The 57,671-nt window shown below is 44.0% G+C and carries 55 protein-coding genes (2 of these 55 cut by a window edge); 31 read left to right on the top strand and 24 right to left on the bottom strand.

The window, feature by feature from the left end; genetic code table 11:
* From FTV18_RS06040 to rlmF, 3 genes are all read left to right on the top strand, one after another.
* Positions 1-432 carry the final stretch of a cell division protein ZipA C-terminal FtsZ-binding domain-containing protein gene (locus FTV18_RS06040; RefSeq protein ID WP_180017065.1) on the top strand. Its footprint begins 564 nt before the window's first position, so 432 of the gene's 996 nt are visible here — the last part of the coding sequence; its start codon lies beyond the left edge, outside the window; it ends in the stop codon at positions 430-432.
* 96 nt (positions 433-528) lie between these two features.
* Positions 529-2,568, top strand: coding sequence for an NAD-dependent DNA ligase LigA (gene ligA, locus FTV18_RS06045; RefSeq protein WP_180017063.1), 2,040 nt, complete (start codon positions 529-531; stop codon positions 2,566-2,568).
* A gap of 222 nt (positions 2,569-2,790) precedes the next feature.
* Positions 2,791-3,765: a 23S rRNA (adenine(1618)-N(6))-methyltransferase RlmF gene (gene rlmF, locus FTV18_RS06050; RefSeq protein WP_159123532.1), complete on the top strand. Its 975-nt coding sequence runs from the start codon at positions 2,791-2,793 to the stop codon at positions 3,763-3,765.
* A 120-nt stretch (positions 3,766-3,885) separates the two neighbouring features.
* On the opposite strand, the gene FTV18_RS06055 is transcribed toward rlmF, so the two are convergent.
* Positions 3,886-4,953: an aldehyde reductase gene (locus tag FTV18_RS06055; protein ID WP_034170652.1), complete on the bottom strand. Its 1,068-nt coding sequence runs from the start codon at positions 4,951-4,953 to the stop codon at positions 3,886-3,888.
* Positions 4,954-5,291: 338 nt separating this feature from the next.
* Here FTV18_RS06055 and bfr point away from each other — a divergent pair, with 338 nt between their 5' ends.
* Complete coding sequence (gene bfr / locus FTV18_RS06060; protein WP_004783337.1) at positions 5,292-5,756, top strand: bacterioferritin; 465 nt, start codon at positions 5,292-5,294, stop codon at positions 5,754-5,756.
* A gap of 54 nt (positions 5,757-5,810) precedes the next feature.
* On the opposite strand, the gene FTV18_RS06065 is transcribed toward bfr, so the two are convergent.
* The 5 genes from FTV18_RS06065 to FTV18_RS06085 form a co-directional block, all read right to left on the bottom strand.
* Complete coding sequence (locus FTV18_RS06065; protein ID WP_004783336.1) at positions 5,811-6,230, bottom strand: biopolymer transporter ExbD; 420 nt, start codon at positions 6,228-6,230, stop codon at positions 5,811-5,813.
* 20 nt (positions 6,231-6,250) lie between these two features.
* A complete protein-coding gene (locus tag FTV18_RS06070; RefSeq protein WP_180017061.1) occupies positions 6,251-6,676 on the bottom strand; it encodes a biopolymer transporter ExbD in 426 nt (141 codons plus the stop codon).
* A gap of 15 nt (positions 6,677-6,691) precedes the next feature.
* On the bottom strand, positions 6,692-7,591 hold the full coding sequence (locus FTV18_RS06075) for a MotA/TolQ/ExbB proton channel family protein (RefSeq protein WP_180017059.1): 900 nt from the start codon (positions 7,589-7,591) through the stop codon (positions 6,692-6,694).
* Positions 7,592-7,627: 36 nt separating this feature from the next.
* Positions 7,628-8,329: an energy transducer TonB gene (locus FTV18_RS06080; RefSeq protein WP_086044090.1), complete on the bottom strand. Its 702-nt coding sequence runs from the start codon at positions 8,327-8,329 to the stop codon at positions 7,628-7,630.
* A 149-nt stretch (positions 8,330-8,478) separates the two neighbouring features.
* On the bottom strand, positions 8,479-11,145 hold the full coding sequence (locus FTV18_RS06085) for a TonB-dependent receptor (protein WP_180017057.1): 2,667 nt from the start codon (positions 11,143-11,145) through the stop codon (positions 8,479-8,481).
* A gap of 741 nt (positions 11,146-11,886) precedes the next feature.
* Between FTV18_RS06085 and FTV18_RS06090 the strand changes: the two genes are divergently transcribed.
* The 6 genes from FTV18_RS06090 to FTV18_RS06115 are packed head-to-tail and all read left to right on the top strand — an operon-like array spanning position 11,887 to position 21,342.
* The gene (locus FTV18_RS06090) at positions 11,887-13,644 is read left to right on the top strand and encodes an ABC transporter substrate-binding protein (protein ID WP_180017055.1); all 1,758 of its coding nucleotides are present in this window, start codon (positions 11,887-11,889) and stop codon (positions 13,642-13,644) included.
* A gap of 22 nt (positions 13,645-13,666) precedes the next feature.
* Complete coding sequence (locus FTV18_RS06095; RefSeq protein ID WP_159123536.1) at positions 13,667-15,469, top strand: ABC transporter substrate-binding protein; 1,803 nt, start codon at positions 13,667-13,669, stop codon at positions 15,467-15,469.
* Positions 15,470-15,488: 19 nt separating this feature from the next.
* Positions 15,489-17,492 (top strand): M3 family metallopeptidase, encoded by a 2,004-nt coding sequence (locus FTV18_RS06100; RefSeq protein WP_180017053.1) that lies wholly within the window; start codon positions 15,489-15,491, stop codon positions 17,490-17,492.
* Positions 17,493-17,509: 17 nt separating this feature from the next.
* On the top strand, positions 17,510-18,448 hold the full coding sequence (locus tag FTV18_RS06105) for an ABC transporter permease (RefSeq protein WP_004783323.1): 939 nt from the start codon (positions 17,510-17,512) through the stop codon (positions 18,446-18,448).
* A gap of 7 nt (positions 18,449-18,455) precedes the next feature.
* A complete protein-coding gene (locus FTV18_RS06110) occupies positions 18,456-19,604 on the top strand; it encodes an ABC transporter permease (protein WP_180017052.1) in 1,149 nt (382 codons plus the stop codon).
* 10 nt (positions 19,605-19,614) lie between these two features.
* The gene (locus FTV18_RS06115; RefSeq protein WP_034701592.1) at positions 19,615-21,342 is read left to right on the top strand and encodes an ABC transporter ATP-binding protein; all 1,728 of its coding nucleotides are present in this window, start codon (positions 19,615-19,617) and stop codon (positions 21,340-21,342) included.
* Between the two features lie 200 nt (positions 21,343-21,542).
* On the opposite strand, the gene rluB is transcribed toward FTV18_RS06115, so the two are convergent.
* From rluB to FTV18_RS06130, 3 genes are read right to left on the bottom strand one after another with little or no spacing between them, the layout of a single operon-like run.
* Positions 21,543-22,586, bottom strand: a complete 1,044-nt coding sequence (gene rluB, locus FTV18_RS06120) for a 23S rRNA pseudouridine(2605) synthase RluB (protein ID WP_004783318.1) — start codon at positions 22,584-22,586, stop codon at positions 21,543-21,545.
* 42 nt (positions 22,587-22,628) lie between these two features.
* Positions 22,629-23,219 (bottom strand): SMC-Scp complex subunit ScpB, encoded by a 591-nt coding sequence (scpB, locus tag FTV18_RS06125; protein WP_004783317.1) that lies wholly within the window; start codon positions 23,217-23,219, stop codon positions 22,629-22,631.
* A complete protein-coding gene (locus FTV18_RS06130; protein ID WP_180017049.1) occupies positions 23,216-24,010 on the bottom strand; it encodes a ScpA family protein in 795 nt (264 codons plus the stop codon). The genes scpB and FTV18_RS06130 overlap by 4 nt, the downstream gene beginning before the upstream one ends.
* Positions 24,011-24,459: 449 nt before the next feature.
* On the opposite strand from FTV18_RS06130, the gene FTV18_RS06135 reads away from it, so the two are divergent.
* Positions 24,460-25,023, top strand: coding sequence for a hypothetical protein (locus FTV18_RS06135; protein ID WP_179992874.1), 564 nt, complete (start codon positions 24,460-24,462; stop codon positions 25,021-25,023).
* 26 nt (positions 25,024-25,049) lie between these two features.
* On the opposite strand, the gene FTV18_RS06140 is transcribed toward FTV18_RS06135, so the two are convergent.
* From FTV18_RS06140 to FTV18_RS06150, 3 genes are all read right to left on the bottom strand, one after another.
* Positions 25,050-25,322 carry a hypothetical protein gene (locus FTV18_RS06140; protein ID WP_125278773.1) on the bottom strand — a complete coding sequence of 91 codons (273 nt, stop codon included), beginning with the start codon at positions 25,320-25,322 and terminating at the stop codon, positions 25,050-25,052.
* A 38-nt stretch (positions 25,323-25,360) separates the two neighbouring features.
* Positions 25,361-25,978, bottom strand: a complete 618-nt coding sequence (locus FTV18_RS06145; protein ID WP_004783309.1) for an L-threonylcarbamoyladenylate synthase — start codon at positions 25,976-25,978, stop codon at positions 25,361-25,363.
* Positions 25,979-26,062: 84 nt separating this feature from the next.
* On the bottom strand, positions 26,063-26,725 hold the full coding sequence (locus FTV18_RS06150) for an elongation factor P hydroxylase (RefSeq protein ID WP_159123541.1): 663 nt from the start codon (positions 26,723-26,725) through the stop codon (positions 26,063-26,065).
* Positions 26,726-26,824: 99 nt separating this feature from the next.
* On the opposite strand from FTV18_RS06150, the gene FTV18_RS06155 reads away from it, so the two are divergent.
* The 6 genes from FTV18_RS06155 (at position 26,825) to lysM (ending at position 30,620) form a co-directional block, all read left to right on the top strand.
* Positions 26,825-27,382 (top strand): DUF177 domain-containing protein, encoded by a 558-nt coding sequence (locus FTV18_RS06155; RefSeq protein WP_004783305.1) that lies wholly within the window; start codon positions 26,825-26,827, stop codon positions 27,380-27,382.
* Positions 27,383-27,459: 77 nt separating this feature from the next.
* Positions 27,460-27,642, top strand: coding sequence for a 50S ribosomal protein L32 (gene rpmF / locus FTV18_RS06160; RefSeq protein ID WP_004783304.1), 183 nt, complete (start codon positions 27,460-27,462; stop codon positions 27,640-27,642).
* A gap of 245 nt (positions 27,643-27,887) precedes the next feature.
* Positions 27,888-28,874 (top strand): ACP S-malonyltransferase, encoded by a 987-nt coding sequence (fabD, locus tag FTV18_RS06165; protein WP_180017047.1) that lies wholly within the window; start codon positions 27,888-27,890, stop codon positions 28,872-28,874.
* Positions 28,871-29,605, top strand: a complete 735-nt coding sequence (gene fabG, locus FTV18_RS06170) for a 3-oxoacyl-ACP reductase FabG (RefSeq protein ID WP_159123542.1) — start codon at positions 28,871-28,873, stop codon at positions 29,603-29,605. Before fabD ends, fabG begins: the two co-directional genes overlap by 4 nt.
* Before the next feature lie 86 nt (positions 29,606-29,691).
* Positions 29,692-29,928 carry an acyl carrier protein gene (gene acpP / locus FTV18_RS06175; protein WP_004783299.1) on the top strand — a complete coding sequence of 79 codons (237 nt, stop codon included), beginning with the start codon at positions 29,692-29,694 and terminating at the stop codon, positions 29,926-29,928.
* Between the two features lie 182 nt (positions 29,929-30,110).
* A complete protein-coding gene (gene lysM, locus FTV18_RS06180) occupies positions 30,111-30,620 on the top strand; it encodes a peptidoglycan-binding protein LysM (protein WP_180017045.1) in 510 nt (169 codons plus the stop codon).
* Between the two features lie 126 nt (positions 30,621-30,746).
* Here the strand turns inward: lysM and FTV18_RS06185 are convergent, their stop codons facing one another.
* The gene (locus tag FTV18_RS06185; protein ID WP_004783295.1) at positions 30,747-31,214 is read right to left on the bottom strand and encodes an Lrp/AsnC ligand binding domain-containing protein; all 468 of its coding nucleotides are present in this window, start codon (positions 31,212-31,214) and stop codon (positions 30,747-30,749) included.
* 140 nt (positions 31,215-31,354) lie between these two features.
* On the opposite strand from FTV18_RS06185, the gene FTV18_RS06190 reads away from it, so the two are divergent.
* The 4 genes from FTV18_RS06190 to FTV18_RS06205 all read left to right on the top strand — a co-directional run bounded on the left by FTV18_RS06190 (position 31,355) and on the right by FTV18_RS06205 (position 35,755).
* On the top strand, positions 31,355-32,614 hold the full coding sequence (locus tag FTV18_RS06190) for a D-amino acid dehydrogenase (RefSeq protein ID WP_034701616.1): 1,260 nt from the start codon (positions 31,355-31,357) through the stop codon (positions 32,612-32,614).
* Between the two features lie 35 nt (positions 32,615-32,649).
* Entirely contained in the window at positions 32,650-33,762 is a 1,113-nt protein-coding gene (gene alr, locus FTV18_RS06195) for an alanine racemase (protein ID WP_180002410.1), read from the top strand.
* Positions 33,763-33,800: 38 nt separating this feature from the next.
* The gene (locus FTV18_RS06200; RefSeq protein WP_034701622.1) at positions 33,801-34,163 is read left to right on the top strand and encodes a RidA family protein; all 363 of its coding nucleotides are present in this window, start codon (positions 33,801-33,803) and stop codon (positions 34,161-34,163) included.
* Positions 34,164-34,315: 152 nt separating this feature from the next.
* Complete coding sequence (locus FTV18_RS06205) at positions 34,316-35,755, top strand: amino acid permease (RefSeq protein ID WP_180017043.1); 1,440 nt, start codon at positions 34,316-34,318, stop codon at positions 35,753-35,755.
* 54 nt (positions 35,756-35,809) lie between these two features.
* Here the strand turns inward: FTV18_RS06205 and FTV18_RS06210 are convergent, their stop codons facing one another.
* Both FTV18_RS06210 and FTV18_RS06215 read right to left on the bottom strand, forming a co-directional pair.
* Entirely contained in the window at positions 35,810-36,262 is a 453-nt protein-coding gene (locus FTV18_RS06210; protein ID WP_179992879.1) for a CopD family protein, read from the bottom strand.
* 23 nt (positions 36,263-36,285) lie between these two features.
* On the bottom strand, positions 36,286-37,515 hold the full coding sequence (locus FTV18_RS06215) for a beta-ketoacyl synthase N-terminal-like domain-containing protein (protein WP_005234293.1): 1,230 nt from the start codon (positions 37,513-37,515) through the stop codon (positions 36,286-36,288).
* 275 nt (positions 37,516-37,790) lie between these two features.
* Between FTV18_RS06215 and FTV18_RS06220 the strand changes: the two genes are divergently transcribed.
* From FTV18_RS06220 to rimI, 7 genes are all read left to right on the top strand, one after another.
* Positions 37,791-39,293, top strand: coding sequence for an EcsC family protein (locus tag FTV18_RS06220; protein WP_125278763.1), 1,503 nt, complete (start codon positions 37,791-37,793; stop codon positions 39,291-39,293).
* Between the two features lie 155 nt (positions 39,294-39,448).
* Positions 39,449-39,823: a 30S ribosomal protein S12 gene (rpsL, locus tag FTV18_RS06225; RefSeq protein WP_004783283.1), complete on the top strand. Its 375-nt coding sequence runs from the start codon at positions 39,449-39,451 to the stop codon at positions 39,821-39,823.
* 180 nt (positions 39,824-40,003) lie between these two features.
* A complete protein-coding gene (gene rpsG, locus FTV18_RS06230) occupies positions 40,004-40,474 on the top strand; it encodes a 30S ribosomal protein S7 (protein WP_004783282.1) in 471 nt (156 codons plus the stop codon).
* A gap of 131 nt (positions 40,475-40,605) precedes the next feature.
* Complete coding sequence (gene fusA / locus FTV18_RS06235) at positions 40,606-42,741, top strand: elongation factor G (protein WP_159123545.1); 2,136 nt, start codon at positions 40,606-40,608, stop codon at positions 42,739-42,741.
* A 94-nt stretch (positions 42,742-42,835) separates the two neighbouring features.
* Positions 42,836-44,026, top strand: a complete 1,191-nt coding sequence (gene tuf / locus FTV18_RS06240) for an elongation factor Tu (RefSeq protein ID WP_166139643.1) — start codon at positions 42,836-42,838, stop codon at positions 44,024-44,026.
* Between the two features lie 234 nt (positions 44,027-44,260).
* Positions 44,261-45,142, top strand: coding sequence for a metal-dependent hydrolase (locus tag FTV18_RS06245; protein WP_179992880.1), 882 nt, complete (start codon positions 44,261-44,263; stop codon positions 45,140-45,142).
* A 113-nt stretch (positions 45,143-45,255) separates the two neighbouring features.
* Positions 45,256-45,714 carry a ribosomal protein S18-alanine N-acetyltransferase gene (rimI, locus tag FTV18_RS06250; RefSeq protein ID WP_180002414.1) on the top strand — a complete coding sequence of 153 codons (459 nt, stop codon included), beginning with the start codon at positions 45,256-45,258 and terminating at the stop codon, positions 45,712-45,714.
* Positions 45,715-45,741: 27 nt separating this feature from the next.
* On the opposite strand, the gene FTV18_RS06255 is transcribed toward rimI, so the two are convergent.
* The 3 genes from FTV18_RS06255 to trxB all read right to left on the bottom strand — a co-directional run bounded on the left by FTV18_RS06255 (position 45,742) and on the right by trxB (position 48,353).
* A complete protein-coding gene (locus tag FTV18_RS06255) occupies positions 45,742-46,557 on the bottom strand; it encodes an arginyltransferase (RefSeq protein ID WP_005234302.1) in 816 nt (271 codons plus the stop codon).
* A 21-nt stretch (positions 46,558-46,578) separates the two neighbouring features.
* On the bottom strand, positions 46,579-47,310 hold the full coding sequence (gene aat, locus FTV18_RS06260; RefSeq protein ID WP_180017041.1) for a leucyl/phenylalanyl-tRNA--protein transferase: 732 nt from the start codon (positions 47,308-47,310) through the stop codon (positions 46,579-46,581).
* A gap of 83 nt (positions 47,311-47,393) precedes the next feature.
* Positions 47,394-48,353 (bottom strand): thioredoxin-disulfide reductase, encoded by a 960-nt coding sequence (trxB, locus tag FTV18_RS06265; protein WP_004783272.1) that lies wholly within the window; start codon positions 48,351-48,353, stop codon positions 47,394-47,396.
* A gap of 238 nt (positions 48,354-48,591) precedes the next feature.
* Here trxB and FTV18_RS06270 point away from each other — a divergent pair, with 238 nt between their 5' ends.
* On the top strand, positions 48,592-51,642 hold the full coding sequence (locus tag FTV18_RS06270; RefSeq protein WP_166137971.1) for a DNA translocase FtsK: 3,051 nt from the start codon (positions 48,592-48,594) through the stop codon (positions 51,640-51,642).
* Positions 51,643-51,703: 61 nt separating this feature from the next.
* Here FTV18_RS06270 and FTV18_RS06275 read toward each other — a convergent pair whose 3' ends face one another.
* The 6 genes from FTV18_RS06275 to FTV18_RS06300 form a co-directional block, all read right to left on the bottom strand.
* Positions 51,704-51,991 carry a PA4642 family protein gene (locus tag FTV18_RS06275; protein WP_004783267.1) on the bottom strand — a complete coding sequence of 96 codons (288 nt, stop codon included), beginning with the start codon at positions 51,989-51,991 and terminating at the stop codon, positions 51,704-51,706.
* 249 nt (positions 51,992-52,240) lie between these two features.
* Positions 52,241-52,513, bottom strand: coding sequence for a cell division topological specificity factor MinE (minE, locus tag FTV18_RS06280; protein ID WP_004783265.1), 273 nt, complete (start codon positions 52,511-52,513; stop codon positions 52,241-52,243).
* Between the two features lie 2 nt (positions 52,514-52,515).
* Positions 52,516-53,328 (bottom strand): septum site-determining protein MinD, encoded by an 813-nt coding sequence (minD, locus tag FTV18_RS06285; RefSeq protein ID WP_166137968.1) that lies wholly within the window; start codon positions 53,326-53,328, stop codon positions 52,516-52,518.
* Between the two features lie 64 nt (positions 53,329-53,392).
* Entirely contained in the window at positions 53,393-54,103 is a 711-nt protein-coding gene (gene minC, locus FTV18_RS06290) for a septum site-determining protein MinC (protein WP_180002419.1), read from the bottom strand.
* A 157-nt stretch (positions 54,104-54,260) separates the two neighbouring features.
* The gene (locus tag FTV18_RS06295; RefSeq protein WP_180017039.1) at positions 54,261-55,325 is read right to left on the bottom strand and encodes a preprotein translocase subunit SecA; all 1,065 of its coding nucleotides are present in this window, start codon (positions 55,323-55,325) and stop codon (positions 54,261-54,263) included.
* 17 nt (positions 55,326-55,342) lie between these two features.
* Positions 55,343-56,269: an acyltransferase gene (locus tag FTV18_RS06300; protein ID WP_166137960.1), complete on the bottom strand. Its 927-nt coding sequence runs from the start codon at positions 56,267-56,269 to the stop codon at positions 55,343-55,345.
* 253 nt (positions 56,270-56,522) lie between these two features.
* Here FTV18_RS06300 and FTV18_RS06305 point away from each other — a divergent pair, with 253 nt between their 5' ends.
* Positions 56,523-57,176 carry an OmpA family protein gene (locus FTV18_RS06305; RefSeq protein ID WP_159124472.1) on the top strand — a complete coding sequence of 218 codons (654 nt, stop codon included), beginning with the start codon at positions 56,523-56,525 and terminating at the stop codon, positions 57,174-57,176.
* Positions 57,177-57,312: 136 nt separating this feature from the next.
* Positions 57,313-57,671, top strand: partial view of a DNA helicase Rep gene (gene rep / locus FTV18_RS06310; RefSeq protein WP_159124471.1) — the 5' portion only. Its footprint extends 1,681 nt past the window's final position; the window shows 359 of its 2,040 coding nt (coding positions 1-359); its start codon is at positions 57,313-57,315; its stop codon lies beyond the right edge, outside the window.

A 57,671-nucleotide genomic window follows, 5' to 3' on the forward strand; every position in this document is an offset into this window, starting at 1 on the left:
CTAGCCAATGCTGAAACGATTATTTCTTTGCATGTTTATCCACAAGGCCGTGCACTGTCAGGTGAAAAAACCTTAAAAGTTTTACTGAAATATGGCCTGCGTTATGGTGAACTGGCATGTTTCCATCGTTATAGTGAAGATGGCTCGAAACTGCTATTTTCGGTGTTGCGTATGGCGGATACCGGTATGGAAGGTTTTGACCTAGAAATTTTGTCGACTGAAGAAGTCAAAGGTCTGGCGTTCTTCTTGGCTTTACCGCATAGCGATGTACAGAATGCCTTCGATACCATGGACAGCATTTCACGTCTGATTGCGCGTGAAGTGGATGGTCTGGTCTATGATCAGAACCAGCAGGAAATGACCCCGCAATTACGTGAATTCTGGCGTCATCAGGCGATTGACTATCGTGCTGGACAGACTGCAGAAGTTTAATATTCCAATATTGAATCTGCAAAATCCGATTTTTATAATAGCGAAAAGCTGAATATTGTATAGGGCGGATTTTCCGCCCTTTTTTATGGTGAAATTATGACCCAAGATGCCACTGTCATTGCGCAAATGCGTCAATTGATTCAACTGCTTGCTAAGCATAATCATGCTTATTATGTGATGGATCAACCTACGATTGAAGACAGTGAATATGATCAGCTCTTTCATCAGCTCAAAGCCTTAGAAGAACAATATCCACATTTACAACAGCCAGACACGCCGACAGTTAAAGTAGGCGGTCAGGCACTTTCCAAATTTCTGACTGTAACGCATGCAGTGCCAATGCTGTCTTTGGGCAACGTGTTCAATCAGGATGACCTGTTTGCTTTCGCACGCCGTATTGAAGAACGCTTACCCAATCAAAAGATCGAATACGATGTTGAGCTGAAATTTGACGGTCTGGCAATTTCCCTCTGGTATGAACATGGCGTACTGGTTCGTGGTGTCACCCGTGGTGATGGGGAAACTGGAGAAGATATTACCCAGAATGTCAAAACCATCCGTAACCTGCCGAAATTTCTGTCTCCAGTGAATGGCGTGATTCCAGAATTACTGGAAGTGCGTGGCGAAGTGCTAATGCCGAAATCCGGCTTTGAACGCCTGAATGCGGCCAATGCAGCGAAAGGTGAAAAAACCTTTGCCAATCCACGTAACGCCGCGGCCGGCAGTTTACGCCAGCTTGATCCGAATATTGCAGCTTCTCGACCTTTGGCTTTTTATGCTTATGGAATTGCCCAGTGTGTTCCTCATCATGGTCAAACCACAATGTCAGGCAGTCTGGAATGGCTACAGCAGTTTGGCTTTGCTGTTGGTGAGCGGCATTTTATCTGCAGTAGCATCCAGGAAGTGCAAAAGGTTTACGAGCAGATCATTGAAGAACGTTCAAAGCTTAGTGTCGAAATCGATGGTATGGTCATTAAGGTCAATGACCTTAAACAGCAACAAAAACTGGGTTTCTTGAGCCGTGAACCACGTTGGGCAACGGCTTATAAATTCCCGGCAGTGGCTGCATTGACCACTGTTGAAAATATTGACTGGCAAGTGGGTCGTACCGGGACTCTAACGCCTGTAGCACGGTTGAATCCGGTTGCAGTGGGTGGTGTAACCGTTTCCAATGTAACGCTGCATAATATTGGTGAAATTCACCGTCTGGATGTAAGAATTGGGGATACCGTCAGTGTCTATCGTAGTGGTGACGTGATTCCTAAGGTAGAAAAAGTCTGGCCAGAATTCCGTCCTGCCAATGCGGTAGAAGTGCATTTACCTGAGAATTGTCCGGTGTGCGGTTCTCCAGTCGTTATGCCAGAAGGTGAAGCCTTGGCACGCTGTTCAGGTGAACTGTATTGTGCGGCGCAGCGTATCGAGACCATCCGTCACTTTGTTTCGCGTAAGGCTATGGATATCGAAGGTCTGGGCGATCGCTGGGTGGAGTCACTGTTACATCTCAATCTTTTGAAAGATGTGTCGGATATTTATCACTTGCATGAGCATCGTGAGCAATTACTGCAAATCGAAAAAATGGGTGAAAAGTCCGTTCAAAATCTCATTGATTCGATTGAGAACAGCAAGAAAACTACATTGGCAGCGTTTATTTATGCGCTCGGGATTCGTGGCGTAGGTGAAACGACAGCACGTATGCTGGCCAATACTTTCCAGACTCTCGACGCTTTACGTAGTGCTGATGTAGACGCTTTAAAAAAAACACCGGATGTTGGTGATATTACCGCAGAATGGATTGTTGATTTCTTCCAGGCACCGCATAACCTGGAAGTATTGGATCGCTTGTTGGCTGCCGGTATTCATTGGGATGCGCCAATTGCACCAACGCGCCAACCACTGAATGGTGAAAGCTGGGTAGTGACTGGAACTTTAAGTTCTATGGGACGTGATGAAGCGACGCAATTACTGCAAGCATTAGGTGCACGGGTCAGTGGCAGTGTCTCTAGCAAGACCAAATGCGTGGTGGCGGGTGAAAAAGCCGGTTCTAAGCTCGATAAAGCAGAAAAACTCGGTGTGCCCGTGATCAATGAAGCGCAATTTATTGCTTTGATGAAGGAGCATGGGCAAATCGAAGAATAATTAGCTCTAAACAATGACTCAAATAAAAAAGACACCCAGGATGATGAATCTTAAGGTGTCTTTTTTATTGCTAGTTCAAAACTATAGGTGAATGAGAGGGGAGGATAGACAAATACAAGGACGGGTTCGGTAATGTAAGTTGAATTCACGTACAATAGATTCATTTGCAGGTATAGATCCTGCCTGATTGATTCTATTCTCCCGTTGATGATTGGCATACACATGGCGCAAGCAAAGAAATCTTTTCCGCAACAAAAATCGCAATTACATGCACGAAATCTGCATCGCAGTCGTTATGATTTTCCTCAGCTAATCAAGACTTGTCCGGAACTTGCGCCTTTTGTCAGCCCGAATCAATATAACGATCTTTCAGTCAACTTTTCTGATCCACTGGCTGTGAAAATGCTCAATAAAGCATTGCTCAAGCATTTTTACGGCATTCAATATTGGGATATTCCTCAAGATTATCTTTGCCCACCGATTCCGGGTAGAGCCGACTATATTCACTATTTGGCTGACCTGTTAAGTCTCAATAATAACGGTCAGATTCCAACAGGACACGCCGTTCACGTATTAGATATTGGGGTAGGGGCGAACTGTATTTATCCGATCATTGGGCATCGTAGTTATGGTTGGAAATTTGTCGGCTCAGACATTCATTCGGCATCGGTTAAAAGCGCTCAATTTATCGTGGAGGCAAATCCGAATCTCAGGAAGGGGATTCAGATTCGATTGCAGAAGACACCGAGCAATATCTTCAAAGGTGTGATTAAACCTTCAGATCGTTTTGATTTGACCCTGTGTAACCCACCATTTCATGCTTCGCAAGATGAGGCAAATGCCACAGCAACGCAAAAATTACGCAAACTTGGCAAACCGGTTGATCGCTCTAAGGTGGTGTTAAACTTTGGCGGACAAAAGAACGAGCTGTGGTGTGACGGTGGAGAAGAACGCTTTGTTTGCCAGATGGTACAAGAGAGCACACAGTTTGCTGAGCAATGTCTTTGGTTTAGTACACTGGTTTCTAAGAAAACCACATTACCTATGCTGTTAAATACCTTGCGTAAGTGCGGTGCAGTGGATGTAAAAACTATTAAAATGACGCAGGGGCAAAAAGAGAGTCGTTTTGTGGCTTGGACTTTTCTAGATACAAAGCAACAGCAAGCGTGGAAAAATGCGCGTTGGACTTCTGCTTAGCTTGTTTTTATGCAGGAATAGTGAGCTTGTGGGCGCATAAGTCGGTGTAGTAGCTCAAATTTAATCTGACAGACACCATAAAAAATCGGTCACTGTCAGATCAGGTTTGAGCTCGTACAATTAAGGAATATATTTCTTCACCACACCATCATCCAGCAATTGCTGGAAATGTTCGACCAAGCTTTCTTTTACTGGACGATATTCCAGACCGAGTTCATCCTTACTTTTTTGGGCATTAAAGAAAATTGGATAACCCATATTGAGTTCAACAAATTTACGGCTAAAGCCGGCCAGAGGACCAAAAATCTTGAAAGCCGTTTTTGGCAACTGGTTGCGCGGAAACGGGAATTTTGGACCAAATGCTTCACGCAGGATTTTACCCATTTCTAGCAGGCTCAAAGTCTCACTACAGATAATATAACGGCCATGCGCTTCCGGATTAAATGCAGCACGGATATGGGCTTCAGCAACATCCTGAACATCCACCACACCATTCCACATTGGTGGAACACCCAGCAAGGTCATGCCATTGGCAAACTGTTGCAGAACTTCCACACTGCCTGATTGAGTATTAGGCGTTAAGGATTCCCCAAAGACCAGTGCCGGATTGATACAGATCAGGTCCCAGCGATCCTGTGCTTCCGCCATTTCCCAAGCTTTGCGTTCTGCCATGACTTTGGAATATGGATAAGGCTGATGGGTTTCTGAACTGGTGGTATTCCAGTGAGATTCATCAAAACTGGTGTGCTCGGTTTGCAAAATATCAATCGCATCGCCATACGTTGAGGCAATACTTGAGGTGACAATCACACGTTTGACAGATTCAGTTTTATTGACGCTATTCAGCACATTTTGCGTACCCAGAATTGCCGGTTCAATAATGTCTTTGAGCGCATCTTTATAATTGGTGACCACAAAAGGTGAGGCCATATGAAAGACAATTTCACAACCTTCCATGGCTGCATCAAAAGAACCGGGCTTGAGCAGATTAGCTTCAAACAGCTTTAAGGTCCCGGGGCTGCTATCTGCAATTTGTTCTAGGTGCGTATAACTCTGGGTTTTATTCAGGTCACGTACAGTGGCATGTACGGTATAACCCTGTTTCAAAAGTTTCTGGATCACCCAACTGGCGATATAGCCAGATGCGCCGGTGACCAGAACAGGTGCTGTGCTATGTTGTAATGTCATATTTAAACCGTTGTTGTTTTGACTTCTTTCATCGTAGGCACAATTATGCATGAACCAGGCCAAACAGGTGAGTTCAAGATAAAAATAAGCAACAAGATAAGTGCTTATTAATATTTACAAAAATAAACGTTTGAATATTCCAGCCTGTTCATCTGAATAAAGCGAGTACAAAAAATGCAACACCTTGTTTTATAAATGGGATTTGTCCGAACAGAGAGCGTAAATGCAAGTGCTTCTCATTTTAATTATATAAAAATCAGATATTTACCATAATTTTGCTTTTGCAAATCAAAAATCTTTTCTCCATAATAGGATGATAAAAGCAGGGAGTAATTCAAATGCGCGGTAATCCAGAAGTCGTAGATTATTTAAATATGCTGATCGGTGGCGAACTGGCTGCTCGTGATCAATACCTGATTCACTCTCGTATGTATGAAGATTGGGGTCTGACTAAAATCTTTGAACGCATCGACCATGAAATGCAGGAAGAAGCACAGCATGCAGATGCCCTGATCCGTCGTGTCCTTTTTCTTGAAGGTACGCCAAATATGCAGCGTGATGACATCGAAGTTGGTGAAGATGTGGTGACCTGCCTGAAAGCTGACCTGAAGCTTGAGTATCATGTCCGTGAAAAGCTGGCTCAAGGGGTCAAACTTTGTGAAGAGAAGGGCGATTATGTGACCCGTGACATGCTGCGCCAGCAAATGTCGGATACGGAAGAAGATCATACTTACTGGTTAGAAAAACAGTTACGTTTGATCGAGCTGATTGGTCTACAAAACTATATCCAGTCACAAATGTAAGATATTGAATAATAAAAAAACCCAGCAGATGCTGGGTTTTTTGATTCTATAGACTTAAGAATTGTTGTTACTGACAATTCCGATTTTTTTCACTTCCAGACGCTGAGCCGCAGCCATCACCATCGCGATATGCTTGTATTCAGTTGCACGATCAGCCTTGATTTTAATCTGATCCTGATCGGCTTTTTGCGCCACGGTCTTGAATAAGGCTTCCAGCGCTTGAGCATTGGCCACCGGCTGATCATTCCAGAAGATCTGGCCTTGAGCATCGAGACGCAAATTTACAATCTCTGGCGGTTTTTCCTCAGTCGGTGGTGGTGTACCATTCGGCAGGTTGATATTAATCGAATTATTCGGCAACGGAATAGTGATAATAAACATAATCAACAAGACCAGCATGACATCAATCAATGGTGTCATGTTGACGTCCAGCATTACATCATCATCCTGATTTGAGCCAACATTCATTCCCATAACTGGATTCTCCCTCAATCTTAAGGTGAAGCGGGCGGGGTCGTGACAAATGCAATCTTGCCAATACCTGCTTGCTGGGTGGTACTAATCACCTGATCAATTGCCTCATAAGGTGTTAACTGATCACCACGAATATGCACTTCAGGCTGCGGACGTTTCTGGGCTTCTGCCTGTAAACGACTCAGTAAAACTGTTTTATCTGCGATATAAATTTCGTTCCAGAAAATATCGCCAGTTTTATTGACAGCCAACTGAACATTTTCTGGCTTGGTTTCATACGGTACATTTCTTTCTTCTGGCAGATCGACTGGTACGGTATGAATTGCAACCGGTACTGTAATCAGAAAGATAATCAGCAGTACCAGCATCACATCAACCAGAGGCGTGGTATTAATGGTACCAATGACCTCATCATCGCTGTCGTTTGAATTGACCATCATTCCCATGGTTGACCCCCATTTTTATTTTGTGTCGCGGTGAACAGGATTGTTTGAGCTGATTTCGCCGCTCAGTAGTACAGCATGCAAGTCAGAACCGAAGGTACGAACTTCTTCCATTACAGCTTTATTACGGCGAGTTAACCAGTTGTAACCAAGTACTGCCGGAACTGCCACAGCCAGACCGATTGCAGTCATGATCAGTGCTTCACCGACCGGACCAGCAACTTTATCGATTGATGCCTGTCCTGAAATACCAATTGCAGTCAGTGCATGGTAAATACCCCAAACGGTACCAAACAGACCTACGAAAGGTGCTGTAGAACCGACTGTAGCAAGGAAGGCCAGACCGCCACTCAGATGGTTCTGGATTTTGTCGATTGCACGTGAAATTGAAATGGTGACCCAGGTATTGAAGTCAATACGCTCAAGTAATGTACCGCCATGATTTTTGGTTGACTTAATCCCTTTTTCCGCAATAAAACGGTAGACGCTGGCTTCATCCAGGTTCTCGGTGGCATTATCCAGAGAAGAAGATTCCCAGAAAGTATTTTCAGCTTGCTTAGCCTGTTTGCGAATCTTGCCTTGTTGTAGGCATTTGCTGATCATGATGTACCAGGTGCCGATCGACATGACAACCAGAATAAACAAAGTGATTTTCGAAACAATATCACCTTCTTTCCACATGGCTTCTAGGCCATAAGGATTGTATCCAGCTTTTTCATCACTAGCTTCATCAGGCAGTGGGGGCGGGGTTGGTGTGGCCGCTGTTGCAGGTGTTGTTACCGCTGTTTCAGTGACAGCACTGGTATTTGGTGTAGCGGACTGTTCTGCAAAAATTGTTTGCAGAGGTAATAAAGTGCTCATGGCAATTACACCGGCAGCAGTCATGTTTTTTAAAGGTTTTAGTGATTTTTTCATCATGGATCTCCTGATTTTTTTCTTTATCTGTTGTATCTGTTAGTCAAGGACAAATTCATAGGGAATGTCATACCAAGATTCTTGCGGTTCGCCATTTTTCATTGCCGGCTTGAAAGTACATAAACTGAAGGCCTTGGATGCTGCACGATCCAGCGCACGACTACCGCTCGACTTTTTCACCTTCGCATCCTGGACCTTGCCGGAGGTATTTACATATACAGAGATCAGGACTTCACCTTGCTCTTCATTCATCAGTGCATCACGTGGATAGTCTGGGCGTTTACATCCTGCTTCACCTTGTGAAACACCACGAGTTACGCCAGCGGGTGGAGGAGCTGGGGCTGGAGCGGCTGCGACTACTGGAGCCGGTGCTGCTACCGGACTTGGTGAAGGACTCGCTGCAACGGGAGTAGGTACTGCAACAGTTGTCGGTTGGGTTGGCGTTGGAAGCGTTTTCTGTACAGGAACTACTTTTTCAACCGGTTTCACCTCAGGCACTTGTGCCACTTTTTCCACGATTTTTGGTGGTTCAGGTGGAGTTTCTTTTGGTGGCTCAGGTTCAGGCGGCTTAATATCTTGAATAATCATTAGTTCAACCGGCTGTTCTGTCGGTTTAATAATGTCTTTTGCCATACCAGCCATGAGTACTAGGCCAACCAGGATATGCAAAAAAACAACGACCCCAATACCAGTCAGTTTTTTGGCGGAGTTTTTTTCTAAGTCTTCAAACTTTGTGCCCATCATGACTCCTAGAATTTAAGACAAACAGGAAATAGTGCACTGATGAGAAAATTGTTTTTAGTTACAGGCAGCATTATTTTTTGTTTGGCTAAAATTAAACGGGGAAAACCGCAAACACCGCTTGGCAGCAGTGTTTGCGAAGTAATTAATTAAAAGAATTTATAGGTACCACGTAGGAAGTAGGTACGGCCCATTGGATCACCGTGACGAGGGTCATAGCCATATTGAGCATTGTTAGTTGCATCAGAAGCAGGTGGTTCTGCATCAAACATGTTGCGAATACCTGCAGTTAGCTCTAAATTCTTGAATCCGCTATAGGTGCCTGCAAAGTTATAAAGCGTATAGGCACTTACATCACGTTCTTGAGAAAAGTCTTCATAACCACGGATATATTGTTGTTCTAGTCTCATTTTCCAGTCTTCATAAGACCAGTTGATATTGGCAATATGTCTCCAGCGGACGACTGCAGGATCATCATAGATGCCGACGAGCCCTTCCCATTCACCGTTTGGTTCTTCTTGCTCATCCATTTTGATGACATAGGTACCATCAATCCCAAAACCAAAACGGCCTGTTGCTGTCATTGGGCTTAAGTAGTTCAGGCTGAGGTCAATCCCTTCAGTTTTTAATCCACCCATATTTTGTAGAGTTGTATTTAAATACTGGATACGACCATCTGGAGCGTAAACGATCAGATTGCCATAGCGATCAAGGTCATTAAAAATGTCATTAGGAGTAACTGAGCTGACTAAACCTTCAATATCAATATTGTAGTAATCAGCGGTGAATACCAGATTCTTGATTGGTTCATATACGAATCCGGCTGTAAAAGAGGTTGATTCTTCTGGCTGTAAGTCTGGGTTACCACCTTGTTTACGCTTGAACTGCATACCACATTGGTCTGCAAATTGGGTGCTGGTCGGTTGACCGTTAGCATCACAAAAACGTGGGTTATTGAAGTTAGTGCTAGTATTGGTTTCACTTTGTAAAGAGTTGATTTCCCACATACTTGGGGCGCGGAATCCAGTACTATAAGAACTACGGAACATTAACTCTTTAACCGGTTCCCAACGTAGGGATACTTTTGGATTGAAAGTATCACCAAAGTCACTATAGTCATCATAACGTGCCGCAAGTTGAGCTTCTAGAGTCGGCAAGATCGGTACATGTAATTCAGTAAACACCGCAGTAATATCACGGTCACCTGAACTTGACGGTTTATTTGGATCAATACCAGAACCTGGAACCTGGCGAACAAGATCGGCATTCACCTTGGCTTCCCAGTCCTGAGTGGTGTAGCTACCACCCAAGGCAAATCCAACTTCACCTGCAGGTAGTTCATAGATTGGACGGCTGACAGTGAAATCTATAGTGGTAGAATCCAGACTTGCCATATTTGTTGGGCCAGCTACATCAAAGGTTGACCATTTTCCTACATCTGCAGCTGCTTGAGGGCCAAAAGGATTGAGTGTGCCATCATTGAGTGCAGCTTGAACCTGACTCTGATTCAAATAGCCACTGACGAAATTATCAGTTGCTTCACTTTCGGCATAAGTAACGCCACCATTGATATCCCAACCTAGTACTTCACCTTCGATCCCAGCAAAGAAACGGTTTGACTCATTCTCTGATTGAGATACACGGTTACCTGATTGTGAACGTAAATAAAGGGTTGCTTCATCATCTACCAGACCAGCAATACCTGGAGTAATACCGTTGCCTGGATAATATTTGCTGGTATTTGGAATGGTAAGGCTACCACCCCATACATCAGGTGCAATTGAGGTTTTTACTTTACTCTCAGTATAAATATACTCAGCAACTGCATTTAATGAATCGGTGAGTTTGAATGTACCTTTTGCTAAAGCTGAAAAGGTTTCTTCTTCAGGTGTAATACCGATTAATGCTTGTGTGTTTAATAGACAGCGCGTGCCAGACACGAACACGTTTGGTGCATTATTACAATTTTGATTGATATAAGGATTGACTACGCCAACGCCAGAATCTAACAGGTTAGCAGGAAAACCAGCAGTGGAACCGATTGCCATATTTAATTCTGGAATTAAGCCACCACGGCGACTGACTTTACGATCTTTGGCCATGATCATATCAGACGTACGGTAGTCCACTACGCCATAGACGTTAAAGCCTTGTTCATCCAGATCGCCATAACCACCGAAGATGGAAACATCATATTTGTCACCATTTTTTTCTTCGGGTGCCTGAAGGCCGCCAGATACCCCGAAACCTTCATACTCTTTTTTGATAATAAAATTGATTACCCCGGCAATCGCATCTGCACCATATACTGCAGAAGCACCATCACGCAGAATCTCGATTCGCTCAACCATCGCGAGCGGAATAATATTCAGGTTAACTTCAGAAGTACTAAATGGGCTGTTAGCCAAACGACGCCCATTTAATAAAACTAAGGTCTTATCAGTACCAATCCCACGCAGGTTGGCAGAAGAGCCTGAAGTATTACTTTTACCAATATTTTGAGAAACAGCAAAACCAGCTTGGTTAGCACTTACTTTATTAATTGCTTCTTCAACCGTGGTGACCCCCTGATTCACCAGATCTTCGACTTTAAGCACAGTAATAGGAGATGCACTTTGTGCAGCTACTCCTTTAATAGATGAACCTGTCACTGTCACTTTTTGAACCTTGGTAGGTTGAGCGGCAGAGTTTTCTGGTTCATCGGCTGCATGTGCCAAAGACAAGCACATCATACTTAAGCTGAGTGCGCTTAACTTGAGTAGTCTTTTGCTGACGGTTGGAGCCCCCATAGATCCGACTAGTTTGTTTATTTTCATCGTAAAGTTCACCTTTCTTGTTGTGTGAAGATAATGCTGTATTTTTTTTAAGCAAAGCAAGTGCCAACTTAGTCAGAATTCTTCTAAAAATATTCAATATATTAAGAAATGCTTAATTTATAGGGTCTTAGAAAGAGAGAACTTGTGCGTCAGGGAAAACAGATGAGCTGTATTGGAAGTAATAAGAAAAAATGATATTGCAAATCAGTATTTATTGATTAACTCTAAACATTAATTGAAAAATATGTGAACTAATCGATATTTTTAGATTCTTTAATGTAGGTGAAATATGAGTTATGAGGGGTGGTTGTTTAATTTTTAGACATATTCTTAGTTATTAAAAAATATAGATTTATTTTTTTGGATTACGAATGGCTGAATTGGAATGTGCTATAAAATGACCCACTAGCGAATTATTTTTGTGCAATAAAGTGAAAGTCATTGTAGGATTAGTGCAGTAAATACTGCAGATAGTATCTAAGTAATTGCCTAAATTATTATTATTTTAAATGATTAATAAAAATATATTTTTTGTTGTAAAAAGAACTTAATTGTTACTTAAAGTATAGAGTGGCATGAAATTAGCTTTCAAACGCTAGATTCATAAGATAGGCGGAATGTTGAAAAATAAAAAAACATGAAGCAAATCAGAAGAGATTAAATGCTTTTAAAAAACCTTAATCATTTTAATGATTTAAATAAACAAAAATAGGTGTGAATTTGAAATCAGTAATTTTAAGGATGACAGTTTTAGCACTGGCAGTAACATCAGGGGGGATGGCTTTAGCAAAATCATCTGCACATCCGGATAAAATTTTAAACCTGGCTTTCGAAGCACCTGATGACGGTTTTGATATGGTCAAAACCTATAATTTTTATAGTGGTAGCGTGGCTGAGGCCATTTTCGAGCCTTTGTTGCGTTATGACTATCTGGCCCGGCCTGCAATTTTGGCTCCGAATACCGCCGAGTCTTTACCCGTGGTTGAACAGGATGGCAAAGTTTATACCTTTAAAATCAAGCCAGGAATTTATTTCAGTCCGGATCCAGCCTTTCAGGGCAAGAAGCGTGAACTGGTTGCCCGGGATTATATTTATTCCATGCAAAGGGTGATGGATCCGAAAAGCCATTCGCCTTCTTTTTCCTTTATCGAAGGCAAAATTCTTGGCGCAGATCAAGTTATCCAGCAGGCCAAAAAAACTGGCAAGTTCAACTACGATGCACCTATTCCCGGTTTAAAAGCCCTAGATAAATATACCTTACAAATTACCCTGACCCGTTCCGACCTGAACTTTCCTTACATTCTGGCCTATGTCGCTTTTGCTGGTACTGCACGCGAAGTCATCGAATATTATGGCGATCGGGTAGGTCAGCACCCAGTCGGAACAGGGGCATACCAATTACACAAATATGTGCCGCGTAGCCGCATTGAGTTAACCGCTAATCCAAATTATCGCGGTTTTGTCTGGAACTTTAAGGGGGATGGTTCAGAGTGGGATCAACGGATTGTTAAAGCCATGCAAGGCAAGCAGATGCCGCAAATCGGCAAGGTCAAGATCAGTATCATTGAAGAAGAACAATCACGTTGGCTGGCTTTAAAATCTGGACAATTAGACTATGACAAACTGACTGCAAGTGGCGCTGAACAGGCATTGGAAAATAAGCAGCTGAAAAGTGAATACAAGAAAAAAGGCATCCTGCATTATCCGAATAAAGAACCGGAAATCACCTATACCATCATGAATATGCGTGATCCGGTGATTGGTGGGAACTCACTGGAAAAAATTGCACTACGCCGTGCCATTGCCTTGTCCTATAACCAGAAAGAGGCCATCCAGCAGCTCTATAAGGGCCATGCCGTTAAAGCTGAAATGATTCTTCCTGAAGGCGTGGGCGGATATAACCCGAATTATAGAAGCAGCATTGCCTACAATCCTTTGCTTGCCAATAAACTGCTCGATCGTTTTGGCTACAAGAAAGGCGCCGACGGTTACCGCACCTTGCCTGATGGCAAACCATTGGTTCTGAAAATGAACTCGACCAGCTCAAGTTCTTCCGTCATTTCTGCGGAACTATGGAAAAAGAACCTGGATGCAATCGGAGTAAAAGTTGAATTTAAAGTCAGTAACTTTGCCGACAATTTAAAAGAAGCCACCCAGTGCAAACATATGATGTGGGGTGGCGCCTGGATTGCAGATTATCCGGAAGGGGAAAACTTTGCCCAATTGCTGTATGGCCCAAATGCCCAGCAAGGTAACCTGAGCTGCTATACCTCTAAAGCCTATGACGCGCTGTATCAAACTGCGATGAAACTGCCGCCTCAGCAACGCACTCCCTATTATGAGCAGATGAACCGCCAGATGGAGGCAGATAATCCGTGGATTTTGCACAATACCCGGGTACGCAACTGGCTGATTCATCCACAGGTACAGGGCTTTAAGGCACATCCGGTGACTAGAGCAGTTTGGCAATATCTGGATATTGAACCTGTTAAAAAATAACTTGAGAAGATTAAGAACCAGTATGAATGTGAATACAAACACTTTAAAAAAGCTGGCCAGTGGGGTTTTAATGGCCAGTTTAATGATGGCAGGTGCTGCACCCACATGGGCTGCCAATCCTGCCAATCCGAATAAAGTCTTAAAAACGGTCTTTCCTGCGGCTGAAACCGGTTTCGATCCCGGTTATATCCATGATCGTTATTCGGCCAAGATTAACTCGGCGATTTTCGAAACTTTATATACCTATGATTATCTGGCCTCACCAGCGAAACTGGTGCCATTGACTGCGGTAGATATGCCTCAAGTCAGTGCAGACGGTTTGACTTATACCATTAAAGTTAAAAAGGGCATTTACTTTGCGGATGATCCGGTCTTTGGCGGTAAAAAACGTGAACTGACCGCCTACGACTATGCCTATTCTCTAAAGCGTCTCTTAGATCCAAAACTTAATTCACCAAATAGCTGGTTACTGGATGGCCGGATCAAAGGGCTGGAAGCATGGACAGCCATGGCGAAAAAAAATGGTAAAGTCTATGAAAATCCATTTGAAGGCATTCAGACTCCAGACCGCTATACGCTGGTACTCAAGCTGAATAATCCGGATCAGAACTTTCCGATGTTGCTGGCCCACGGTCCAGCTGCCGCAGTTGCACGCGAAGTCATTGAAAAGTATAAAGACAAAGCTGGCTGGGTGATGAGTAAGCCGGTCGGTACAGGGCCTTATGTGCTTAGCCGCTGGACACCGGGATCACGCATTATCTTAAAGCCGAATCCGGCTTACCGTGGTTTTGTCTGGAATTATAAAGCCAATAGTGCAGAAGACCAGGCGATTGTCAGTGCGATGCAGGGCAAAAAAATGCCTCAAATCGGCACCATTGATGTGCGTGTGATTGAAGAAGCACAATCACGGATGTTGTCATTCAAGAAAAATGAACTGGATCTGGTGGAAATCGACGGCGATCTGGTCGTGCAGGCATTGGATGGTGACAAGTTAAAACCTGAGCTGGTCAAGCAAGGCATCAAGCTTTCACGCATGTTGGAGCCATCGATTAACTACCATTACTGGAATATGCAAGACCCGGTGGTGGGTGGCTTTACGCCAGAAAAAATAGCCTTACGTCGTGCGATGGCAATGGCTTTTTCTGTTGAAAACATGATTAGCGTATTACTAAAAGGAGATGGCGCAAAACTGCACATGCCTATTCCGCCAGGAGTTGCAGGCTATTCACCCGCTTATAAAACCAGTACGCCATATTCGGTCAAGGCAGCCAACATGTTGCTGGATCGCTATAACTACAAGATCGGTGCGGATGGCTGGCGGAGAACTCCTGAAGGCAAACCTCTGGTGATTGAACTGATTACGGCCAATACCAGTCGTGGTCAGCAACAGGGCGAATTCTGGAAAAAGACCCTAGATAATATTCATATCAAACTGACCAGTAAGGCCATGCCATTTGCTGAAGGCATTAAGCTGGAAAAGCAATGTAAAACCATGTTTAAAAGCTCTGCATGGATTGCCGATTATCCGGATGCTGACAACTTCATGCAGTTGTTCTATGGCAAAAACGTCAATGTCACCAATAATGCCTGCTTCAAGCATGCGGAATATGACCGTTTATATGAACAAAGTCAGAGCATGCCACCGGGTCCTGAACGGGATCTGGTTTATCGCAAAATGACCCGTATTCTAGAGGTCAATATGCCAACCATGATGCTGTATAGCACTTACCGTAATGCATTAGCGCAACCTCATGTTATTGGACACAAGTCCCATCCGATTCTGTCCACAGAATGGATGTATATCGATATTGATACTAAAAAGTAAGAAAAAGCTGGAGATGATGATGACATTAAAACACTTGAAATTTACTACACTCTGTCTGGCGATGATCGGGGGATCTCAAACCGTCATGGCAGAGACCCAAACCCAGCTTTTGCCTTTATTCAAGGCAGCAGAAATTCCGGCATTGTGCGATGCCAATCTGGATAAAATGCAAAAAGATATCCAGACATTTGAAAGCCAGAAAATCAAAAATAAGGCTGAAGCCCGTCCTTATCTGGCAGCTTGGGATACATTGCAGGCATCGATTGGTGATTTTGTTTCACCTATCGGTTTATATAGTAATGTCGATCCTGATCCAGCCTTGCGTCAGGCGGCAGATGACTGTGAGCTGAAAATCAGTAAATACCTGACTTCCATGTATCAGAGTCCAAAACTGTATGCCCAGTTTAAGAAACTAAAAGCCACAGATCCGGTCGATGAGAAATTCCTGAAAGATATTCTGAATCAGTTTGAAAAAACCGGGGTACAACTCAGCGCAGAGAAGCAGAAACGTCTGAAGGAAATTATTGAAGAAAGTACCAAACTGGGGCAGGACTATTCCAAGAATGTACGTGATAACCCTGAAAAAGTTGAATTCACTGTTGCAGAGCTGAAAGGTTTACCTGAGAGCTATATCGCCGGTTTAAAGAAAAATGAAAAGGGCAATTATCTGCTCGGCTTCGACTATCCGGAATATCAGCCATTTATGGAGCTGGCAGAGAGTGATGAAGCTCGTAAACGTTATCAGACTGCCTATACCCGCCGAGGGACTGAGAAAAACCTCGAATACATGAAAAAGGCTATTGATCTGCGTTATGAACTGGCCCAGCTATTCGATAAAGACAGCTATGCTTATGTTGCCTTAAAAGATCGTATGGCCAAAACCCCAGAAGCAGTCAATAGTTTTCTGGATGAGGTCTATGCCAAAGTTGCGCCATTAGAAAAGCAGGATGTTGAAGAATTACGTCAGTTCAAGGCAGAAACCTTAAAAATTCCGCTGGAAAAAGCAGAGATTGAGCGCTGGAGCCAAGGCTACTGGAGTGAAAAACTGCGTCAGGCCAAATATAAGGTGGATCAGGAAAAACTGCGTGATTATTTCCCGACTGAAGCGGCTCAAAAATGGTTATTTGCCGTATCCTCCGATTTATATGGGATTGAATTCAAGCCGGTAAAAGTCAAAGCCTGGCACGATGAAGTTGAATACTATGCCGTGCATGACAAAGCCACCGGTGAGTTTATGGGCGGACTTTATGTCGATAAATATCCACGTGAAGGCAAATATGGCCATGCTGCAGTCTGGGGCGTTTATGGTGGCAGCCGTTTAAATCATCGCCGTCCGGTCTCTGTTTTGGTGACCAACTTCAACCGTAAAGGTCTGAACAGTAATGAGCTGGAGACTTTTGTACATGAAATGGGTCATGCGCTACACGGAATATTATCGAAGACCCGTTATACCGAGCAGTCAGGTACATCGGTAGAGCGTGACTTTGTTGAAGCACCTTCGCAAATGTATGAAGAGTGGGCGCGCCGTTTCGAGACTTTATCTAAAGTAGCAGATTACTGTGAACCTGCTTGTCCTCGTGTCGATGAAGCCATGACCGAGCGCTTAAAGAATGTGAAAAATTATGGTCGCGGCCTGCATTATGCCCGTCAGACTTTATATGCTCAGTACGACATGGCCCTGCACGGTAAAGATGCGAAAAGTATTGATCCATTAAAACTCTGGCAAGATATGGAAAGTAAAACTGCATTGGGTTCTGTTCCAGGTCAGCAATTCCCGGGTCAGTTCGGACACTTGATGGGTGGCTATCAGGCGGGTTATTACAGCTATATGTGGTCTGAAGTGCTGGCACTCGATATGTTGTCTGCTTATGGTGACCATCTGATGGATCCAAAAGTCGGCATGCACTATCGCGAGACTGTACTGGCACAAGGCGGACAAAAGCCGGGCGATCAGATGGTTAAGGATTTTCTGGGCCGTGATCCGGACAGCAAAGCTTTCTTTAATGAAATTTCAGGACATTAAGTCAAGGAAGGAAAGCGATGCTGGCATATATTATTCGAAGGATTTGGCAAATGATCCCCACCATGCTGGGGGTGATTCTGCTGATATTCCTGTTATTTAACTGGGTCGGGGGAGATCCGGCCTATATCCTGGCCGGTAAAATGGCCAATGCTGAGCAGATTGAAAATATCCGCCAGCAGCTCGGGGTCGATCAACCTTATTACGTACAACTGTGGATTTTCATCCAGCAGATTTTGACCTTTGATTATGGCGTGAGCTGGAGTACCGGTGAGTCGGTATCCCAGATTATTACCACGCGTTTGGGGCCATCACTGACCATTTTGATTCCACTGACTATCCTGCAAACGATTGTTTCAATCATTCTGGCGCTCGGGGTGGCTTCAGTGCGTGGTTCGCTGACTGACCGCATGATCATGATGCTGTGTACCATCGGTATGTCGATCAGTATTCTGGTCTATATCATCGTATTCCAGTACGTCTTGGCTTATGAACTGAGCTGGTTCCCGGTACAGGGCTGGAGCGATAACTTTACTGAAAATTTATTCAAATATGCACTATTGCCAGTATTAATCATGCTGGTGGTGAGTATTGCACCGACTTTACGTCTCTACCGCAGTTTTGTTCTGGATGAAGTCAATCAGGATTATGTCCGTACCGCACGTGCCAAAGGTCTGGGCGAAAGCCGCATTCTGGGCGTGCACGTACTGCGCAATGCTTCGATTCCAATCATTACTGATGTCATGGCGGGACTTCCGGCTTTACTGATCGGTGCTTTCCTGATTGAACGTTTCTTCGGTATTCCTGGCATTGGCCGTGAAGTGATTATCGCAGTTGAACGTTCTGACTTTCCGGTAATTAAAGCGATTACGGTCTATGTTGCGGCTGCGACCATGTTATTTAACCTGATTGCCGATCTGATCTATAAATGGGTCGATCCACGTGTACAGTTGAAGTAGGTGAATTATGCTGAGTGCGATATTTAAAAAAGAGCAACATGCTTCAGCAGTGCCTGAGTCTGCTTCAACCGGATTATGGCAGCTGGCGTTGCGTCGTCTGAAACGTGACCGCATTGCGATGTTCTCCCTATTTGTGGTGCTGTTTTATCTGCTGATGTTGCTGCTTTCCATGACAGGTATGATTGCCAAGGACTGGAATAAGGAAGTGGCGGTGAGTTATGCACCCCCAAGTTTTATCTATACACCGTCTGTACCTGGAGCTGCAGGTGAAGATCAAAGTACTGAATCTGCCGTAGTGCCAGTTAATCCAGTTGATCCTTTAAAAGATGTGATTGCAGAACTGGAAGCAGAAATTGCTGCTGAACAGGGCGCAGGTGTGATTGATTATTATGGTGTAGTCGATCCACTGGCTGAAGATATGAAAGCCATTGATCAGGAATTAGGGGGTCAGTTACTGGATCAGAGTAGTGAGCTTAAACAGAGCCTGTTCTTTGGCGCAGATAAATGGGGTCAGGATGTACTACTGAAAACCATTAAAGGTGCAGAAACTTCGATTTTAGTTGGCCTGATTGCTGCGCTGGTTGCGGTGGTGATTGGTACAGTACTTGGTGCGATTGCTGGCTATTTCGGTGGTTGGGTCGATGATGTGCTGAACTGGTTCTACAATATCTTTACTTCTATTCCTTATCTGTTGCTGGTGTTAGCGATTGCAGCAGTACTGCAACAAAAAGGGATTTTATCGATTATCCTGATTTTGGGTCTGACCGGCTGGACCGGGGTATTCCGCCTGGTTCGTGCGGAATATATGAAGCATACTGCACGTGAATATGTACTGGCAGCGAAAGCCATTGGGGTAAGCAATATGCGCCGTATCTTCGTGCATATTTTTCCGAATGTCAGTCATATCGCTTTGGTTCAAATGTCCATTCTTGCAGTGGCCTTTATCAAGTCCGAAGTCATTCTCAGCTTCTTAGGCTTTGGCGTACCGATTGGTGTGGTGTCATGGGGTAGTATGCTGAATGAAGCGCAAAGCGAGCTGATTTTAGGCAAATGGTGGCAGTTGACTGCGGCATCGGTGGCGATGGCGGTACTGGTGACAGCTTTCTCAATGTTTACTGATGCATTACGTGATGCATTAGATCCAAAACTGAAATAGGAGCGCAGCGATGTCTGAAATGAATCCAAGCACAGCACCCGCGTTACTTCGCGTAGATAACTTACGTGTCAGTTTTAAAGGTGAAAATAAACAATATGTGGAAACGGTCAAAGGAATTTCATTTGAAATTCCGGCCAATACCACAGTGGCGTTAGTCGGTGAATCCGGAAGTGGTAAATCTGTAACTTCATTAGCAGTGATGGGACTTTTGGCGCCAGAAAATTCTAAGGTCGCTGAAGACAGTCAGATCCTGTTTGAAGGTCGGGACTTATTGAAACTTAAGTCGAGTGAAATGCGTCAGATCTGTGGCAAAGAAATTGCCATGATCTTCCAGGAACCGATGTCCTCATTAAATCCGGTGTTTACCGTAGGCATGCAGATTTCTGAAATTCTACGCCTGCATTTGGGCATGAATAAAAAGCAGGCCCGTCAAAGAACATTGGAACTTTTGCAGGAAGTCGGTATTCCTTCACCGGAAACCAAGATTGATGCTTATCCAAGCCAGTTGTCTGGTGGACAGCAGCAACGGGTGATGATTGCCATGGCTATTGCCTGTGAACCGAAACTCTTGATTGCTGATGAACCAACGACGGCATTAGATGTGACTATCCAGAAACAGATTCTGGACCTGCTTGAATCCTTGCGTCAGCGCCGTCAAATGTCGATGTTATTCATCAGTCATGACCTGGCGGTAGTTGGTGAAATTGCGGATCAGGTCATTGTAATGCGTTATGGCGAGATTCGTGAGCAAGGTTCGGTGACAGAAGTCCTGAACAATCCTCAGGATATTTATACCCAAGCCTTGTTGCATTGCCGTCCACAGCTGTCGCACCGTCCTTTGCGTTTGCCGGTGATTAGCGACTTTATGAAACAGGATAGTCTGGCGCATGACCTGCATGCGAACGCTCCGCTACAACAGGAACGTTCCCGTGGTTTAAAAGGTAATGAAGAGATCATTCTCGATGTACGTGATCTGAAAAAATCCTTCTATAGCCGTAAAGGCCTATTTGGAAAAGATGAATTTCAGGCTGTGAAAGGCGTGTCTTTTCAGCTGGCTAAAGGCAAAACCTTAGGGCTGGTTGGGGAGTCAGGTTCTGGTAAAACCACGATTGGTTTGCTCCTGATGCGACTGCAACAAGCTACAGGCGGCAAGGCGTTATTTCAGGGTAAAGATATCTTGTCGATGACTGAAAAAGAGTTTACGGCCTATCAGCGTAAAATCCAGATCATTTTCCAGAACCCTTATGCTTCTTTGAATCCGCGTTTTACCGTGGGACAAATCCTGATGGAGCCGATGCAGATTCATCATATTGGCAAGGATGATGCAGAACGTAAACAGATGGCACTTGATTTATTAGAAAGGGTCAGCTTACCGGCTCAGGCCTTCTATCGCTATCCACATGAGTTTTCAGGTGGCCAGCGTCAGCGGATTGCAATTGCACGCTGTCTGACCTTAAAGCCTGAGATTTTGATCTGTGATGAATCAGTGTCCGCACTGGATGTATCCGTACAGGCGCAGGTACTGAACTTATTGCAGGATTTACAGGATGAATTTGGTCTGAGTTACATCTTTATTTCGCATGATTTGTCAGTGGTGAAATATATTTCTGATCAGATCATGGTGCTAAATCATGGTGATCTGGTGGAAATTGCCAACTCAGATGATCTGTATCAGTCTCCGCAACACGACTATACCAAGCGTCTGTTAAGTGCGATTCCTCAGGGTATTCCGCAGTAACTTGCTAAAGTACGAAATAAAAAATGTCCACATTGCTGGGCATTTTTTTATGACAAGAATTCACTTTTAGGAAATAGAAGGGAGATACCCGCCTTTTATATCGGGTTCTATTGAGAAGACTAGGGATAGATAAAATTAGGTCATTATTATTGTTCCTGCAAAAAAAAGAGCCACCGAAGTGACTCTATCTTATTCAAAGCCTAGAACTTTTTAAAGCCTTTATTCGCACCATATAAACCGCGTGGTGCATTACCTTCACGGTTTTCGCGGCGGCCAAACTGGTTGTCTTCACGGTTGTCACGACGTGCAAACTGGGTGCCATTCTGGTTTTCACGACGACCAAAGCCTTGATCATCGCGACGTTCACGGTTGTTGTATTGCGGCTGCTGCTCATCGGTATCACGGCGTTGCTGACGCAGGTAACCACCACGGCGCGCTGCCATTGGTTTTTCCTGCATACGCTCATTACGACGTTTCGCCATGCCGAATAAGCCGGTACCTTGACGCGGTTTCAGCTCAACTGATTTGGTCAGGTTATCGATATCCTGTTTATCCAGTTCAATCCAGCGACCTGTACGAAGTTCACGTGGCAGAATCACGGTACCATAACGGGTACGTAATAAACGGCTGACTTTCAGGCCTTGTGATTCAAAGATACGACGAACCTCACGGTTACGACCTTCTTTCACGACAACTTGATACCAACGGTTGATCCCGTCACCACCCAGTTCAGAGAATGATTCAAACTTCGCAGGACCATCATCTAGCACCACGCCTTTCAGCATGTTGTTTTTTAGTTGAGGAGTCACTTCACCCATGACACGAACCGCATATTCACGTTCGATTTCATTGGATGGGTGCATTAAACGATTCGCCAGTTCACCGTCATTTGTGAACAGTAACAGACCGGTCGAGTTAATATCCAGACGGCCGACCATTACCCAGCGATCGCCTTGAATTGATGGCAGGTTGTCAAATACTGTTGGACGCTGTTCAGGATCATTACGTGAACAGATTTCGCCTTCTGGCTTATAGTAAATCAGGACACGACGACGGATTTCGTCTTCGATCTGGAACTGCACTTTACGACCATCGATGCGAAGCTCATCACCCGGTTCGATTCGTTCACCCACTTGGGCAATCTGCCCATTCACACTCACACGACCTGCGGCAATGACTTCTTCCATATAACGGCGAGAACCCAAACCAACACGTGCAAGCACCTTTTGCAACTTTTCACTCATGACAGCATAACCTTAGAAATAATTATTCAACAGTTCACCTATTTATGACTTCGGTGCATTCGCATCGAGCGCCATAAAAGCTTCCTTGGCATCCTGCAGGGGAGGCAATTGGCCTAAAGAATTTAAGCCAAACGCATTTAAAAATTGTGGCGTTGTCACTAACAACGCAGGTCTTCCAGGGAGTTCACGAAAGCCGGATTCTTTAATCCAGTTCCAGTCAAACAGCGTACGCAAAATCTGACTGTTATTCGTGACACCACGAATTTGTTCAATATCAGCTCGGGTCACTGGCTGATGATAAGCAATCACCGCAAGCATCTCCAGTAATGAAGGTGACAGGCGTGTCGGTCGCTCGGGCCAGGTCTGTGCAATAATATTACGATATTTTACACGCACTTGAAAACGGTAACCTTGCACAGTTTCAACCAGTTCAATAGAACGGCCATGCATCAGCATGGAAAGCTGCTGTAAATACTGGCGCAGCTCCTGCTTGCTATAGCGATCCTGAAATGCTTCTTTCAGTCGAGCTAAGGAAACTGGGGAGTCACTGGCAAAAATAATGGCTTCCAGCTGCATCAGAATTTCATGCAGATTATCTTCCGCAGACAAGGAGATATTATGGTCTGTGTTCATGCGTGTGCTCCTTGAATTGCGAGCGGTGCCTCAATGCCTGAGGCAATAATTTGAATTTTTTGCTGGCGGGTGAGTTCCAACACGGCCATAAAGGTCACGACTACACCCATGCGTCCCTGACTTGGCTTGAGTAATTTATCAAAAGATAAGACTTCACCAGATTCCAGACGGCTTTCAATATAGGCAATCCGTTCTTCCAGTAAAACAGGCTCCTGTTGCACCTGATGAATGACCGGTTCAGGACGGTTAAAGACGCAAAGCAAGGCATCACGCAGCAGATCAGCACTATGGCCTTCATTGGGTTGGATAAACTTGCCTAAGTGAACATTGGTCTCAAAGGTATCACGTTCCAGAATCGTCATCTGACCCAGACGTTCTGCAGCCTGCTTGATCCGTAAATAATTTTCCAAGCGCTCAATCAGGTCTTGTTTTGGATCCTGTTCAACCGCAGCCACGCTTTTCGGTTTAGGTAACAATAAACGAGATTTGAGATCGGCCAGTAAAGCAGCCATCACCATATAATCCGCGGTTAGTTCAATATTCAGGGATTTCATCGCATCCATATAGGACAGATATTGGGAGGCAATGGGCGCGATATCAACCTGTAACAGGTCAAAACCATTTTTCTGGATCAGGTAGATTAAAAAGTCGAGGGGGCCTTCAAAATGTTCTAACAGAATTTCAAACGCTGCTGGAGGAATATACAGATCCTCTGGAATCGTATTTTGCCATTCATCCAGAACCCGGATGTTTGGAGCAGATTCCATAGCGTTATGGGGCATTTGAGTCATTACAATTATAAGCCACGCGAATTTTCAAAGGCATGAAATGGCTTATTCCCCGAGCTCTTGTCAGGAGAAAAAGCACATAATTTAGTAGTTGGCATTGTACTGGAAAATTGTCGTTAAATAAAATAGATATGCATTCAAAAGCAAAAAAACCATATTTATTTTAGGAGAAATTTTATTTTTTTAATTGGGTAAAATGCACAAGTCTGATATTAAACAGCATATTAGCTAAAATTAAATACAATATAGTCTGGGTGGCTTAAGAAACTGTAACTTCATATAGAAAATTTTTAAAAGATTCTCAACACCTATTAAATAGTGACTGAGTTAAAGCTCATCAGGAAATATGTGATAAAAATAAGAAAAAACAGTTATCTATCGCCTAAAAAATAAACTAATATAGCCAAAAAAATATTGATAAATAACAATCATAGATCAGGTTAATTATAAAAATGCCAATCATACTTGTGTTAATCGGCGTCATCGGCTTAGGGGTATTCTGGGGCTATCCTCAATATCAGCTCATGCAGCTTGAAAATGAAATGCGTACCAATCTGAAGTCTGGCGGCTTTTCCAGCTTTGTCGAGCAGGCCAAACCAGTGATGCAGGCCATGAAACTGGATTTTAGCGTACTGGACCAGTATCCTCATATTCGTTTCTATATGCGTAATACGCTTTATACGGGCAAAGATTTACCCGACGGTGTTACTGCAATGGTCAAAACCATGAGCTGTAATTCTATTGATTCTTTTAGGACTATGGAATCCACAGCCCGGACTGCGTTATTGAATGTGCTTGAAGAGGATCAAATCACTTTTCATGTTTCAGTCAAAAACAGGTTTGGTGCTGAACTTGCAACTCATCAGCAAAAACTGTCGGAATGTCCAAACTTCTTGCAGTTAAAACATTATAAAGAAGGTGATCCGTTACCCCCAATGCCAAGTTTGAATAATCAGGTTCCTTCGATTGCACCAGCGGTCAGTACATCTACTCAGGAGCGTGCAGCGAGCTATTAAATCCTGGCATGCGTGATAAGGTTATTTTAATTCTGCTCTCGTAATACATATTCGATGATACGTTGGCAGGTAGCTGCCAGACAAACATTGCTTGTTGAATAAACTTGTAGAAGTTTTCTTGCCATCGCGATCTCAAGAAAGTATGAGTATTCAATATTGTTGATATTCAGATTTAATTCTGGCTTGGAATTTTTATCGATAGATATTGCCTTGGATTCCAGTGTCCAAGGCAATTCAGCATAGATCAGATGATCGGCAGGAAATTCATTCAGGTTCAGGAGGATATAAAACAAATCCATTTTATTTTCTTCTGAGACTTCATTAGAAGCAGCTTTATTTATTCAAAAGCACTGACATCACCAACACCACGACGAATCACTTCAGGCTGATCTCCTGATAAATCCACAATAGAAGTCGTACTTAATGTGCCTAGTCCACTGTCGATAAACACATCAATACGCTTACCAAGCTGCATTTCAATGTCATAAGGATCATCTAAAGGATCCGTCTGGTCTGGCAGGATGAGCGTTGAAGTGAGCAGCGGTTCGCCCAGCTCTTGAAGCAGCATCTGACACACAGGATTGGTAGGGATACGCAAACCAATGGTTTTTTTCTTTGGATGCATTAAACGTTTAGGCACTTCGCTGGTTGCCGGAAGAATAAACGTGGTCACAGCAGGTGTATTATTTTTCAGCAAACGATAGACGGCATTGTCGACTTTGGCATAAGTCGCAAGATCGGATAAGTCACAGCAGATAATGGCATATTGGTGCTTAGGTCCTAGACCACGAATCTGTGCGATTCGCTCCATCGCATGTTTATTCCCGATCTGGCAGCCAATAGCATAGGCTGCATCGGTCGGATAAACCACAACATCACCGGCACGAATACGTTCTACTGCCTGACTGATCAGACGAGCTTGCGGATTATCCGGGTGTACACGTAAATGCAGCATAAATATTCCTCCCAACCTGCCCTAAACTTATTATGAAATGCCTTTGTATAAAGTAACAATGACAAACAGGTAGATTTGTGTAATTTAATCAAGCATTTCACGTTGAAATTCATCAGATTGTAAACTTTTGCCCGCACGGGTGCAGACACAGATACAATCAATGAAGCGTTTGGCATCACGCGGCAGTTTGGCTTCGCCACTAAAATAACGTTGCACCTGGGCATAGACATTATCTTTAAAGCTGGAGCCATCACCACCATCGCCGGTTAAATTGTCCAGGGACACACGGAACTTACGACCAAATGCTTTGGAAAACATCCATTCAATCGCTTGTGGTTTGATTTCGACCTGCTCAAATAATGCCTGCTGTTCCTTGGTGCGGCCATCTGGTGCATACCAGTAGCCCAGATCTGGCAGCAGACGGCGCTTATCACCGGCAATGGTCCAGTGACTGATTTCATGCAGGGCACTATTAAAGAAGCCATGCGCAAACTGGATCCGGGCAGGGGCATCATCTGTAGCCGGGAAATACTCTGGTTCAAACTCACCACGGACTAAAGTGACATTTAGGTGGGAAAACCAGTGATTAAAGTGTAAGATGAGCCAATCAACCTGTTCCGCTTCTGAGGATAAATTCGCCCACGGTAAGCGTTGCACTTGCTGTAGTGAGCTGTCAGAATCGGAGGTTGAAAGTGTGCTAACGAGTGATGAAACATTCACTTCTGTTTGCGGCTGCAACAGATGCATGACTGAAATTACCCAATTGGTCTGTCTAAAAATAAGTACAAAATTGTATCTTAATCTTTGACAGAGTTCTGATGAATTTGTAGAATTGCCGCCTTAATTATGTCAGCAAATACCTTTCCGGCACAGATTGAGCCGTTTAAATGGGCTGAACAGGGCTTTAAATGGTCAGGTCAACTGCCTTTATCCCGCTTTGTTCGTATTGCTCGTGAAGCTGTTGGATCAATTGATGATCAATTGATTAACATAGACTGTAAGCTATCAATGGATGCCTATCATCGCATTGCATGGTTGGATGGTCATGTTGAAACGAAAGTTCCAATGGAATGCCAGCGTTGTCTGGAGACCGTTGAAATCGAACTCGTTTCAGATTTTCATCTAGCTCTTGTGGATGATGAGTCACTGATAGAGCGCTTGGATGAGGATGCTGATTTCATCGTCTTAGGTGAAAGTGAAGCAACGACGAAGGGTTCATATGATGCACCTGCCACCGCTGACTTACTCGCACTGATAGAAGATGAATTGTTATTGTTGATGCCGCTGTCTCCTAAGCATGACGTTTGTGAGCATAAGCATCAACCTGCCGCAGAAGAAGTTGTTGAAGAAAAACGGGATAATCCGTTTGAAGTTTTGGCAGCTTTGAAGGGTAAACTTAACTAATTTTTGTGTTATACTCATACGTATAAGACAATCGAATTTGTTCTGATCCATTTTTTCGATATTTGTAAGGAGCCATCATGGCCGTTCAGCAAAACCGTAAAAGTCGCTCTCGCCGTGACATGCGCCGTTCACATGACGCTTTAACTGAGAATGCATTAACTGTAGACCAAACTACTGGTGAAACTCATCGTCGTCACCACGTATCTAAAGATGGTATCTACCGTGGTCGTCAATTATTCGCTAAAGCATCTGCTGAATAATTGATGATGTATTAAGCGTTAAAGCTTAGTAGAAAAAATGGGAGCGTTAAGCTCCCTTTTTTTATGCCTGATTTTATCTCTTGGTTTTGTGGTCATCATGTGAAGTCGCGGTTTTTGTTGTATTTGGCAATTACCCAAGCCAAAATTACGTGTTAAATTGCGCTCCACAATGGGTAAGGTGATCTGATCGGCCAATTTTTAGGTCTAAGAAAAGATTCGCACCTCTTGAATGAAAGGATTTATTTATGTCTGCTAAACAACTCGAACAAGCAGCTCAAGCAACTAAAACTGCATTTGTGTTCCCAGGTCAGGGTTCACAAAAAGTCGGCATGCTCGCTGAACTTGCAGAACAGTTTAGTGGTATCCGCGATACATTTGCTGAAGCATCTGAAGCGGTGGGTTTTGATCTGTGGCAGATTGCACAGACGGGTGAAGGTCTGGATCAAACCGAATTTACTCAACCGGTACTATTAACAGCATCTATCGCTTTATGGCGTGTATGGTTAGAGCTGGGTGGAGTAGCACCAAAATATATGGCGGGCCATTCACTCGGTGAATACAGCGCGTTAGTTGCAGCGGGTGCTTTAAGTCTGGGTGATGCAGTCAAGCTGGTGAACCTGCGTGGTAAGTTGATGCAAACTGCTGTACCTCAAGGCGTAGGTGCAATGGCGGCGATTCTGGGTCTAGATGATGCCAAAGTGATCGAGCTTTGTGCACAAGCAACAGCAGCAGGCGAAGGTTCAGTTGAAGCAGCCAACTATAATGCTCAGGGGCAAGTCGTAGTTGCTGGTAATAAAGAACGTGTAGAAGCCGTGATGGCACTGGCCAAAGAAAATGGCGGTAAAGCGATTGCACTGTCAGTTTCAGTTCCTTCACATTGTTCACTGATGAAACCTGCCGCTGAGCAGTTTGCAACAGCTTTGGAACAAACTGCCATTGAGATGCCACGCATACCTGTATTACAAAATGTAGGCGCAAAAGTAGCTGCGGACGTGACTGAACTTCGTCAGGCTTTGACTGAGCAGCTGTATGAGTCAGTACAATGGACCAAAACACTACAATTCCTTCAAGATGAAGGCGTTGAGTACATTGTAGAATGTGGCCCAGGTAATGTACTGGCCAATATGGCAAAACGTTTACCGAATATCGAAAAAGCACTTCCATTAGATACTCAATCTCGTCTGGAAGATGCGCTTAACACCGTATTGGTGGCAGAAGGGAAAATTGCATGACACAGGAACGTAAAGTTGCCTTGGTGACAGGTGCAAGCCGCGGCATTGGTGCTGCAATTGCACAACAATTAATTCAAGACGGTTATTTTGTCGTAGGTACTGCAACTTCTGAAGCGGGTGCAGAGAAACTTAACGTACAATTTGCTGAACATGGTGCCGGTAAAGTTTTAGATGTACGTGATGGTGCTGCGATTGATGCACTGGTCAGCGATATTGAGCAAAACTATGGTCCTGTGCTGGTACTGGTGAATAATGCCGGTATTACCAAAGACAATCTGTTATTGCGTATGTCGGAAGACGACTGGGATGATATTTTAAACATTCATCTGAAAGCCGTTTATCGTTTATCTAAACGTGTGCTGAAAGGTATGACTAAGGCACGTTTCGGCCGTATCATTAATATCAGTTCTGTGGTGGCGCATTTTGCTAACCCAGGTCAGGCAAACTACTCTGCAGCAAAAGCAGGTATTGAGGCATTTGGTCGCAGTCTGGCTAAAGAAATGGGTAGTCGTCAGATTACTGTCAATGCTGTTGCACCAGGCTTTATCGCGACTGAAATGACTGAACAGTTAAGTGAAGAAATTCGCAAGAAAATGAGTGATCAAGTGGCTTTAAACCGTTTAGGTGATCCACAAGATATCGCGAATGCCGTAAGTTTCCTGGCATCGGACAAAGCCAGTTACATTACAGGTACAGTCATTCACGTTAATGGTGGTTTATACATGAGCTAAACGGCACATGTATTAACTTTCCAAATTTTATAGATTCAATTAAACTAACGGCATTAAAAACGCCACAAGCAATGAGGAGAATTCCTGTGAGCGATATCGAACAACGCGTTAAACAAGCGGTTGCAGAACAACTTGGTATTAAAGTCGAAGAGATTAAAAACGAAGCATCTTTCATGGATGACTTAGGTGCTGACTCTCTAGACCTGGTTGAACTTGTTATGTCTTTCGAAAATGACTTCGACATCACTATTCCTGATGAAGATTCTAACGAAATCACAACTGTTCAATCTGCTATTGACTATGTTACTAAAAAACTTGGTTAATGCTGATTTTCAGCTTTGCTGAACCTAAAGACCACCGCAAGGTGGTTTTTTTGTGCCTGTAGAATAGAAATAGGGTGATTTTACAATCGATAACCTTTTGCTTACCAATGACTAACTTTGTATCTGCTGCTTTCCTTGTACAAATAAGAATGATCTGATGAATAACAAGAATGGAGTCCACTATGGGTCTTTTTGATTTTGTAAAAGGCATTGGTAAAAAGAACACTGCAGCTGCGGAACCACAACAGACACCGGCAGCAACTCAGCAAGCGCCTGCAGCTGCACCTAAGGCAGCACCGGCTGAACCTTCTGCACAGGAAATAGCGAACAAATTATTAGGCCATGTTAAAAGCCTAGGACTGCCAATTACAGGATTGTCGATCAGCTATAACTCAACCTCAGATCTGGCAACCGTACGCGGACAGGTACAAAGTCAGGCGGATCGTGAAAAGATTATTTTAGCGGTAGGAAATGTTGATCATGTCGCTAAAGTGGATGACCAGCTGACTGTAGCGAATCCGGAACCTGAAAGTAAGTTCTATACGGTTAAATCGGGTGATACCTTATCTAAAATTTCGAAAGAATTTTATGGTGATGCCAACCATTACAACAAGATTTTCGAGGCAAATCGCCCTTTACTGAAAAATGCGGATGATATTTTCCCGGGTCAGGTACTACGTATTCCTGCCTAGTTTTAGATAATCATCAATATAAATTAATAAAATTTTATTTTAAACTTATCTAATTCAGATAAACGGTTCACAACAAAGCCCCTTATGGGGTTTTTGTTGTATCTACCACTTGAACCCTTGTCAGAATTAGATTCCTACATCCAGATATGAACTTTCCTTTACTTCTTCCATAACCACATAACTATGTGAGGAAGCAGAAGATGGGAGCTTTTTTAATAAATCCCCAAGCAGACGCCGGTAAGCACTCATTTCCTTTAGGCGTGCTTTCACCAGATAATCAAAATCTCCCGAGATCAGATGACATTCCAGCACTTCAGGAATTTCACTTAAGTCACGCGCGACCTGTTCAAATACATCGCCCGATTTGGCAGAAAGTTTGATTTCCAGAAACACTAACAGGTTCTTTTCCAGCTTTTCCGGATTGAGCCGGGCATGGTAACCCATGATGATTCCATCGCGTTCTAGCCGCTTCACTCGCTCGGAACAGGGTGTGGTGGAGAGGTTGACTCGGGAGGCAAGTTCACTAATGGCAATGCGTCCATCGCGCTGCAGGATATCTAAAATCATGCGGTCTATGCGGTCTAATTTACGCATCTATTATTCCCTTAATTTTTAAAAATGACGCGAAAAATCTAGTGAATTTGCTGAATATATCAGTTTAAAACAGTGAAATTCACTATTGATCCAAAAATATACTGGTGAAATAAACTATAAACGTCATTGAGGGTAATGTCATGCGCGTAATTGTATTAGGTGGTGGTGTCATTGGTGTAACAAGTGCCTACTATCTTGCGCAGCAGGGAGCAGAAGTGACTGTCCTTGACCGTCAGGCAGGTCCAGCTGAAGAAACCAGTTTTGGTAATGCAGGCCAGATTTCTCCTGGTTATTCGACACCGTGGGCAGCACCTGGCATTCCATTTAAAGCAGTGAAATGGATGTTTCAGCATCATGCACCATTGGCGATTAATGTTGATGGTAGTCTGTGGCAGTTACAGTGGATGGCCCAGATGCTGAAAAACTGTAATGCTCAGCATTATGCAGTGAATAAAGAACGTATGGTGCGGGTCGCTGAATATAGCCGTGACTGTTTACGTAATCTACGTCGTGATATCGGCATCTCTTATGAAAACCGTTCTAAAGGAACCTTGCAAATTTTCCGTAAGGAAGCACAGCTCGATGCAGTGCAACGTGATATCGAAGTGCTGAAAGAAACCGGCGTGGATTTTGAATTGCTGGATCGTGAACAGCTAGCCAAAGTTGAACCGGCACTGGCAGAAGCTAAAGATAAACTGGTAGGTGGTTTGCATCTGCCAAATGATGAAACTGGTGATTGCTACCTGTTCACCAATGCGCTGGCCAATTATGCCAAAGGCATGGGCGTACAGTTCAAGTTTAACCAGCATGTTGAAAAACTGCTGTTTGAAGGTGACCAGATTAAAGGTGTGCTGGTCAACGGTCAGGTATTGACCGCAGATAAATATGTGCTGGCTTTCGGTAGCTATTCCCGTGATTTCCTGAAGCCGTTACACCTGGATCTGCCGGTGTATCCGGTTAAAGGTTATTCATTGACCATTCCAATTGTGGATCAGACTCATGCACCGCAATCGACTGTGCTGGATGAAACTTACAAGATTGCATTGACTCGTTTTGATCAGCGCATCCGTGTCGGTGGTATGGCAGAGCTGACAGGCTTTAATTTGGGTCTGAATGAAGATCGTCGCGCAACCTTGGAAATGGTCACTCGTGACCTGTTCCCGGGCGGCGATATGGCGCAGGCCAGTTTCTGGACCGGCTTACGTCCAATGACCCCGGATAGTACGCCAATCATTGGACCAACACGCTTTAATAACCTGTTCCTGAATACTGGACACGGTACCCTAGGCTGGACCATGGCCTGTGGTTCAGGAAAGCTGATCAGTGATCTGGTACTGGGTCAAGCACCTGAGATTAGTACTGAAGGCTTGTCGCTGAATCGTTATCAGCAGGTTGCTTAAGCTTTTAAGGATTATCAGTTTCAGGGAAGAAATTTATGCCACGTCCAATACACGCGGTGATTCATCAACAGGCATTGCAACATAACCTGCAAGTTGCACGTTCCTGCGCACCTCAAAGCCAGGTCTTTGCAGTGGTTAAAGCTGATGCCTATGGGCACGGTATTGAGCGGGTTTATCCCGCATTAAAAAGTGCTGATGGTTTTGCCTTTCTGGATCTTACTGAAGGAAAGCGTTTGCGTGCCTTAGGCTGTGACAAACCCTTATTGTTACTGGAAGGCATTTTTGGCCTTGAAGATTTATTCGACTGCGCCAAGTACGGGATAAGTTTTGCAATTCATGCCCAGCATCAACTGGAATGGTTAAAAACCTTTGTCGACTTACAACCAGACGTACAGTTTGATGTCTTTTTAAAAATGAATAGCGGAATGAACCGACTGGGTTTTTTACCTGAGCAGTATCGTGTCGCTTTTCAGGAATTAAAAAATATTAAGCAAGTATGCTCCATCAGTCATATGACACATTTTTCCGATGCGGATGGCATGCGCCTTGGACAGGAAGGTATTGAACATCAACAGCTGGTCTTTACCGAAACCATTCAAAATCTGCCGGGCAAAACTTCACTCAGTAATAGTGCTGCCATTCTGCGTCATCATCAGCATATACAGTCAGACATTGTACGTAGCGGCATCATGCTTTACGGCAGCTCACCTGACTATCCCGCCCATACGATTGATCACTGGAACTTAAAGCCGACCATGAGTCTGCGTAGCGAACTGATCGCGATTCAGCAGGTTCGGGCAGGAGACAGCATTGGTTATGGCTCTACTTTTATAGTTGAGCAAGATATGCAGATTGGAATTGTGGCCTGTGGTTATGCGGATGGTTATCAGCGAATCACACAAACTGGAACACCAGTTTTGGTAGATGGGATTCGAACCCAAACGGTCGGTCGCGTCAGTATGGATATGCTGGCGGTTGATCTAGGTTCTGTACCTGATGCGCAGATTGGTAGCGAAGTTGTGCTGTGGGGACAATCCATACACGGCACAGTATTGCCGATTGATGAAGTGGCCGCGGGTTCGGGTACGGTTGGCTATGAGCTGATGTGTGCCATTACTCAACGTGTGCCCGTGCAGATTGAAAGCTAAAGATTAAACAAATATTAGAAATAAGAGAGGATAAAATTATGACGGAACATGCAGATATTCAGCGTTTGAACAGCAATCAGGTCATGAGTGCTGTCACCATTCACAATAAAACGGTGTATTTATCAGGGCAGGTGCCAGACAGCAGCAGTCTGGATATTCGTGGTCAAACGCGTGAAGTGCTCATGAAGATTGATCAACTCCTTAAACTGGCAGGTACAGACAAAAGCCGTCTGTTATCTGCACAGCTCTTTGTTAAAAACCTGGAAGACTTTCAAACCGTCAATGCGCTCTGGATTGAATGGCTCGAGGGATGTGGTACACCAGCACGCGCAACCATTCAGGCGGATCTGGTAAATCCCGCCTGGTTAATTGAAATTGCAGTGATTGCAGCACTCCCTTAAGTTGCTTCAGATTTTTATATCTCCCAACTTGATTTTGTAAGCATATCAGGCCTGATCATTTAATCCATTAAATGAAACTGCATCTGCAATCAGGATTTCAGGAAGAAATCCGATCAGATAAGCGAGGGTCTGATGTGAAAAAGGAACTGAATATGAATACAGCCTCTTCTAAAAATGACGCATCATCATCTCCCCATGAATTACAGCGTAAGCTCTCTAACCGACATTTGCAGTTAATTGCCATTGGTGGTGCCATTGGTACAGGCCTGTTTATGGGTTCTGGTAAAACGATTGCACTGGCAGGGCCTTCAATCTTGTTTATCTACATGATTATTGGAGCCATGTTCTTTTTCCTGATGCGTGCATTAGGGGAAATCCTGTTATCTAATCTGCACTATAAATCCTTCATTGATATGGCGCATGACCTGATTGGTCCGGGGGCTGGCTATTATATTGGCTGGTCTTACTGGCTGGGCTGGATTCTGGTCGGCATTGCTGACTTAGCGGCAATTATCAATTATCTGAATTTCTGGCTGCCGCCCGACATGACCTTTACACCCATGGGGCAGGCCATGATCAGTGCGGGCTGTGTATTGCTGGTACTGGGAATTAACCTGCTGACCGTGAAGCTGTTTGGTGAAATCGAGTTTTGGTTCGCCCTGATTAAAATTCTGGCGATTCTGGGCCTGATTGTGATTGGCGGATATATGATCTTCAGCGACTTCCAGGCACCAAGTGGATCGGCTGCCAGCCTGACCAATGTCTGGGCCTATGATGGTATGTTCCCTAAGGGCACAATGGGCTTTCTGGCTGGCTTCCAGATTGCGATGTTTGCTTTCGTAGGTGTAGAGCTGCTGGGTACGATGGCGGCTGAAACCAAGGATCCGGAAAAGAACTTGCCTAAAGCAGTGAATGCGATTCCTACACGGATCATCCTGTTCTATGTATTGTCTCTGCTGGTGATTATGTCTGTAACGCCATGGGTAGAAATTCCTGCTGATCAAAGTCCTTTTGTGACTCTTTTCCTGCATGCGGGTATTCCGGTGTCAGCCATTATCATGAATCTGGTGGTGCTGTCTTCTGTGATGTCTTCCATGAACAGTGGCGTATTCTCTACCAGCCGGATGCTGTTTGGTTTGGCACGTGATGGCCAGGCACCTCAGGCTTTGGCTGAGCTTTCAAGTCGTGCAGTTCCGGCTAAAGGTCTGTTATTTTCCTGTGCCTTTATTATGGCAGGTGCGGCTTTCCAGTACTTTGTACCGAACACGATGGAAGCCTTTACGCTGGCCAGCTCACTCTGTGTGATTCTGTTTATCAGTATCTGGGGTCTGATTATGGTGTGTTATATCCGTTACCGTAAACAGCAACCTGAAAAACATGCCACTTCGACCTTCAAGATGCCGGGCGGAATCTGGATGTCCTATCTGGTGTTGATCTTCTTGTTCTTTGCCTTAGTTATTTTAAGTCTGGAAGCAGATACCATGAAGGCACTGATGATTAGTCCGCTGTGGTTGGTGATTCTGTTTACTACCTATCATACTTTGTATAAACCACGTCTTCGTAAACGTCAGCAAATTCTCTCCGGAGAATAAAGTGCAGACATAAAAAATCCCCGATCAATCGGGGATTTTTTATTTTAGGGAATTTTAGAAAGTAGGTTTTACCACCACTAAAATCACCACAGCAAATAAAATCAGCGTTGGCATTTCATTAAAGAAGCGCCAGAACTTGTGTGACTTGTAATGGGCATTTCCCATCAGTTTCTTACGATAATAACCACATACCAAATGGTAAATGACCAGCAAGCCAACCAAGCCGACTTTCAGATAGAACCATAAGGCTTCATGGTAATGACGCGTTGCATCACCCCAATCGACCAGAAAGTGTGCTGTGATCAGCGTGGCGACCATAGCTGGCCACATAATCCCGCGATACAGCTTGCGTTCCATAATTTCAAAGCGTTGATGACTTACGACATCTTCGCTCATGGCATGGTAGACATAAAGCCGTGGCAGATAGAACAATGCAGCAAACCAGCAAACCACAGCAATAATATGTAATGCTTTTACCCACAAGAAAGCATCAGAAGGAGCATCCATCAAGTCACCCTAAAATGGGCGGCTTAGCCTTCCCATTTTTTGAAAACGAGACAAGCATTTACGCCGCCGAAACCGAAACTGTTACTCATCACAGTATTCAATTTTGCGTCACGTTTTTCAAGTACGATATCAAATGGTTTTGCGCCTTCATCCAGTTCAGTCACATTGATGTTTGGTGCAATAAAGTCATTTTGCATCATCAGGATAGAGTAGATCGCTTCCTGTACACCTGCAGCACCCAGGCTGTGACCTGTCATAGATTTAGTCGAGCTGAGTGGAGGAACCTGACCTTCACCGAAGGCACGTGCCATAGCTTTAAGTTCAGTAACATCACCTGCTGGGGTAGAAGTACCATGTGTATTCACATAGTCAATTTTATCTACACCATGCTGTTTGGCTTCTTCTAGAGCCATCAGGATACAACGTGTTGCACCTTCGCCAGATGGAGCAACCATGTCAGCACCATCAGAGTTAGCTGCATAAGCCACAACCTCAGCCAGAATATTCGCGCCACGTGCCTGAGCATGTTCCAGTGACTCAAGCACCACAAAACCGCCACCACCAGCAATCACGAAACCGTCACGGTCTGCTGAATATGGACGAGAAGCTGTTTCAGGTGTGTCGTTGTATTTAGAGCACAGTGCACCCATCGCATCAAACAGCAGGCTTTGAGACCAGTGATCTTCTTCGCCACCACCGGCAAGCATTAGATCCTGTTTGCCTAATTGAATCAGGTTATAAGCATAACCAATGGCATCGGCAGAAGTTGCGCAGGCGCTGGTAATCGAGTGGGCAATCCCTTGTAATTTGAATGCCACACCGACGTTTGCTGTAATGGTATTCGACATGTTACGTGGTACGAAGAATGGACCAACTTTGCGTGCGCCTTTTTCTTCCAGCAATTTTGTCATTTCTACTACAGAAGCTGTCGAGTTGCCACCTGAACCACCCGCAATACCATAACGTGGATTATTCGCCAGATCTTCCTGCTTTAAACCCGCATGCTCAACAGCAGCCACAGCAGCATTATAGGCATACATCGCGCACACGCCCATAAAGCGTTTCAGCTTACGGTCAATACCATCAAAATCCTGTTCAGCAGCAGCGCTCACATGGCTTTTGAAATTCAGTTCAGCATAAGTCGGATTAAAACGTGTTCCTGAAATCCCGTTTTGTAAAGAGTGATTCACATCCTCTAATGTATTACCAATGCACGAGTTAATACCCATACCAGTGATGACAACACGTTTCATCTACAGATCCTTATAGTTTATCTCTGGGGCAGCGGGAGATATTTGGCGTTGATAAGACTGCAAAATATAGCGCTGACCCCTATTTCACAATGCAGAACATCATAGCAGAAAGATTTTTGAAATCTTATGGCAAATGTTATGCCGTGTGACAGTAGGTTGAGTTTATAAAGTACTGTGTAGAGCTTTTACTAAATGAAACAGAATAAGGTTGAGATAAATGCTGACTACACCTAGTATTTATACCAAATACAAGCACGTGCATGCTGAGGTAAAAAATGGTAAATGCTAATAATAAACAATCTAATGGTCTGATTTCGAATGCCTTTGGAGTGGCGAAAAAGTTCAGTTCAACAGGTTTGGAACTGTTAAATCATGTTGCACCAGATTCTGTGACTAAAACCTTCAATACCGATCATGCTGTTGATGGCTCGGCAAAAGTCAAAAGCCCTTTTGCTTCAAAAAAATATGAAAATCCTAAAGACATGCTACGCGAACATCTTCCAAATGTTTCCCGTCAGCTGCTGGGCCGTCGTTTTAATACTGTGAATAATGTCGCGCATTTTGTTTCTCCCCAGCTGGCCGACAAAGTATCTGACTACTTTTATAATCACCTGAATCAATTCAGTAACCAGATGAGTTCGGTTGATGCCATTCTGAATGAAGCAGGGGCGAAGGATCTGGAAGAACTGACTCAGGATACTACGCGTTCACAACGCATTTCTCAGGCGTTTGCCGAACAAAATAAATGGATGGCGACAGTACAAGGTGCTGTAAGTGGCGTCACTGGGGTATTGGGAACTGCGATTGATATTCCGGCTTCTTTATTGATGGCACTGCGTACCATCTATCAAGTAGGACGTTCTTATGGTTTTGATCTGAGCAAGGAAGATGATCAGGAAATCGTACAGCATATCTTTAGACAAATTGATCTCAGTCTGATTGCAGAAAAACAAGCACTCTTAATGGGGCTTAAAGCGCTGAGCAGTACCTTAAAGACACATGACCTGTCCCAGCTACAGACCATGCTCGGGTCAAGCAATGATATAGAAACACTGAAAAAATGGCTCAGTAATCAGGATGGCAGCATGAAGTGGGAATGGATGAACCATTTTCCGAAACTGTCTTTATTAGAGCAGCTAACCAAACTGACTCCATTGGCAAGTGCAGGGATTGGTGCAGTCTATAGCCATCGCTTTGTGAATGATGTGAACCAGAAAGCTCAAGAAGTATTCTCGCATGCTCGTCAGTATTTGCAGCAGCATCAGGATCTAGGTTTGTCGCCATATGCTGCCTATGAAAAAGCCGTTGACCTGCTCCAGCAGGCGACCCCGAAGCTGATGGAAAATCTTGATCATTCAGCCGCTGATAAAGATAAGCCAATTCTGGATAAAGAAATCCCAATTGAAGGTAATCAGACCATCAAGCAAGTCAAACTGGTTAAGAAAGAGCAGGAAAGCTTGAGCCCGGAAGAAGCTGAAGTGAAAAAAGATGAAAAGGTCAGTGAAGGTCTGGATGAATTGACCGATAAACTGGTTGAACATGCCGACGCTAGACAGGAACAAAAACCGGCTATTCCAAAAGATTCTTTTGATGCAGATGCAGCCCTAGAAGAAGAGCTCGGCTTGCAGGAAAATGACACAGAAATGTTACAGGCAGCCGCTGAAGAAGAGACGGATACAAATAATCCAGAAAACTCCGAGACTGCAGACAAACAAACGCAAGCTGAGGAAACTACGGAAGATGTTACAAAAAATGCTGCCACGAAATCGAAAAAATAAGTGATTTTCGCCATAAAATAAACGCTTAAAGTCGAGATGCGATCGTGTTTTGCCTGACTTCGGCATATTGACCGATTTTGCATCTTGACATACAATTGCATGCCCTCAAAAAGTAGTATTTTTTTGGGGCTTTTTATTAACGGGAGAATTGCCACATGGCAACAACAAATCAGTTGATCCGTAAGGGTCGTACGACTTTAGTTGAAAAATCTAAAGTTCCTGCGTTGAAGGCTTGTCCACAGCGCCGTGGTGTTTGTACACGTGTTTACACAACTACACCTAAAAAACCTAACTCAGCAATGCGTAAAGTTTGCCGTGTTCGCTTAACTTCAGGTTTCGAAGTTTCTAGCTACATCGGTGGTGAAGGCCATAACCTGCAAGAGCACAGTGTTGTTCTTATCCGTGGTGGTCGTGTTAAAGACTTACCAGGTGTACGTTACCATACCGTTCGTGGTTCTTTAGACTGTGCTGGTGTTAAAGATCGTAACCAAGCTCGTTCTAAATACGGTACTAAACGTCCTAAGAAATAATCTTTCGAGATTAAGCTCTTAGTTCGCTAGAACTGCAATCCTTTATCGTCTCGCTTGTCTGATTTCTGCATTTAATTTTGTGAAAATTCAAGCGACGTGTAGTAAGGCCAGCGAATGCACACGACACTTTGTGCTACTGCTGGATTAACCTGAAGTGTCATATTTATAGGTAGTTTTAAAATGCCAAGACGTCGCGTAGTCGCTGCTCGTGAAATCCTTCCGGATCCTAAGTTCAGCAGCCAAACAATCGCTAAATTCATGAACCACGTAATGCAAGATGGTAAAAAATCTATTGCTGAAAGTATCGTTTACGGTGCTTTAGACCGCGTTCAAGAAAAATCTAAAGTAGATCCAGTTGAATTTTTCGAGACTACTCTTGAAAAAGTTCGTCCTATGGTCGAAGTAAAAGCACGCCGTGTTGGTGGTGCTACATACCAGGTACCTATGGAAGTGCGCCCATCCCGTCGTACTGCCTTGGCTATGCGTTGGTTAGTAGATGCTGCTGCTAAGCGTTCTGAAAAAACTATGGCTTTACGTCTTGCTGGTGAGTTGCTTGATGCAGCTGAAGGTAAAGGCGCAGCGGTTAAAAAACGTGAAGATGTGCACCGTATGGCTGAAGCCAACAAAGCCTTCTCTCACTATCGCTTCTAAGCGGTTAAAACAGCCCCTATTCAGGAGGATGATGAGCCAGTTTTCGCTGTTTTGTCATCGAATCGCTTTAAGTTGCCCAGCAGCTTAAAGCGTCCTGTTTTAAACAACAAAATTTAGGAATGCAAGAAATCATGGCTCGTCAAACCCCAATTTCTCGTTACCGTAACATTGGTATCTCAGCGCACATTGACGCTGGTAAAACAACGACTTCTGAACGTATTTTGTTCTACACAGGTGAGAGCCACAAACTAGGTGAAACTCACGAAGGTTCGGCAACTACGGACTGGATGGAACAAGAGCAAGAACGTGGTATTACCATTACTTCAGCAGCTGTAACATGCTTCTGGAAAGGTATGGGCAACCAGTTCGAACAACACCGTATTAACGTTATTGACACCCCAGGACACGTTGACTTCACAATCGAAGTTGAGCGTTCTATGCGTGTTCTTGACGGTGCGTGTATGGTTTACTGTGCTGTAGGTGGTGTACAACCTCAGTCTGAAACTGTATGGCGTCAAGCGAACAAATATAAAGTTCCACGTATTGCGTTCGTTAACAAAATGGACCGTACTGGTGCGAACTTCTTCCGTGCGGTTGAACAAATGAAAACTCGCTTGGGTGCTAACCCAGTGCCAATCGTTGTTCCAATCGGTGCTGAAGAAAACTTCCAAGGTGTTGTTGACCTTATCGAAATGAAAGCGATTATCTGGGATGAAGCATCTCAAGGTATGAAGTTCGAATATGGCGACATCCCAGCTGACCTAGTTGATACTGCTAATGAATGGCGTACAAACATGGTTGAAGCAGCTGCGGAAGCATCTGAAGAGCTTATGGACAAATACCTTGAAGAAGGTGATTTGACGAAAGAAGAAATCGTAGCTGGTTTACGTACGCGTACGCTTGCAAACGAAATTCAACCGATGATGTGTGGTTCGGCGTTCAAAAACAAAGGTGTTCAACGTATGTTGGACGCAGTAATTGAATTCCTTCCAGCGCCGACTGACGTTGAAGCAATCAAAGGTATCTTAGACGACAAAGACGAAACTGAAGGTTCTCGTGAAGCGTCTGATGATGCACCGTTTGCTGCGTTAGCGTTCAAAATCATGAACGACAAATTCGTTGGTAACTTAACGTTCGTACGTGTTTACTCTGGTGTTCTTAAAGCGGGTAGCCCGGTTTATAACCCAGTGAAAATGAAACGTGAGCGTATCGGCCGTATCGTACAGATGCACGCAAATGACCGTCACGACATCGAAGAAATTCGTGCGGGCGACATCGCGGCATGTGTAGGTCTTAAAGATACAACGACTGGTGATACATTATGTGATGAAAACCACGTAATTACACTAGAGCGTATGGAATTCCCAGAGCCAGTAATTGCACTTGCAGTTGAGCCTAAAACTAAAGCTGACCAAGAAAAAATGTCAGTTGCTTTAGGTCGTTTGGCGAAAGAAGATCCATCGTTCCGCGTACGTACTGACGAAGAATCTGGTCAAACAATTATTGCTGGTATGGGTGAGCTTCACCTTGACATCATCGTTGACCGTATGAAACGTGAGTTCAACGTTGAAGCAAACATTGGTAAACCAATGGTTGCTTACCGTGAAACGATCAAAAAATCTGTTGAACAAGAAGGTAAATTCGTTCGTCAAACAGGTGGTAAAGGTAAATTTGGTCACGTATACGTACGTCTTGAGCCAATGGACCCTGAATCTGGTAAAGACTACGAGTTCGCTGAAGAAGTTGTCGGCGGTGTAGTACCGAAAGAATTCTTCGGTGCGGTTGACAAAGGTATCCAAGAACGTATGAAGAATGGTGTCCTTGCTGGTTACCCAGTAGTTGGCATCAAAGCGACATTGTTCGACGGTTCTTACCATGATGTCGACTCTGACGAATTATCGTTCAAAATGGCGGGTTCTTATGCCTTCCGTGACGGTTTCATGAAAGCAGATCCTGTTCTTCTTGAACCAATTATGAAAGTTGAAGTAGAAACTCCAGAAGACTACATGGGCGATATCATGGGTGACTTAAACCGTCGTCGTGGTATGGTTCAAGGTATGGACGATCTTCCTGGCGGTACTAAAGCAATCCGTGCTGAAGTTCCACTTTCTGAGATGTTTGGTTACGCAACTCACATGCGTTCTATGTCTCAAGGTCGTGCGACTTACTCTATGGAATTTGCTAAATATGCTGAAACTCCACGTAACGTGGCTGAAGGCATCATTGCTAAGTTCCAAGCTGGCGGCAAAAAAGGTGACGACGAGTAATCTTTCGATTACTATATTGCCTAACTAAATTTATAGTTAAAATCTAATACTCATGCAGGTTTACTGCATGAGTAATCTACAAAGGAAGATGAACATGGCTAAGGCTAAGTTTGAACGTAATAAGCCACACGTTAACGTGGGCACAATCGGTCACGTTGACCATGGTAAAACAACTTTAACAGCTGCGATTGCAACTGTATGTGCTAAAAAATTCGGTGGTGAAGCGAAAGACTACGCTGCAATCGACTCTGCACCAGAAGAAAAAGCACGTGGTATTACAATTAATACTTCACACGTAGAATACGATTCTCCAACTCGTCACTACGCTCACGTAGACTGCCCGGGCCACGCCGATTATGTTAAAAACATGATTACTGGTGCTGCTCAGATGGACGGCGCGATCCTTGTATGTGCTGCGACTGACGGTCCAATGCCACAAACTCGTGAACACATCCTGCTTTCTCGTCAGGTAGGTGTACCTTACATCGTTGTATTCTTGAACAAATGCGACCTTGTAGACGACGAAGAGCTTCTTGAACTGGTTGAAATGGAAGTTCGTGAACTTCTTTCTACTTACGACTTCCCAGGTGATGATACTCCTGTAATCCGTGGTTCTGCTCTTCTTGCACTTAATGGTGATGACAGCCAATACGGCGAGCCAGCAGTAGTTGCGCTTGTTGAAGCGCTTGACTCTTACATCCCAGAACCAGAACGTGCAATCGACCAAGCATTCTTGATGCCAATCGAAGATGTATTCTCAATTTCTGGCCGTGGTACAGTTGTAACTGGCCGTGTTGAAACTGGTATCATCAAAGTTGGTGAAGAAGTTGAAATCGTGGGTATCAAAGATACAGTTAAGACTACTGTAACTGGCGTTGAAATGTTCCGTAAACTTCTTGACGAAGGCCGTGCTGGTGAGAACTGTGGTATCTTGCTTCGTGGTACTAAACGTGAAGACGTACAACGTGGTCAAGTACTTGCTAAACCAGGTTCTATCAAACCGCACACTAAATTCGATGCAGAAGTATACGTACTTTCTAAAGACGAAGGTGGTCGTCACACTCCATTCCTTAACGGTTACCGTCCACAGTTCTACTTCCGTACAACTGACGTAACTGGCGCGATTTCTTTGAAAGAAGGCGTTGAAATGGTTATGCCTGGTGACAACGTAGAAATGTCAGTAGAACTAATTCACCCAATCGCAATGGACCCAGGTCTACGTTTTGCGATCCGTGAGGGTGGTCGTACAGTTGGTGCTGGTGTAGTTGCTAAAGTAACTGCATAATCGCTGATTGTGTGAAAAAAGCGTCCCTTTGGGACGCTTTTTTTATATCTGTAAATTCAACCTACTCATTTTCAAGCATATTTAAATTGTCTAACAATATATTTACAAGCTGTCCTTAAGTGATATTTCACTGACCTTATCTGCCCTTATGTGAAAAATTCAACGCAGTAATATAACTATAAGAATTTTAATAATTAGATTTCAGCTCTATATAGAACTGATGGGAGTAAGTGTATGAATGCTCAAGTGAAAATTACCAACCGTGCAGGTGCAAGTTTTCCGGTACGTCGTATGAGTTTTGATTTTGATCAGGTGTCAGAATACTGGATGAATGGTTCAGCAGGACTGACTCACTTTATGACTGCACTCTCTGCACTATTCCCGGCAGGCGAAAAATTCTTTATTGATTCTGTTCGCGCTGTACGTCAGCACCCAGCAATTAAAGACAATGAAGCATTGCAAAAAGAAATTTCTGTCTTTATTGGTCAGGAAGCCATGCATACCCAGGAACATGTTGGCTTTAATGCCTCAGCGCAACGCCATGGCCATGATGTTGATACGCTAGATCGTTATACTGACCGAGTCATTCAAACTGCACACAAAATCTTCGCGGCAGTCGGTAAGCCAGTCGGTATTACCCAGGAAATGGTCGACCTCACTGCGACGACTGCACTAGAACATTTTACTGCGACCATTGCATCTCAGTTACTGACCAATCAGCATATTCAGGAACTGATGAAAGATGACACCATGAAAACCATGTGGCTCTGGCATGCAATTGAAGAGAATGAACATAAGGCCGTGGCCTATGATGTATTCGAAGGTGTTTTCGGTAAAGGTTTAAAATCTTATCTACTGCGTACCACTTCACTGGTTGCAGCGATGGTCACGCTATTCTTTGTACAAAGCTACTTCGTATTGCGTTTATTGAAAGAAGACCGTCAGTTAAGTCTTGGAGCTTTAAAAGAAATCTATACTTATGGTTATAGCCCATCTAAAGGAATTATTACCGGTATGGGTAAAGAAATGCTGATGTACTTTAAACCTGGTTTTCATCCAAATGATCATGACACCCATAGCTTATTACAAAGCTGGAAACAAAAACTGGGCCTTTAATTTAAAACTAGATTAAAAGACTGAAGAGCAACCTAAGTTGCTCTTTTTTTTGCTCGATTTTTTAAATAAAGTTTCTATAATGCGGAGGTTAATTCTAGATAAGATGAACGAAGATGATTCGTTTGATGCAAGCTGCGGATGTACCAGCCGTTGCCAAGATTGAAACCAAAGTACAATCCCATCCCTGGACCTTTAAACAATTTGAAGATGCTGTTACTGCCTATCAAAGCACTGTGATTGAACAAGCAGGGCAAGTCGTAGGGTTCTGCATTTTACAGCCGGTGTTGGATGAAGCCAATTTATTACTGATGGCAATTGATCCTGCGCAACAGGGCAAAGGTTTAGGTTATCAGTTGCTAGATGCCTCAATTGCATTATTGAAAAATAGTCCAGTACAAATCTTTCTGGAAGTACGGGAAAGCAATACTGCTGCAATTAAACTGTATGAAAAAACCGGTTTTCATCAAATTGATCTGCGCAAGAACTATTATCCGAATTCGAATGGCACTCGGGAACATGCCATTATTATGGTGAAGTCCTGTACTGATGATTTTGCCAGCCTGTTTAAATAATATTCCAGCTCTTATTTGACGACTAAATTACTTGATGATGGGATTATTCCATCCGCTAGGCAAGGTCGTCATCAAGGAGTTTCCCAGATGTTCAATCTCCACAGGGGTAAGGGTGCGGTTTAATCGGCGCCATTGCCCGTCAATCAATAATTCAAGTGGCAGGTATTGAGACTTGTAGTTCATTTTGGCTGAATGTGGAACCCAGTAGCCCAAATACACAAACTGTAAGCCAAGTTTTTGAGTGTGCTCAATCTGTTTCAGAATCGCAAAGGCACCAAGGGAACGGCGGTTCTCATCAGGATCAAAGAAAGTATACACCGCTGAAACGCCATCATCGAGCAGGTCACAAGTCGATACACTGATGAGACGGTCATCTTTCCATAATTCCAGAAAGAAACTATCGGTACAGCTTTGCAGTAAAAACTTTTCGAACTGGTCACGGCTAGGTGGATACATATCACCATCTGCATGACGTTCATTAATATAACGTTCATAGAGGGCGTAATGTATATCTGTGGCCTGTTCAGGATGGGTAATTTTAACCGTCAAATCCTGATTACGTTTCCAGGCTTTTTTTTGCGAGCTGTTCATTTGGAATTCATGAACAGGAATACGTGAAGATAAACATTGACGGCACAGGTGGCATTCAGGCCGATAGACAAAATCACCACTACGACGGAAACCGGTACGAGAAAGCTCGGACAGCGTCACTACATCAATACGGTGCGCTGGATCAAGAAAAACCATGCGCGCGGACTTGTTGGGCAGATAGCTACAGTCATGCGGTGGCGTAATATAATACTGTAAATCGTTCAGTAGGGACTGTGGTTGATAAGAGTTCATAACAAGTGCCCTCTGTTATTTTCATTCACTTAATCGCGCAGACTGCGCTATTGTTTTACTTGAAAATACACCGTCTTGATACTTTTTCCAATTGATCGCAGGCTGTTTTATCACATCTTGTAACGATTTAAGATATGTATGGCGAGAAATTGTACAGGCACCTAGACTCATCAAGTGATCATTCACCAATTGACAGTCAATCCAGGGCAGCTGATTTTCTCGACCAATCAGCATCAAGGCATAGAAAGCCATTTTAGAAACATCGGTCTGGGTGCTAAACATGGATTCACCGAAACAGCCCTTGTCGATAGTCACCCCATAGAGTCCACCTACTAGGCGATCTTCATCCCAAACCTCAATACTATAACCATAACCCGCATTAAACAGGTCGCAATAACCTTGAATGATCTCTTCACTAATCCAGGTCTCATCTGCATAAGCGCGAGGCAATGAGCAGGAACGGATGACTCTTTCAAAAGCATGATTCACCGTAATTTTATAATCCTGTTTTTTCATGCTTCGAAGCAGGGATTTGCTGGGATGATAATCCTCTAGGCGAATAATGCAGCGTGGTTCCGGACTCCACCAGCAGATCGGATCACCTTCAGAAAACCAGGGAAAGAGACCATGGGTATAGGCCTCATACAAAGTAGAAGGGGAGAGGTCTGCACCAATACAAATCAGGCCTTCGCCCTCAAGATCCGCTTCTTCAGGATTGGGGAAAATGTACTGTGAAGGAGGAAGAAGATGCATGTAGAACCCTGATCTTGAAATAGACTGTTTTTATCATACATAAAAAAACCGCCCATGATGGACGGTCTTTTTATTTTCGCTGCTTAGTCTAATTTACCCATTGCATCGAGATATTTTTCTGCATCCAGTGCCGCCATACAGCCTGAACCTGCAGAAGTAATCGCCTGACGGTAGATACTGTCTGCGATATCGCCTGCAGCGAATACACCCGGGATAGAGGTTTGGGTGGCATTCCCTGCGGTACCGCTTTGTACCTGAATATAACCATCACGCAGTTCTAGCTGGCCTTCGAACATAGTGCTATTTGGTTTATGACCAATAGCAACAAATAGACCTGATACTTCAACATCCTGAGTTGAATCATCTTGGGTTGATTTCAAACGTACCGCAGTGACGCCAGTGGTATCACCCAACACTTCTTCTACTTGATGATTCCAGATAATGCTGATTTTTCCTTCTTTTTCTTTTTCAAAAAGATGGTCTTGCAGGATTTTTTCAGAACGTAACGTATCACGACGGTGAACTAGAGTCACGTGAGAAGCGATGTTAGAAAGATATAATGCTTCTTCAACAGCGGTATTACCACCGCCCACAACCATCACTTTTTGCTCTTTATAGAAGAAACCGTCACAGGTTGCACACGCGCTCACGCCTTGACCCATAAATGCAGCTTCTGATTCCAGACCCAGGTATTGCGCAGTTGCACCAGTACAAATGATCAGGGCATCACAAGTAAACTCTTCCATATCGCCTTTCAGGACGAATGGACGAACGTTAAGGTCAACTTCATTGATATGATCATAAACAATTTCAGTACCAAAACGTTCTGCATGAGCCTGCATACGTTCCATTAAAGCTGGACCAGTCAGACCTTCAGGATCGCCAGGCCAGTTATCTACTTCAGTCGTTGTGGTTAATTGACCACCCAGTTGCAGACCTGCAATCAGGGTCGGTTTTAAGTTTGCACGCGCTGCATAGACTGCTGCGCTATAGCCAGCAGGGCCAGAACCTAAAATAATCAGTCGTGAGTGACGTGCGCTCATTCGCTGTATCCTTTTTTATTTAGAAATTTATTGAATTATACGTGAAACTGTATAACAGTGGTGTGAGATTAAAGTCGATATTATTGATCATCGAAATCGATTTGGGCTATATAGAAGAAGTACACAATAATGCATCTTTTTTGATGCAACAGGTGCATAATATGCATTTTATTGCGACGCTTTTTTTGAAGCATACCAGCAAAAGAATATTCATGAAGAATTGGTTACAGGACAGTATATGACAGCGGTGTCGAGTGCCTATGCACAGCGCTTAGTAATGACATTATTTTTAGTCTCATTTGGGATTTATCTGTTTCTTGCAACAGTGACCTATACACCATTTGATCCGGGGTGGATGCATATCTCTAGTGATACGCAGACAGTTTCAAATGCCAGTGGGGTTGCAGGGGCCTGGATTTCAGACCTGTTATTTGGTTTTCTCGGTTGGGCAAGCCTGCTGATCCCTGTGTATCTGTTTATGGAAGCAATCCAGGTCTGGTGGCCGCGCAGCTTCCTGAACCGTCCATTCCGCTATGCTGCCCAATTCTTCCTGTTATTGACTACATCGGCGTTGCTGTTCCTGTTCTGGCAAGTTCCAGCCGATACGCTGGATAATTCTTCAGGCGGGATCATTGGCTATGAACTGGGCCAAAGTCTTGAACAATTACTAACTGTCTATGGCGCAGCTTTTTTCTTGCTGGTGCTTTGGGTGGTTCTGTTTACCTTGGCATTTGGTGTGAAATGGAACAAGACCTGGAGCAGTCTCAAGGCAACACCTGCTTATCTGCAAGACCTGTTCTACCGTAATGTGCCAGAAGGTATGTCTGATTTTGACCGTACCGCACCTGTAATGAAAAAAGAAGCGGTAAAAGCAGCTGCCAAAAAAGTGACAGTACCAGTCACTGCCGCACCTGAGCATGATCTGGTAGAAGTCGACCCTGTAGTTCGCGATCATGTCGCTGAACGCCTGTTTGAGGATTTTGCAGATAAAGAATCGCACCAGCCTCACCACTATGAAGAAGATATTTCTGAACCTGTACAGACATCAGCTTCAGAACCTGTTCAGGAACAAGCACCGCGAACAGTAGAGCCGGATCGTGTGGTGGCAACAGGGGAGGTGTGGCGTGCGTTACATTCCAATGAAGACCAGCGTCACAAGCAGGATATCGATGCTTTGCTTAAAGCTGCAGAAGAAGAGCAAGCTGATTTTTCTCCTGATGCATTTGCAGCTGCGTCAACGAATCACAATGCTCATGAAGTGACATCATCATCTACCGCCAAGAATAATCTGGACTGGGATGATGATGAAATTTTTGATGAGTTATTGGCCGCAGTCCCGCAAGGTAAAACCGCAACGGATGTGCATAGCCCGTTCAATTCAGCAGCAGCTGAAAAATCCCTCAGAATTGTAGAAGATGCTGGAACAATCAGCTCAACTGCGGCTGCTCCACTTATGGCTGCACATGCGATTAAAAATACCAGCCTGGAAGCGGACTTTGAGGATCTGGACGATTTACTGGTTGAAGCTGATGAACCAAAACCTGCACCTGTACGTGCATCAAGTTATGCCCAATCTTCTGCTTTTGTTCAGGCACCGATTCAGCGTGTAGAGACAGCAGCTCAAACCGCAGCGACCAATGCAGCAGTTCGGGAAGCATTGTCCAAAGAAGAATTTATTGAAGCTTGGCATGAAACTGCCGGTAAGCCTCAGGATGAAGACGAGTTTGACTTCGATGCGCCACTGACCGATGCCGCTGGTCGTCCAATGTCACGTGCCATGCAGGTCGCTGAGCGCCGTAAAGACCTGTCACCATTGCCGGGTCTGGAATTGCTGGATAAAGTCGATCCGAACAAAAAAGTGAATTTCACTGAAGAGCAGTTATCCCGTTTATCAGAACTTCTGGAAATCAAGCTTCAGGAATTTAACGTTAAAGCCAAAGTGGTCGAGGCTCAGCCAGGCCCAGTCGTGACCCGTTTTGAACTGGACCTTGCGCCTGGTGTGAAAGCTTCCAAAGTCACTAATATTTCACGTGACTTGGCCCGTTCGATGTCAATGGCTTCAGTACGTGTAGTCGAAGTTATTCCAGGTAAGCCTTATATCGGCATTGAAGTTCCGAACAGTAGCCGTGAAATGGTGCGTTTGATTGAACTGGTACAGATTCCAAAATTCAATGATCCAGATGGCATTTTGTCGATGGCCATGGGTAAGGATATTTCGGGCAATCCGGTGATTACTGAACTGGGTAAAGCACCGCATATGCTGGTAGCAGGGACTACGGGTTCTGGTAAGTCGGTGGCGGTTAACTCGATGATTCTATCGATGCTATTGAAGTACACACCAGACCAGTTACGCCTGATCCTGATCGATCCGAAACAGCTTGAATTGGCCAACTATAACGATATTCCACACCTGTTAACCCCAGTTGTGACCGATATGAAAGATGCAGTCAGTGCCTTGAACTGGTGTGTGAATGAAATGGAACGTCGTTACAAACTGATGTCTTTCCTGAAAATTCGTAAGCTCAGCGACTATAACCGTAAGGTAGAAGAGGCGCTTGCCAATGGTGAAGAGCTATTTGATCCAACCTGGAAAGCGAGTGAATCAGTCGCAGGGGAACGTGCACCGCGCTTAACGCCATTGCCATCGATTGTGATTGTTGCCGATGAGTTCGCGGATATGATCATGCAGGTCGGTAAGAAAGCTGAAGAGATGATTACCCGTCTGGCACAAAAATCCCGTGCTGCCGGTATTCACCTGTTACTGGCAACTCAGCGTCCCTCAGTAGATGTGATCACTGGTCTGATCAAGGCGAATATTCCGACACGTGTCGCACTTCGTGTGAATTCGAAAATCGACTCACGTACCATTCTCGATGCAGGTGGTGCAGAAGATCTGCTCGGTCATGGTGATATGCTGTTCCTTGGCCCGGGTAAAATTGAGCCGGAGCGCGTACACGGTGCCTTTATTGCCGATGATGAAGTGAACCGGATCTGTGATGCATGGCGTGAACGTGGGGCGCCTAACTATGTGGATGAGATCCTGACTCCATTTGATGAAGAACCGTCTAGTCGCGGCTTTGAGGATGGTGGAGATGGTGGATCTGATCGAGATGCGCTGTATGATCAGTGTGTGGCTTTTGTTTTGGAAACCCGCAAAGCATCAACTTCATCTTTGCAGCGTAAGTTCAGTCTGGGTTATAACCGTGCTGCACGGATCATTGACCAGATGGAAGAAAATGGTATTGTCAGCTCAATGGGTGCCAATGGGAAGCGTGAGATCTTGGTTTAAATCCAGAATCTCTAGCGATTAAAAAAGCCTGCTTTAAGCAGGCTTTTTTATGCATTACAACTTATGCAAATTTTTCTAATACTGCGAGGAACTCGGCACTTTGACGCGGATAAGTGGCAATCACGTCATGAATGCGCTGTCCTTCCGGATTGGTGGCGTTAAGATCGCGGCCATCTGCGACAAATTTGGTTAGCAGGCGCTCATAGTCAAAAGGACGCATATGCTTGAATGCATGATAAAGCACATGAAAATCTGCATTGACGCCTGCAGGAGGAAGCTGATTCAGGTAGGCATATACACGCTCATCTGACCATTCTTCGTTAAAGGTCGCTGGTTGAGATAATGCCATCGCAATCTCCTTGATGTAATTCTTCGGCATGAAAAAAGGCAAAATATGAGTTCGCAAGAGGCAAAGTCTTATCATGCACTTTGTCTATTCGAAGTATCACTTCACGTTTTGAGATGAGGTAAAAAAAATACTAATTACTATCAAGTCTACGCGAAGCCAAGCTTCTGGTCTTGCGTCTCAACAAAGCGGCGCTTTGTTGAGGCTCATATTTTGCCTTGAATCAATTTACTTGACTAATCAAAATTCAGATTATCGCTCTTCAGGTAAATTGATATTCATTTCAAGCATTTCAATGTTTGCTTCAGAACGTACCTGCATCTGAATGTGCTGTTCATCAACCCCGCGGACGTAGCGATTGACCACTTGCATGATCTCTGTCTTCATCTGGTCAATTTTATCCTGACTCAAACGGCGCCCCAAACCCTGTTCAGAAGCAACAATGACTTTCAAACGGTCTTTCGCGGTTTGTGCGCTTGATGGTTTATCCTCGCTACTAAAAAGTTTACTCCAGAATCCAGCCATGTTTACGCTCCAAATAATCGTGCTAACCAGCCCTTAGGTTTTACTTCGATATGACGGTAAGGGCGCTCTTCACCCAGGAAACGTGCTACAAGGTCATCATAAGCCTGACCTGCGGCAGATTCGGTAAAGTGAATCACTGGTTTACCTTCATTCGATGCCTGTAGAACGCTTGGACACTCAGGAATAACACCTAAGGTTGGAACACGTAAAATATCTTTAGAAATATCGTCAATCGTTAACATTTCCTGTTTATCGGCACGTTCCGGATTGAAACGGGTAATACACAGGTGTTTACGGATGCGACCTTCGTTTTGTTCTACTTTTTTAGTTTTACTATCTAACATGCCAATGATGCGGTCAGAGTCACGTACTGAAGAAATTTCAGGGTTAGTCACAATGATAGCTTCATCTGCATGGTACATGGCTAAAATGGCACCACGTTCAATACCTGCAGGTGAGTCACACACGATATAATCAAATTCCTGTGAAAGCTCATCCATTACACGTTCTACGCCTTCATCAGTTAAAGCATCTTTATCACGTGTTTGTGAAGCAGGTAAAATATATAAATTTTCAATATCTTTATCGCGAATCAGTGCTTGTTGTAATCGTGCTTCGTTATTGAGAACATTTACAAAATCATATACTACACGGCGTTCACAGCCCATAATCAAATCAAGGTTACGCAAGCCTACATCAAAATCGATTACCACAGTTTTGTGGCCACGTAGGGCTAAACCTGTTGCAAAAGATGCACTTGTTGTAGTCTTACCTACGCCACCTTTGCCTGATGTTACGACAACAATTTTCGCCACCGAATCCACTCCTGTTATGGTTCAAATCCCCTACAAAATGGGGTTTTTGGTGTTTATTTATACATTAAAATTGTAGAGCTTCAAATACAAGCTCTTGTTGATCATTCAAGTAAATATGCACGGGTTTTTTCACAACATTCGGTGGAATGTCGTCGGCCACACAGTAAGTACCTGCAATAGAAATCAGTTCGGCCTCCAGCGCATGGCAGAAAATACGCGCTGCAGTATTGCCACCCGCACCTGCAATCACACGGCCACGCGCGCTGCCATAAATATGGATATTGCCTGAAGCAATCACTTCTGAACCACTGTTTATTCCGGCCGTAATAATAATGTCACCCTGATTCTGCACAATGCATTGGCCGGTGCGCAGAATTTCATCGTGATAAGAAGTCACATGCGCGACGATCGGTGCTGCATCAGCTTTTTCATCGTCAGCAGCAGATTCGGATTTGACTTCCATGACCTGTTCTTTGGTCGCCTTAATTTCCTGTAACTGACGGTCTGGTGGCAGAACAGGGAACTGAATCGCACGAGCCTGATCCCCCAGAATCCCTTCAGTCACTGCCATAGGCTGAACTTCGAGATCAATCAGTAACTGGATCAGGGCAATCAGTTCCTGATCGACTGAACTTTCAATCACCGCCAATGTGCCTGGCGGAAAAGCCGCTTGTAATTTTGGTTTCAGTTGCTGGCGGATTGCATCATGATCATTGGTATCGAGGCTAATGCGTAGCGCATTGACCATTCTGCCTTTTATCCGTATGTCAGCCATAATTTTTCCTTAATACTTCTGACTTGCTGTTTTATGTCGAAGCAATGTTGTAAATAGTGCAAATCCTAGAACAAATTTCGTTAATTCTCTAGCGATCCAAGTTATTTTTTTATACGAATAGAATCAGCTTATCTTAGCCGAGTCTGCAAATGAAAACTCATCTATCGATTGAGCCCTGATTTTGTTCGTGTTCTTCTAAAATCTGTTGCCACTGTTTCACTTTGACCTGTTTTTGAATGGCTTCAAGTGTTTCAAAAACAGCCGATTCAACCAATTTATCAATATGTGGATTATGTTCAATCTGAATCTGGCTAATCTTATCTGAAATCATGGCAAAAGTCGGGTTTTCTTGTGATCCACTATGTGTAAAAGGATCGATCAGGCCTTGGGTGATATTTTCTCCCAAACGTTGACCAATACTCTGGATCTGTCGCTCCAGTCGCCCGCCCACAATGGGAATCAGACGCAGAAGCTGAGTGAGTTCAGGTGTATCTTCAATGGCCTGATTGACGACTTGCCCGACATTTTTTGAAATCATGAAGCGCTGTGCCTGTAATTCCTTGCCCAAAGACTCTTGCAAGATATCTGTCAAAGCAACAGCCAGTAATTTACGGTGATGTTCCACCAAATCATCAATTAATTGTTTATGTGATGTGCTGGTGCTGAGTTCACGTTTAATGCCATCCAGTACCGTCAATACTACACGGCTCGAAAGTTCTTCCATCAGCAGGTTATAGTAGAAATTACCCCGTCTATACCAGCTTGCCGGTATGACTTTGTATCCATGGCTATGCAGGTTGTAGCCAATCGCGACTGCACGTAACAAACGCAGAAAACGTAGCTGGGGGATGATGGATAAAATTTCATACCAGTGCACAAAGGGAAAGAACCACCAGCGGGCATGGTGGCGCATAACAATGGCAATGAACCAGCGAACGATGAGTTCAATAATCAGGAAGGTGGTAAACCATCCCTCGGTAATCATTACCCAGGGACGTAATTCACTTTTATAAAACTGCAAGACATCAGGCAAGCGAATGAAGTCAAACAACCAGTGCCCAAAATCGCTCATCAGAATGGCATTGGCACAGAGACAGAACAAATTGATGATGATGACAACCATCATGAAAATGTCATAAATCAGTGCAATTTTCCAGCCCCAGGTGCCTTTGCGAATAAACTTAAATGAGCTGGACACGAGGTCCGGGTTGTCGTTCTTCATAGTCTCTCTGGCAAATGTCAGGCAGAAGCGGAAATCAGGTTCTGCTGCATTTGCTCAATTAATTGGTCTTTTTCAGTCCAGATTTGGTCTACCCATTGCTGGAAACGCGCACGGTAATCTGCATCATCTTCATAATTGCCGCCGAGTACCCAGTCTGGAATGTCAATTTTTCTCAAGTTCACGGCAATACGCGGGACTTCGCCTAACCAGAATTCCCCATAACCTGGCACACCGTCAGGATAAACAATAGTCATATCCACCAGTGCATCAATTTTGTCCCCCAGAATGTTCAGTGCCAGCGCGAGACCGCCCGCCTTAGGCTTCAACAAATGCTTATAAGGCGATTTTTGCTGTTCATGCTTTTCTGGGGTAAAACGTGTACCTTCCAGATAATTCAGCAAGGTAAATGGCTGGCTAACCAGTTGTTCACATGCCTTACGTGCTTCTTCCATATCCCGATATTTCAGGGAAGGGTTTTTGGCAATCTGTTCCTTGCTATGCCTTTTCATCATCGGGAAGCCCAGAATTTTAAAGGCTTGACCTACAAATGGAATAAAAATTAGTTCCCATTTTGTAAAAAAGCGGGTGAGAGGCATGCGCGTTAAACCGAAATATTGGTTTACCGTGGTATCCACCCAGCTCTGATGATTACAGGTCATTAAATAACGCCCCTGCATGTTCAGATCCAGAGATTCGTCAATACTGATTTGCCATTCGGTATTTTTCAGGACATTGTCAATCAACCAGTTATTTACGCCCAACCAGCTATTGGTAATCTTGATATTGGTTTCATCAATTTTAGAAGATTTCTTAAAAAGTTTGGTCAGCCCCAAAGCCAGTACGGGTGGTCCATGAAAAAAAGTACTGCCAGTCATGACAGATGTCACCGTGAGGCCACGGGTAAGTTTTTTTAAAGTCGTTTGTTGCTTGCTTTTAGATGACATATAAAAACAGTCCCAGAGAATAATCGTCTAAATTTCATCACATTTTGAACAATATAGAGGGAGTTGAGCGAATAGAAAAGTCCGATCGTTAAACTATGAAGAAACTATGATGAAATTCAGGAAATTGGTTACACATAAACATTATAAAATATTACTAAAAGATTTATTATTAACAAAAATTCAATGGTTATCCCATTATTTTTAAATCATTATCTGACCTAAGATACAAATTACACTACAAAGGAGGCATGCAATGCGTGCACTATTAATTTCAGCAGCTGTAGCAGGGGCAGTAGCACTTACAGGTTGTCAAACTACTGGCAATAACCTGGGTGGTGTTGAGTACGACAAAACAGCTTTGGGTACAGTAATTGGTGCTGCTGCAGGTTATGGTATTTCTAAAAGTAATGCCAATACTAGCCGTCAAAACAACCGTGCAGCTGCAATTGGTGCAGTACTTGGTGGTGCAGCGGGTGTTTACCTTGACAATAAAGAGAAAAAATTACGTCAAGCGACTGCGGGTACTGGTGTAGATGTAAACCGTAATCCAGACGGTTCAATCAACTTGGTAATGCCTGGTGCGATTACATTTGACACTAACAAGTCAAACATCAAACCAAACTTCTATGCAACATTGAATAAAGTTGCCCAAGTTCTGACTGAAGACAGCCAAAGCGGTATCTTGGTAACTGGTTATACAGACAGCACTGGTAATGACTCAATCAACATTCCATTGTCTCAAGCACGTGCACAATCTGTTGCGAACTACCTTGCTGGTCAAGGCGTAGCACGTACTCGTATCAATGCACAAGGTCTTGGTTCAGCGAACCCGATCGCAGACAACTCAACTGCAGCTGGTAAAGAACAAAACCGTCGTGTTGAAATTGCAGTATATGCTGTTCAGTAATCACTGATTTTGTAGAAAAACCACCTTCGGGTGGTTTTTTTTATGTCTGAAAGATGACGCAGGAAAATGAATTTTCAATTAGGCATCTGGGCATGAGATGACTATAATCGGAGCCGAATCTAGAAGAGGAAGCCATATGTCACTCGCCAGTCAGTTAAATGACAAGCAACTTGAAGCCATGAAATATACTCAAGGACCCTTGTTAGTACTTGCCGGAGCGGGTTCAGGCAAGACCTCGGTAATTACAAGAAAAATCGCCTACTTGGTCAAGCATTGCGGGATTCCGGCTCACCGGATTACGGCAATGACCTTTACCAACAAGGCGGCACGTGAGATGAAAGAGCGTGTCACCAAATTGCTGACCCGAGAAGAAGCCAAAGGCCTTTCAGTCTCAACCTTCCATACTTTTGGTCTAAATTTATTACGTTTAGAACTCAAACACACACCGCTAAAAAATAATTTCTCGATTCTGGATGCCGATGACTGTAAGCGGAT

Origin of the sequence: Acinetobacter sp. YH12241 (assembly GCF_013417535.1) — a bacterium.
Taxonomy (GTDB): domain Bacteria; phylum Pseudomonadota; class Gammaproteobacteria; order Pseudomonadales; family Moraxellaceae; genus Acinetobacter.

Coding starts and splice junctions, on each gene's coding strand:
- FTV18_RS06245 (WP_179992880.1), top strand. CDS start 44,261: ATGAATGCTCAAGTGAAAATTACCAACCGTGCAGGTGCAAGTTTTCCG.
- rpsG (WP_004783282.1), top strand. CDS start 40,004: ATGCCAAGACGTCGCGTAGTCGCTGCTCGTGAAATCCTTCCGGATCCT.
- FTV18_RS06105 (WP_004783323.1), top strand. CDS start 17,510: ATGCTGGCATATATTATTCGAAGGATTTGGCAAATGATCCCCACCATG.
- trxB (WP_004783272.1), bottom strand. CDS start 48,353: ATGAGCGCACGTCACTCACGACTGATTATTTTAGGTTCTGGCCCTGCT.
- rpsL (WP_004783283.1), top strand. CDS start 39,449: ATGGCAACAACAAATCAGTTGATCCGTAAGGGTCGTACGACTTTAGTT.
- rpmF (WP_004783304.1), top strand. CDS start 27,460: ATGGCCGTTCAGCAAAACCGTAAAAGTCGCTCTCGCCGTGACATGCGC.
- lysM (WP_180017045.1), top strand. CDS start 30,111: ATGGGTCTTTTTGATTTTGTAAAAGGCATTGGTAAAAAGAACACTGCA.
- rimI (WP_180002414.1), top strand. CDS start 45,256: ATGATTCGTTTGATGCAAGCTGCGGATGTACCAGCCGTTGCCAAGATT.
- aat (WP_180017041.1), bottom strand. CDS start 47,310: ATGCATCTTCTTCCTCCTTCACAGTACATTTTCCCCAATCCTGAAGAA.
- FTV18_RS06255 (WP_005234302.1), bottom strand. CDS start 46,557: ATGAACTCTTATCAACCACAGTCCCTACTGAACGATTTACAGTATTAT.
- FTV18_RS06135 (WP_179992874.1), top strand. CDS start 24,460: ATGCCAATCATACTTGTGTTAATCGGCGTCATCGGCTTAGGGGTATTC.
- FTV18_RS06270 (WP_166137971.1), top strand. CDS start 48,592: ATGACAGCGGTGTCGAGTGCCTATGCACAGCGCTTAGTAATGACATTA.
- FTV18_RS06095 (WP_159123536.1), top strand. CDS start 13,667: ATGAATGTGAATACAAACACTTTAAAAAAGCTGGCCAGTGGGGTTTTA.
- FTV18_RS06085 (WP_180017057.1), bottom strand. CDS start 11,145: ATGAAAATAAACAAACTAGTCGGATCTATGGGGGCTCCAACCGTCAGC.
- rlmF (WP_159123532.1), top strand. CDS start 2,791: ATGGCGCAAGCAAAGAAATCTTTTCCGCAACAAAAATCGCAATTACAT.
- FTV18_RS06210 (WP_179992879.1), bottom strand. CDS start 36,262: ATGGATGCTCCTTCTGATGCTTTCTTGTGGGTAAAAGCATTACATATT.
- fabD (WP_180017047.1), top strand. CDS start 27,888: ATGTCTGCTAAACAACTCGAACAAGCAGCTCAAGCAACTAAAACTGCA.
- FTV18_RS06205 (WP_180017043.1), top strand. CDS start 34,316: ATGAATACAGCCTCTTCTAAAAATGACGCATCATCATCTCCCCATGAA.
- FTV18_RS06115 (WP_034701592.1), top strand. CDS start 19,615: ATGTCTGAAATGAATCCAAGCACAGCACCCGCGTTACTTCGCGTAGAT.
- FTV18_RS06150 (WP_159123541.1), bottom strand. CDS start 26,725: ATGCATCTGTTGCAGCCGCAAACAGAAGTGAATGTTTCATCACTCGTT.
- FTV18_RS06300 (WP_166137960.1), bottom strand. CDS start 56,269: ATGTCATCTAAAAGCAAGCAACAAACGACTTTAAAAAAACTTACCCGT.
- FTV18_RS06155 (WP_004783305.1), top strand. CDS start 26,825: ATGTCAGCAAATACCTTTCCGGCACAGATTGAGCCGTTTAAATGGGCT.
- bfr (WP_004783337.1), top strand. CDS start 5,292: ATGCGCGGTAATCCAGAAGTCGTAGATTATTTAAATATGCTGATCGGT.
- FTV18_RS06070 (WP_180017061.1), bottom strand. CDS start 6,676: ATGGGAATGATGGTCAATTCAAACGACAGCGATGATGAGGTCATTGGT.
- minC (WP_180002419.1), bottom strand. CDS start 54,103: ATGGCTGACATACGGATAAAAGGCAGAATGGTCAATGCGCTACGCATT.
- FTV18_RS06185 (WP_004783295.1), bottom strand. CDS start 31,214: ATGCGTAAATTAGACCGCATAGACCGCATGATTTTAGATATCCTGCAG.
- FTV18_RS06200 (WP_034701622.1), top strand. CDS start 33,801: ATGACGGAACATGCAGATATTCAGCGTTTGAACAGCAATCAGGTCATG.
- FTV18_RS06305 (WP_159124472.1), top strand. CDS start 56,523: ATGCGTGCACTATTAATTTCAGCAGCTGTAGCAGGGGCAGTAGCACTT.
- FTV18_RS06190 (WP_034701616.1), top strand. CDS start 31,355: ATGCGCGTAATTGTATTAGGTGGTGGTGTCATTGGTGTAACAAGTGCC.
- FTV18_RS06220 (WP_125278763.1), top strand. CDS start 37,791: ATGGTAAATGCTAATAATAAACAATCTAATGGTCTGATTTCGAATGCC.
- FTV18_RS06100 (WP_180017053.1), top strand. CDS start 15,489: ATGACATTAAAACACTTGAAATTTACTACACTCTGTCTGGCGATGATC.
- FTV18_RS06075 (WP_180017059.1), bottom strand. CDS start 7,591: ATGATGAAAAAATCACTAAAACCTTTAAAAAACATGACTGCTGCCGGT.
- minE (WP_004783265.1), bottom strand. CDS start 52,513: ATGGCTGGATTCTGGAGTAAACTTTTTAGTAGCGAGGATAAACCATCA.
- FTV18_RS06065 (WP_004783336.1), bottom strand. CDS start 6,230: ATGGGAATGAATGTTGGCTCAAATCAGGATGATGATGTAATGCTGGAC.
- FTV18_RS06090 (WP_180017055.1), top strand. CDS start 11,887: ATGACAGTTTTAGCACTGGCAGTAACATCAGGGGGGATGGCTTTAGCA.
- alr (WP_180002410.1), top strand. CDS start 32,650: ATGCCACGTCCAATACACGCGGTGATTCATCAACAGGCATTGCAACAT.
- FTV18_RS06140 (WP_125278773.1), bottom strand. CDS start 25,322: ATGGATTTGTTTTATATCCTCCTGAACCTGAATGAATTTCCTGCCGAT.
- fabG (WP_159123542.1), top strand. CDS start 28,871: ATGACACAGGAACGTAAAGTTGCCTTGGTGACAGGTGCAAGCCGCGGC.
- FTV18_RS06145 (WP_004783309.1), bottom strand. CDS start 25,978: ATGCTGCATTTACGTGTACACCCGGATAATCCGCAAGCTCGTCTGATC.
- FTV18_RS06275 (WP_004783267.1), bottom strand. CDS start 51,991: ATGGCATTATCTCAACCAGCGACCTTTAACGAAGAATGGTCAGATGAG.
- FTV18_RS06080 (WP_086044090.1), bottom strand. CDS start 8,329: ATGGGCACAAAGTTTGAAGACTTAGAAAAAAACTCCGCCAAAAAACTG.
- FTV18_RS06295 (WP_180017039.1), bottom strand. CDS start 55,325: ATGAAGAACGACAACCCGGACCTCGTGTCCAGCTCATTTAAGTTTATT.
- rluB (WP_004783318.1), bottom strand. CDS start 22,586: ATGAGTGAAAAGTTGCAAAAGGTGCTTGCACGTGTTGGTTTGGGTTCT.
- ligA (WP_180017063.1), top strand. CDS start 529: ATGACCCAAGATGCCACTGTCATTGCGCAAATGCGTCAATTGATTCAA.
- tuf (WP_166139643.1), top strand. CDS start 42,836: ATGGCTAAGGCTAAGTTTGAACGTAATAAGCCACACGTTAACGTGGGC.
- FTV18_RS06055 (WP_034170652.1), bottom strand. CDS start 4,953: ATGACATTACAACATAGCACAGCACCTGTTCTGGTCACCGGCGCATCT.
- FTV18_RS06130 (WP_180017049.1), bottom strand. CDS start 24,010: ATGACTCAAATGCCCCATAACGCTATGGAATCTGCTCCAAACATCCGG.
- FTV18_RS06110 (WP_180017052.1), top strand. CDS start 18,456: ATGCTGAGTGCGATATTTAAAAAAGAGCAACATGCTTCAGCAGTGCCT.
- scpB (WP_004783317.1), bottom strand. CDS start 23,219: ATGAACACAGACCATAATATCTCCTTGTCTGCGGAAGATAATCTGCAT.
- FTV18_RS06215 (WP_005234293.1), bottom strand. CDS start 37,515: ATGAAACGTGTTGTCATCACTGGTATGGGTATTAACTCGTGCATTGGT.
- fusA (WP_159123545.1), top strand. CDS start 40,606: ATGGCTCGTCAAACCCCAATTTCTCGTTACCGTAACATTGGTATCTCA.